Origin of the sequence: Flagellimonas ochracea, from assembly GCF_009903685.1 — a bacterium.
GTDB lineage: Bacteria > Bacteroidota > Bacteroidia > Flavobacteriales > Flavobacteriaceae > Flagellimonas > Flagellimonas ochracea.
Genome location: NZ_JAAABI010000001.1, coordinates 114818 through 172488, shown reverse-complemented (window position 1 = coordinate 172488; position 57671 = coordinate 114818). Strand labels below are relative to the sequence as shown.

General features: G+C 40.4%; 57 protein-coding genes and 1 other RNA gene (1 of these 58 cut by a window edge). 48 read left to right on the top strand and 10 right to left on the bottom strand.

Annotated features, from left to right (window positions below; translation table 11 throughout):
- The 26 genes from GTQ34_RS00875 to GTQ34_RS00750 form a co-directional block, all read left to right on the top strand.
- Positions 1-96, top strand: partial view of a VOC family protein gene (locus GTQ34_RS00875; protein ID WP_166521872.1) — the end only. The gene continues 333 nt to the left of window position 1, outside the view; only the last 96 of its 429 coding nucleotides appear in the window; its start codon lies off the left edge, out of view; it ends in the stop codon at positions 94-96.
- A gap of 269 nt (positions 97-365) precedes the next feature.
- The gene (locus GTQ34_RS00870) at positions 366-932 is read left to right on the top strand and encodes a YdeI/OmpD-associated family protein (RefSeq protein ID WP_166521871.1); all 567 of its coding nucleotides are present in this window, start codon (positions 366-368) and stop codon (positions 930-932) included.
- Between the two features lie 35 nt (positions 933-967).
- Positions 968-1543 (top strand): type 1 glutamine amidotransferase family protein, encoded by a 576-nt coding sequence (locus GTQ34_RS00865; RefSeq protein WP_166521870.1) that lies wholly within the window; start codon positions 968-970, stop codon positions 1541-1543.
- A gap of 163 nt (positions 1544-1706) precedes the next feature.
- Positions 1707-2642 (top strand): alpha/beta hydrolase, encoded by a 936-nt coding sequence (locus tag GTQ34_RS00860; RefSeq protein WP_166521869.1) that lies wholly within the window; start codon positions 1707-1709, stop codon positions 2640-2642.
- Positions 2643-2771: 129 nt separating this feature from the next.
- Positions 2772-3239 (top strand): VOC family protein, encoded by a 468-nt coding sequence (locus tag GTQ34_RS00855; protein ID WP_166521868.1) that lies wholly within the window; start codon positions 2772-2774, stop codon positions 3237-3239.
- A 246-nt stretch (positions 3240-3485) separates the two neighbouring features.
- Positions 3486-4019 carry a Crp/Fnr family transcriptional regulator gene (locus tag GTQ34_RS00850; RefSeq protein WP_166521867.1) on the top strand — a complete coding sequence of 178 codons (534 nt, stop codon included), beginning with the start codon at positions 3486-3488 and terminating at the stop codon, positions 4017-4019.
- Between the two features lie 85 nt (positions 4020-4104).
- A complete protein-coding gene (locus GTQ34_RS00845; RefSeq protein ID WP_166521866.1) occupies positions 4105-4572 on the top strand; it encodes a carboxymuconolactone decarboxylase family protein in 468 nt (155 codons plus the stop codon).
- 79 nt (positions 4573-4651) lie between these two features.
- Positions 4652-4963, top strand: a complete 312-nt coding sequence (locus GTQ34_RS00840; RefSeq protein ID WP_166521865.1) for a DUF1330 domain-containing protein — start codon at positions 4652-4654, stop codon at positions 4961-4963.
- A 375-nt stretch (positions 4964-5338) separates the two neighbouring features.
- A complete protein-coding gene (locus GTQ34_RS00835) occupies positions 5339-5752 on the top strand; it encodes a hypothetical protein (protein ID WP_166521864.1) in 414 nt (137 codons plus the stop codon).
- 273 nt (positions 5753-6025) lie between these two features.
- Positions 6026-6964, top strand: coding sequence for an amidohydrolase family protein (locus GTQ34_RS00830; protein ID WP_166521863.1), 939 nt, complete (start codon positions 6026-6028; stop codon positions 6962-6964).
- A 124-nt stretch (positions 6965-7088) separates the two neighbouring features.
- A complete protein-coding gene (locus tag GTQ34_RS16985) occupies positions 7089-7292 on the top strand; it encodes a VOC family protein (RefSeq protein ID WP_208103803.1) in 204 nt (67 codons plus the stop codon).
- Between the two features lie 154 nt (positions 7293-7446).
- The gene (locus tag GTQ34_RS16695) at positions 7447-8316 is read left to right on the top strand and encodes a hypothetical protein (protein WP_208103802.1); all 870 of its coding nucleotides are present in this window, start codon (positions 7447-7449) and stop codon (positions 8314-8316) included.
- A 275-nt stretch (positions 8317-8591) separates the two neighbouring features.
- Entirely contained in the window at positions 8592-9941 is a 1350-nt protein-coding gene (locus GTQ34_RS00815; RefSeq protein ID WP_235914938.1) for an ArnT family glycosyltransferase, read from the top strand.
- Between the two features lie 93 nt (positions 9942-10034).
- Positions 10035-10223 (top strand): hypothetical protein, encoded by a 189-nt coding sequence (locus GTQ34_RS00810; protein WP_166521710.1) that lies wholly within the window; start codon positions 10035-10037, stop codon positions 10221-10223.
- A 31-nt stretch (positions 10224-10254) separates the two neighbouring features.
- Entirely contained in the window at positions 10255-11028 is a 774-nt protein-coding gene (locus GTQ34_RS00805) for a glycoside hydrolase family 16 protein (RefSeq protein ID WP_313790397.1), read from the top strand.
- A gap of 145 nt (positions 11029-11173) precedes the next feature.
- Positions 11174-11662: a DinB family protein gene (locus tag GTQ34_RS00800; RefSeq protein ID WP_166521860.1), complete on the top strand. Its 489-nt coding sequence runs from the start codon at positions 11174-11176 to the stop codon at positions 11660-11662.
- Positions 11663-11823: 161 nt separating this feature from the next.
- Complete coding sequence (locus tag GTQ34_RS00795; RefSeq protein ID WP_166521859.1) at positions 11824-12372, top strand: dihydrofolate reductase family protein; 549 nt, start codon at positions 11824-11826, stop codon at positions 12370-12372.
- Between the two features lie 109 nt (positions 12373-12481).
- The gene (locus GTQ34_RS00790) at positions 12482-13240 is read left to right on the top strand and encodes a flavodoxin family protein (protein WP_166521858.1); all 759 of its coding nucleotides are present in this window, start codon (positions 12482-12484) and stop codon (positions 13238-13240) included.
- A 343-nt stretch (positions 13241-13583) separates the two neighbouring features.
- Positions 13584-14873: a metal-dependent hydrolase family protein gene (locus GTQ34_RS00785; protein WP_166521857.1), complete on the top strand. Its 1290-nt coding sequence runs from the start codon at positions 13584-13586 to the stop codon at positions 14871-14873.
- Between the two features lie 114 nt (positions 14874-14987).
- Complete coding sequence (locus tag GTQ34_RS00780) at positions 14988-16694, top strand: OstA-like protein (RefSeq protein ID WP_166521856.1); 1707 nt, start codon at positions 14988-14990, stop codon at positions 16692-16694.
- Positions 16691-17887, top strand: coding sequence for an aspartate aminotransferase family protein (locus GTQ34_RS00775; RefSeq protein WP_166521855.1), 1197 nt, complete (start codon positions 16691-16693; stop codon positions 17885-17887). The genes GTQ34_RS00780 and GTQ34_RS00775 overlap by 4 nt, the downstream gene beginning before the upstream one ends.
- Positions 17888-17973: 86 nt before the next feature.
- A complete protein-coding gene (locus GTQ34_RS00770; protein WP_166521854.1) occupies positions 17974-19374 on the top strand; it encodes a tetratricopeptide repeat protein in 1401 nt (466 codons plus the stop codon).
- 24 nt (positions 19375-19398) lie between these two features.
- A complete protein-coding gene (locus GTQ34_RS00765) occupies positions 19399-20316 on the top strand; it encodes a DUF368 domain-containing protein (RefSeq protein WP_166521853.1) in 918 nt (305 codons plus the stop codon).
- Between the two features lie 19 nt (positions 20317-20335).
- Positions 20336-21373 carry a DUF368 domain-containing protein gene (locus tag GTQ34_RS00760; RefSeq protein ID WP_166521852.1) on the top strand — a complete coding sequence of 346 codons (1038 nt, stop codon included), beginning with the start codon at positions 20336-20338 and terminating at the stop codon, positions 21371-21373.
- Complete coding sequence (locus GTQ34_RS00755; RefSeq protein WP_166521851.1) at positions 21327-22082, top strand: shikimate dehydrogenase family protein; 756 nt, start codon at positions 21327-21329, stop codon at positions 22080-22082. Before GTQ34_RS00760 ends, GTQ34_RS00755 begins: the two co-directional genes overlap by 47 nt.
- A gap of 139 nt (positions 22083-22221) precedes the next feature.
- Entirely contained in the window at positions 22222-24261 is a 2040-nt protein-coding gene (locus GTQ34_RS00750; RefSeq protein WP_166521850.1) for a DUF349 domain-containing protein, read from the top strand.
- A 113-nt stretch (positions 24262-24374) separates the two neighbouring features.
- Here GTQ34_RS00750 and GTQ34_RS00745 read toward each other — a convergent pair whose 3' ends face one another.
- Complete coding sequence (locus GTQ34_RS00745; protein WP_166521849.1) at positions 24375-24791, bottom strand: CBS domain-containing protein; 417 nt, start codon at positions 24789-24791, stop codon at positions 24375-24377.
- Between the two features lie 130 nt (positions 24792-24921).
- On the opposite strand from GTQ34_RS00745, the gene GTQ34_RS00740 reads away from it, so the two are divergent.
- Complete coding sequence (locus GTQ34_RS00740) at positions 24922-25752, top strand: class I SAM-dependent methyltransferase (RefSeq protein WP_208103800.1); 831 nt, start codon at positions 24922-24924, stop codon at positions 25750-25752.
- A 1-nt stretch (position 25753) separates the two neighbouring features.
- Here GTQ34_RS00740 and rny read toward each other — a convergent pair whose 3' ends face one another.
- The 4 genes from rny to GTQ34_RS00720 form a co-directional block, all read right to left on the bottom strand.
- Positions 25754-27325 carry a ribonuclease Y gene (gene rny / locus GTQ34_RS00735; protein ID WP_166521848.1) on the bottom strand — a complete coding sequence of 524 codons (1572 nt, stop codon included), beginning with the start codon at positions 27323-27325 and terminating at the stop codon, positions 25754-25756.
- 52 nt (positions 27326-27377) lie between these two features.
- A non-coding RNA gene (gene ssrS, locus GTQ34_RS00730) (6S RNA) lies at positions 27378-27487 on the bottom strand.
- A gap of 53 nt (positions 27488-27540) precedes the next feature.
- Positions 27541-27834 carry a cell division protein ZapA gene (locus tag GTQ34_RS00725; protein ID WP_166521847.1) on the bottom strand — a complete coding sequence of 98 codons (294 nt, stop codon included), beginning with the start codon at positions 27832-27834 and terminating at the stop codon, positions 27541-27543.
- 15 nt (positions 27835-27849) lie between these two features.
- Positions 27850-28140, bottom strand: a complete 291-nt coding sequence (locus tag GTQ34_RS00720) for a hypothetical protein (RefSeq protein ID WP_166521846.1) — start codon at positions 28138-28140, stop codon at positions 27850-27852.
- Positions 28141-28295: 155 nt separating this feature from the next.
- On the opposite strand from GTQ34_RS00720, the gene GTQ34_RS00715 reads away from it, so the two are divergent.
- From GTQ34_RS00715 to GTQ34_RS00705, 3 genes are read left to right on the top strand one after another with little or no spacing between them, the layout of a single operon-like run.
- A complete protein-coding gene (locus GTQ34_RS00715) occupies positions 28296-29987 on the top strand; it encodes a M23 family metallopeptidase (protein ID WP_166521845.1) in 1692 nt (563 codons plus the stop codon).
- Positions 29988-30021: 34 nt separating this feature from the next.
- Positions 30022-32460 (top strand): TonB-dependent receptor, encoded by a 2439-nt coding sequence (locus tag GTQ34_RS00710; protein ID WP_166522737.1) that lies wholly within the window; start codon positions 30022-30024, stop codon positions 32458-32460.
- Positions 32461-32469: 9 nt separating this feature from the next.
- The gene (locus GTQ34_RS00705; RefSeq protein WP_166521844.1) at positions 32470-33120 is read left to right on the top strand and encodes a hypothetical protein; all 651 of its coding nucleotides are present in this window, start codon (positions 32470-32472) and stop codon (positions 33118-33120) included.
- On the opposite strand, the gene GTQ34_RS00700 is transcribed toward GTQ34_RS00705, so the two are convergent.
- On the bottom strand, positions 33121-34269 hold the full coding sequence (locus tag GTQ34_RS00700) for a cysteine desulfurase family protein (RefSeq protein ID WP_166521843.1): 1149 nt from the start codon (positions 34267-34269) through the stop codon (positions 33121-33123).
- A gap of 110 nt (positions 34270-34379) precedes the next feature.
- Between GTQ34_RS00700 and GTQ34_RS00695 the strand changes: the two genes are divergently transcribed.
- Positions 34380-34898, top strand: coding sequence for a hypothetical protein (locus tag GTQ34_RS00695; protein ID WP_166521842.1), 519 nt, complete (start codon positions 34380-34382; stop codon positions 34896-34898).
- Here GTQ34_RS00695 and GTQ34_RS00690 read toward each other — a convergent pair.
- Positions 34895-35437 carry a Smr/MutS family protein gene (locus tag GTQ34_RS00690; RefSeq protein ID WP_166521841.1) on the bottom strand — a complete coding sequence of 181 codons (543 nt, stop codon included), beginning with the start codon at positions 35435-35437 and terminating at the stop codon, positions 34895-34897. The genes GTQ34_RS00695 and GTQ34_RS00690 overlap by 4 nt on opposite strands.
- A gap of 82 nt (positions 35438-35519) precedes the next feature.
- Here GTQ34_RS00690 and GTQ34_RS00685 point away from each other — a divergent pair, with 82 nt between their 5' ends.
- From GTQ34_RS00685 to GTQ34_RS00675, 3 genes are read left to right on the top strand one after another with little or no spacing between them, the layout of a single operon-like run.
- On the top strand, positions 35520-35828 hold the full coding sequence (locus GTQ34_RS00685) for a DUF2752 domain-containing protein (RefSeq protein ID WP_166521840.1): 309 nt from the start codon (positions 35520-35522) through the stop codon (positions 35826-35828).
- Positions 35829-35838: 10 nt separating this feature from the next.
- Positions 35839-36162 (top strand): CCC motif membrane protein, encoded by a 324-nt coding sequence (locus GTQ34_RS00680; RefSeq protein ID WP_166521839.1) that lies wholly within the window; start codon positions 35839-35841, stop codon positions 36160-36162.
- A gap of 10 nt (positions 36163-36172) precedes the next feature.
- A complete protein-coding gene (locus tag GTQ34_RS00675) occupies positions 36173-36484 on the top strand; it encodes a CCC motif membrane protein (RefSeq protein ID WP_166521838.1) in 312 nt (103 codons plus the stop codon).
- Here GTQ34_RS00675 and recQ read toward each other — a convergent pair.
- Entirely contained in the window at positions 36481-38679 is a 2199-nt protein-coding gene (recQ, locus tag GTQ34_RS00670) for a DNA helicase RecQ (protein ID WP_166521837.1), read from the bottom strand. The two genes, GTQ34_RS00675 and recQ, sit on opposite strands and share 4 nt — an antisense overlap.
- 181 nt (positions 38680-38860) lie before the next feature.
- On the opposite strand from recQ, the gene GTQ34_RS00665 reads away from it, so the two are divergent.
- The 4 genes from GTQ34_RS00665 to lptB are packed head-to-tail and all read left to right on the top strand — an operon-like array spanning position 38861 to position 41800.
- The gene (locus tag GTQ34_RS00665) at positions 38861-39826 is read left to right on the top strand and encodes a KpsF/GutQ family sugar-phosphate isomerase (protein WP_166521836.1); all 966 of its coding nucleotides are present in this window, start codon (positions 38861-38863) and stop codon (positions 39824-39826) included.
- The gene (tatC, locus tag GTQ34_RS00660; protein WP_166521835.1) at positions 39826-40662 is read left to right on the top strand and encodes a twin-arginine translocase subunit TatC; all 837 of its coding nucleotides are present in this window, start codon (positions 39826-39828) and stop codon (positions 40660-40662) included. Before GTQ34_RS00665 ends, tatC begins: the two co-directional genes overlap by 1 nt.
- Positions 40652-41002: a carboxymuconolactone decarboxylase family protein gene (locus GTQ34_RS00655; RefSeq protein ID WP_166521834.1), complete on the top strand. Its 351-nt coding sequence runs from the start codon at positions 40652-40654 to the stop codon at positions 41000-41002. Before tatC ends, GTQ34_RS00655 begins: the two co-directional genes overlap by 11 nt.
- A gap of 57 nt (positions 41003-41059) precedes the next feature.
- Complete coding sequence (gene lptB, locus GTQ34_RS00650; protein ID WP_166521833.1) at positions 41060-41800, top strand: LPS export ABC transporter ATP-binding protein; 741 nt, start codon at positions 41060-41062, stop codon at positions 41798-41800.
- Here lptB and GTQ34_RS00645 read toward each other — a convergent pair.
- Positions 41797-42528, bottom strand: a complete 732-nt coding sequence (locus GTQ34_RS00645; RefSeq protein WP_166521832.1) for a CDP-alcohol phosphatidyltransferase family protein — start codon at positions 42526-42528, stop codon at positions 41797-41799. The two genes, lptB and GTQ34_RS00645, sit on opposite strands and share 4 nt — an antisense overlap.
- A 100-nt stretch (positions 42529-42628) precedes the next feature.
- Between GTQ34_RS00645 and GTQ34_RS00640 the strand changes: the two genes are divergently transcribed.
- The 10 genes from GTQ34_RS00640 to GTQ34_RS00595 all read left to right on the top strand — a co-directional run bounded on the left by GTQ34_RS00640 (position 42629) and on the right by GTQ34_RS00595 (position 56911).
- A complete protein-coding gene (locus GTQ34_RS00640; RefSeq protein ID WP_166521831.1) occupies positions 42629-43798 on the top strand; it encodes a lipoprotein N-acyltransferase Lnb domain-containing protein in 1170 nt (389 codons plus the stop codon).
- Between the two features lie 21 nt (positions 43799-43819).
- Positions 43820-45697, top strand: coding sequence for an ABC-F family ATP-binding cassette domain-containing protein (locus tag GTQ34_RS00635; RefSeq protein WP_166521830.1), 1878 nt, complete (start codon positions 43820-43822; stop codon positions 45695-45697).
- A 32-nt stretch (positions 45698-45729) separates the two neighbouring features.
- Entirely contained in the window at positions 45730-46227 is a 498-nt protein-coding gene (locus tag GTQ34_RS00630) for a hypothetical protein (protein WP_166521829.1), read from the top strand.
- A 232-nt stretch (positions 46228-46459) separates the two neighbouring features.
- Positions 46460-46927 carry a DUF423 domain-containing protein gene (locus GTQ34_RS00625; RefSeq protein ID WP_166521828.1) on the top strand — a complete coding sequence of 156 codons (468 nt, stop codon included), beginning with the start codon at positions 46460-46462 and terminating at the stop codon, positions 46925-46927.
- A gap of 55 nt (positions 46928-46982) precedes the next feature.
- Positions 46983-47540 carry a cob(I)yrinic acid a,c-diamide adenosyltransferase gene (locus tag GTQ34_RS00620; RefSeq protein WP_166521827.1) on the top strand — a complete coding sequence of 186 codons (558 nt, stop codon included), beginning with the start codon at positions 46983-46985 and terminating at the stop codon, positions 47538-47540.
- Between the two features lie 125 nt (positions 47541-47665).
- Positions 47666-47890 carry a DUF2795 domain-containing protein gene (locus GTQ34_RS00615; protein ID WP_013551418.1) on the top strand — a complete coding sequence of 75 codons (225 nt, stop codon included), beginning with the start codon at positions 47666-47668 and terminating at the stop codon, positions 47888-47890.
- A 134-nt stretch (positions 47891-48024) separates the two neighbouring features.
- Positions 48025-51387 (top strand): preprotein translocase subunit SecA, encoded by a 3363-nt coding sequence (gene secA, locus GTQ34_RS00610; protein ID WP_166521826.1) that lies wholly within the window; start codon positions 48025-48027, stop codon positions 51385-51387.
- A 162-nt stretch (positions 51388-51549) separates the two neighbouring features.
- Positions 51550-52767, top strand: coding sequence for a sensor histidine kinase (locus GTQ34_RS00605; protein WP_166521825.1), 1218 nt, complete (start codon positions 51550-51552; stop codon positions 52765-52767).
- 44 nt (positions 52768-52811) lie between these two features.
- Positions 52812-55325, top strand: a complete 2514-nt coding sequence (locus GTQ34_RS00600; protein WP_166521824.1) for a M14 family zinc carboxypeptidase — start codon at positions 52812-52814, stop codon at positions 55323-55325.
- Between the two features lie 8 nt (positions 55326-55333).
- A complete protein-coding gene (locus GTQ34_RS00595; protein ID WP_166521823.1) occupies positions 55334-56911 on the top strand; it encodes an amidohydrolase family protein in 1578 nt (525 codons plus the stop codon).
- Between the two features lie 135 nt (positions 56912-57046).
- On the opposite strand, the gene GTQ34_RS00590 is transcribed toward GTQ34_RS00595, so the two are convergent.
- Complete coding sequence (locus GTQ34_RS00590; protein WP_166521822.1) at positions 57047-57283, bottom strand: hypothetical protein; 237 nt, start codon at positions 57281-57283, stop codon at positions 57047-57049.
- Positions 57284-57671 lie beyond the last annotated feature (388 nt).

The following is a 57671-nucleotide window of genomic DNA, read 5'->3' as shown; positions in this document are numbered from 1 at the left end:
AACTACGATGGCGAAGGTGATTATGGATTTGGTAAGAAATATGGATGGTGTGAAGACAAATTTGGAATATCGTGGCAATTTGTGCTTTCTGAATAAATAATGTGAGTATATAATATTTAACGCAAACTATTGAAGTAAAATAACTACGGCCAACAACGTATAACCGCAATTCAAGCTCTTTTCAGATCACCTTCTTAAAATAGTTTAACTTCCTAACTTCAAAATACCATCGCAGAGAACTGCGGTTATACAAGACCGTTAGGAAAAATACCTGCGGTCGTTCAAGCCAGATCACTTCGTGATCTTCCCTCCTTGAACTATTTTTTTCCTAAAGGCCGCACATAATTTCAAGTAGGAAATGAAAAATGAACGAACTAACAACTAAATATTTCATTGATAGAAAAGAGTGGAGAGAATGGCTTGAGGTAAACTTTGAGACAGAAAATGATATTTGGTTAGAGTATCCGTTGAAGAAAACGAACAAGAAACGAATATTGTATAATGATGCAGTTGAAGAAGCTCTTTGTTTTGGTTGGATTGACAGTACTGTTAAGTCGTTAAATGAGAATACTTCTATTCAGAGATTTTGCAGGCGAAGAAAGAACTCCACTTTCTCACAACCCAATATTGAACGCTTGAAATGGCTTTTTGAAAACAATTTAATTCACAGTTCAATTAAGAATGAAGTTCTAAAAATAGTTCAGCAAAAATTCGTTTTCCCTGAAGATATAATAGCGAGGTTAAAAGTAGATAAAGTTGTTTGGGGAAATTATCAGAACTTTCCTGAGCCATATAAACGAATCAGAATTGCGTATATTGAAAGTGCAAGAAAAAGACCTGATGAGTTTGAAAAGCGCTTGAATAGTTTTATTAGCAAGACAAAAGAGAACAAAATAACTAAAGGATTTGGGGGAATTGATAAATACTATTAGCCACCAAAGATTTGTATAAATTTAAACAGATAAATATGAAGAAGATTTGTGTGTTTTTATTTGATGGATTCTCTGATTGGGAGATTGCTTATTTAACACCTGAAATTAACAAAAGTGAGCAGTTTGGCTTAGTTTACTTCTCGAAAGATGGTAATCCTGTAAAATCTATGGGCGGATTGGAAGTGAAACCGAATCTTTCATTTTCAGAATTGAAATCTGAAGAAATTGACATGTTGGTTCTGCCTGGAGGCGTAGCTTGGGAGCAAAGAGAAATAACAATGATTGACAATCTTGTAAAAGAACTGATTGATAATAAAAAGTCAATTGCTGCAATTTGTGGGGCAACTTTTTACTTAGGACAGCTGGGTGTTTTAAACAACTTGCACCACACAAGCAATGATTTAGGATACTTAAAAGCAGTTGTTCCTGAATATAACGGACAAGAAAACTATCAAAACAAATTAGCGGTAACTGACAAAAATATCATTACAGCAAATGGAATTGCTCCGATTGAATTTGCGACTGAGATTTTTAGAAAAATAAGACTGAAATCTGAGACTGAAATTGAAAAATGGTTTCAGTTGTTTAAGAATGGAATATGGAGTGAATGATAAAGCCGAACACACAACAATGTGTTTAAGTAATAGCGGTTTAAATGAAAAAACGTTAAAAAAAAATAAAACAATGGTCAGTGAAAAACCAAAAGATTTGTGAGTAAAAATCCGCTACTACTCATACACGAGACCGTTAGGCAAAATTAGAAATTAAAATATCATGAAGTCTAAAGCATTCCATACTATCACAATATTTTTTTGTATCGCCTTATTTTTCTTTCCTCGTTTAACGGCCTCTCAGGAGAGTGATTCCATTATCATGAGTCCGATTAAATCGGAGGCATTTAAGGTTATGAATCACTTCTTTGATTATGATAAGAGCATTCCATTAGGAGCTAGAACCGTTGAAAAAAATGAGGACATAAATTATATTCGAGAAAAAATAGTTTTTGAAGGTATCGCCAATAGTCGCGTACCCGGTTATTTGGGCATTCCAAAAAAAGGGAATGGTCCTTACAAATGTGTTTTAGTATTACATGGTGTTGGCGATTCTAAAGAAAGCTGGTGGAAAGAAAATAGTTTTAATTCAGGGAGACTCTTGACGGAACGGCTGATAGATTCTGGTTTTGCAGTTTTAAGCCTAGATGCTGAATATCATGGTGAACGAATGCTAAACAATGATTATGAATCTGCCGATGTTTTTATCTTTCAGAAAGGTTGGGTAATGCGTGCAAGAGATATGATAGTCCAAACGGTAATTGAATATCGCAGAGCCATGGATTATCTGGCAACACGTGAAGAAATAGATTCCACAGGTTTTGGGGCAATTGGTTATAGTATGGGAGGTATGATGGTATTCAACCTTAGTGCAGTCGATTCTAGGTTGAATACTGCTGTAGCAAGTGTCACTCCTGTATTAAAGGAACCCTTTTCAGCCCTTGCCGTCTATAATTTTGCGCCATTTGTTAAGACATCATCTTTTCTTATGCTAATGGGGGAAAGTGATAATAGGAACTATTCAAAAACTGATGGCCAAAAACTTTACGACCTCTTGAAAAGCAAAAACAAGGAAATCAAATGGTTTGATAGCGGTCATAAACTACCTGATGAATGGACGACCAGTGCCGCAACATGGATATCGAAATACCTTAAATAAACTTTGCCTAACAAAGGCCATAGCGAATCAGCGTCTAATGGCTTCCATAGCTATTGCAAGCTGAGCTTGCACCACTACTCGCCATAGCCGTGAGGCCTTTGTGCGCAAGCCTAAAAGAAATAGTCTTTGATGAAATTTATTCATACAAACATAATAAGCACTAACTGGAAAAATCTTGTTGCTTTTTACGTCGAAACATTTAATTGCAAAATAGTACCCCCTATCCGAAATCAAACTGGAAAATGGTTGGAGAAAGGAACCGGAGTTAAAAATGCGACACTTGAAGGAGCACATTTGTTGTTGCCAGGATATGGAGAAAGTGGACCAACACTTGAAATCTATCAGTATAGCGAAATCATAACCCAAGATTTTACACCTCCAAATAGACGAGGCTTTGGACATATTGCCTTTGAAGTTGAAAATGTGGAACGTACTCTTGAAAAATTAATATCTAATGGAGGAACATCTTTTGGAGAAATCGTGAAAAAGGAAATAATTGGCGTTGGAGAAATCACATTCACTTATGCGAGGGACCCTGAAGGAAATCTCATTGAATTACAATGTTGGACAAATGCCAGTGCACAACAACGTATATAATTCACGGCGGTAGCTAGTTAAGTGAATTTGAATTCCCACAAAAATGACTAACTTGGATTAACTGATAAAAACGTTGAGCGGCTTTCCAGGGCTTCCCTAGGGCACATACACTACACTCCGCTGTAGCAGTGCGCCGGCGCTAGCGGCCAGTCGCCACAAATCATATACAATATCGTTGTTTTTCATTCGAAGCAAACTATAAAATCTTAACTCATCGAAAGTCTAAAAAAATATATTGACCGGTATGTGTCTTTAGAAGATTCTGAGTTTGAGTATTTCTGTTCATTATTAGAAGAGAATACATTTAAGAAAAAAGAGTACCTCTTACAATCAGGCCAATTATGTAACCACCATTACTTTATTATTGAATGCTTGGTGCGAACCTTCTACTTTGATGATTCAGGAACGGAAAAGATAGTTCAATTCGGAATAGAAAATTGGTGGGTCACAAATATGGATAGCTTCATAAAACAAAAGCCCTCCTCTGTTAACATTCAAGCTTTAGAGCCAACTACTACCTTATCTATCAGAAAGGATATTCTTGATTCAACATATGACAAATTGCCTAAGATTGAAAGGCTTTTTAGAATTATAACTGAGAATTGGTTGATTGCACAGCAAAGAAATAGCCATTTTTACATGAAAGCCTCTAGCAAAGACCGTTACTTTGGACTCATAAAATCCATTCCCAACTTTACTCAAAGAGTTCCACAATATATGATTGCCTCTTATCTAGATATTACTCCTGAATATCTAAGTGAACTACGAAAAACACATTAGTAATTCGTTCTTAAGATATCTTAATGAAATTCGGCTTGAAGGCTAATAAATTTGCTTCATAATTAACAATTCAAACAATAAAATAATGGAACGAATTAGCTATCAAGACATTCCCGAAGGGATGTTCGAAAGTTTAATGGAAACAGAAAATTTCATCAATAACTCTACGCTAGGTATACATCTTTTGGAACTTATTAGACTAAGAGTGGCTCAAAAAAATGGCTGTGCTTATTGTGTAGATATGCATCACAAAGAATTACAACATCTAAACGAAACAGATCTGCGTTTATCATCGCTATGTGTATGGCAAGAAACACCATACTTCACCGATAAGGAAATTGCCGTATTAAGCTTTACCGATAGTCTCACCAAATTATCAAGAGAGTCCATTCCTGAAGATATATATTACCCATTAACAACATTTTTTACAAAAGAGGAAATATGTTATCTAACCTTGGCTATAGCACAAATCAATACCTGGACACGTCTTATGAAGACCTTCAAATTCATTCCAGGAAACCATAAAGTTCAAGGATATGAAACAGCTCAGTAATAATCCAAGTATTCATTTATTAGTGTGCCTATCCTTTATTCTATTATCAATCAAATCAATATCTCAAAAGAGGGAGACCATGGATGTAAATAAAAAAACCACATTGATAGTCACATCAAAAGCAAATCCTGATGATCTGGTTGCTCTTCAAACCTATGTTGAAAAAGTGATGCCTATGCTATTGTCTATCGAAGGTAGGGTTATAAAAAGAAATAAAATAAGTGATGTATTCTTTGGAAAAAGTCCAGGTGAGTTTCTTCTTATAATGGACTTCCCAAATAAACAGAATCTAATAAATCTTTTTAAAAGTGATGAATACAAGTCAATCATACCATATCGTGACAATGGTTTTTCAGAAATAAATATATTATTTGCTGATGAGTTTAAATAAAACGAAAACACAAAAAGGTATAATAGTAATAGCGGTTTGGGCATAAATTCAAACTGTTATTACTTTTAATTAGGGTACATTGCTATTTAAAATACGAGCAATTTGATCCGTACTGCTCTTATACCAACCGTTAGCAAAAATACCTTTGGTCGTTCAAGCCAGATCACTTCGTGATCTTCCATCCTTTAACTATTTTTCCTAAAGGCCCACAGTACGACTGCAGATTCGCCAAGAATAACCTTATATTTAATACCCAAGAACAGGCCCTCACAACCGCTGGCTCGGTACCTTGCCTAACCAAGGCTATAGCGAATCAGCGCCTAATGGCTACTAAAGCCGTGGGGCAGTCGTCATTAATTTTGAAAAAACCGAAATATGGAAAAACATTTCGAACTTTCCGACCAAGAATTTGAAAAACGGTTCATAAACTGCCAATTAAATCCATCGGACTTTTCTCATGAGGCTCATCTAAGGTTGGCGTGGATCTGTATTGACCAGTATGGAATTGAAGGAGCGGAAAAATATATACCAGTCCATCTGCAAAAATTCGTAAAATCCGTTGGAGCCAATGACAAGTACAATATGACTTTGACAATAGCTGCGATTAAAGCAGTTTATCATTTTAAGTTAAAATCAAAGTCGAATAATTTTAAGGACTTTATTACTGAATTCCCACGTTTGAAAACGAATTTCAAAGACTTGATTTCCTGCCATTACGGATTTGATATATATAATTCGGAAAGAGCAAAAATGGAATTTCTGGAACCAGACTTAATGGCGTTTGACTGAATAAAAATTGGATTCAAAATGAACGGAGCTAGAAATCTAATTGGCAACGTGGAAGAAAAACCAATGACAACACAACCTATAAACAATACGGGCTTCGGGCTCAAATGAAAGGTTTGCGTATTTTTATGAAGTCCGTAAAATCTTTTGGATTTTGCTTCTTAGTGTGAAAAAAAAGAAAACCAAAAGATCCGCTATGTGCGTGACGGAAAGCAAACGCAAGGTTACTCCCGTACTGTTCATAGCTAAACCGTTAGCATCAAAAAATGAATTAACATGAGAAAACTTCTACCTATTCTTTTTCTAACAATTTCTGTGGTTGTTTATTCTCAGGGAGCAAAAAAGCCAATCATCGATATCCATTTGCACGGATATAGCTCAATTCCTCCAAATGTCCAAGCTTCTTGGGCTGGTGAATCATATGCACAGGAACTCACTTCACCACAGAATTCGGAAAGGCATCTCCAGATGGTCACCGAGGAAATGGAAAAAAACAACATAAAGCTTGGTGTAATCAGCAGTACAAGCTTAGAAGCACTTAAAAAATGGAAAACCAACGCACCTGAATTAATTTTGACCGGAATTCAAACCGATGAACTTGGTCGACCGATCCTGTCTCCAGATTCCCTAAAGATTCTCTTCGAAAAGGGGGAAGTGGACATTTTAGGCGAGCTGGGACTCCAATACTTTGGGTTATCACCTGATGTTCCAACCATGGCCCCCTATTACAAAATAGCTGAAGAGAATGGCATACCGGTATGTTTACATACAGGATTAGGTCCTCCGGGAGGACCACACAGCTTTGCACCAAAATTCAGAACAACCCTTGGAAAACCAACCCTATTTGAACCAGTATTGGTCAAACATCCCAATCTAAAGGCTTTTTTAGCCCATGCCGGTTATCCTTATATCCAGGAAACAATTGCTATGATGTATGTCTACCCCAAGCTATACACTGATATTGGTGTGTTGACTTGGGCATTGCCCATAGAAGCCTTTTATTCAACCCTAAAGCAGCTTATGGATGCCGGTTTTGGCAAGCGCATTATGTTTGGATCTGATCAGATGATGTGGCCGGGAGCCATTTCCATTGCGGTTAAAACAGTTAAAGAAGCACCATTCCTTACAGAAAGCGAAAAAAGAGACATACTCTATAATAATGCCGCCCGCTTTTTGGAGCTTTCCCCCGAGGTGATATCAAGTCACCAAAAATGATGGATGCATTAATTCTGATGCCAACAATGTATAGGCAGCATTGAAACGTTCGTCTATACCGAACCGTTGACGGTCATTTTAAAGGACAACAAGAAGATGAATAACCATAATTGAAGGAAGAATTATGCAAGCCACATTTGAATTAAACGGAAACCTATTTATGTGCAGCGACAGTCCTCCTGTTCACAATTGGGATTTTACACCTGCCATTTCGAACTATATTGAATGTGAAAATAAACTTGAAAGACTATTTTCAAAATTCTCTGAAAACGATAATGTTACTATATCTTTAAACAACAATGTTCCAGCCAAAATTTTGGTTGGGTAATTGACCAATTTGGTATTTCTTGGCAATTGAACTTACAATAAAAAAAACGAACCGCCGACAATGGTCATGGGTAATTGCTTATTCTCGCCTAGTTCTGAAAATCCTCGCAACTATTCATAGCCGAGACCATAATGGCGTTTAAAAAATAATGGAAATGGAAAGAACAAATAATCAGATAGACAGAAGAACGGCTTTAAAGGCCTACTCTTTAACTTTTATGGGTCTGTCCCTTCCTGGGTTGGCACTTGCCAACAATGATCTAATTTGGTCAAATAGGCCATCAAATGATGAAGATATTCCTGAACACTTTCCAAATATTGATCCTGAGATAATAGCAGAGGTCGTGGGTAAATCCCATTTTGACTTGGACCGTGTGAAAGAAATTGTAGAAAAAAGGCCTGAGCTTTCAAGGTCTGTATGGGAATGGCGTTTTGGTGATTTCGAATCAGCCATAGGTGCCGCATCTCATGTAGGCAGAAGAGATATCGCTATGTACCTGATAAGCAAAGGTGCTAGACCCACAATTTTTACTTTTGCAATGCTGGGTGCATTTCATGTAATAAAGTCTGTTGTTAAATCTACACCCGGTATACAACGGAGCACAGGGCCCCATGGTATCAGCTTATTGGACCATGCATATGCTGGAGAAAGAATGAAGGATAAAATGACTGAAAAGGAGATCAATGATTTACGGTTAACTATCGAATATTTGGAATCGTTGGGAGATGCAGGTGGCGAACAATACTTAGATGTAAATTCACAAGAACAAAAAAAATATCTGGGAAATTACAAGTATGGTGAAGGCGAACAAGACGGTTTTACTATTGATATAAATATGAGGAAATTGCTTTCTTTAGGACCAATAGGAGGATTTGGAGGAGCTCTTTATAAAATCGGAGATAATAAATTTACCTATAATGGTGCCCCTTCAGTAATCATTACTTTTCAGATGCAGAATGAAACCATCAAATCATTGACAGTCTCAGAACCTGGGTTGACAATAGTTGCTGACAAAGTCTCATAACCGTCCTATATTATTCTGATCAACAAATAGTTAGATTATATTGATAAAAAGACAGCACTACCAAACCTATAAGCAATACAGCCCTCCAGGAAGCTAATGCTCATAGCCGAAGCCGTTACCTGCAAGCAGAAAAACCAGTGAAAACATATTTACCAATAATTCTGATTTTATCCAGTATCAAATTAACAATTCAATGGTTTGGAAATCGAAATTACGGGTTCCATCGTGACGAATTACTTCATTTATCCGTTAGCGAGCATCTAAATTGGGGATTTATGGAATTTCCGCCCCTCATAGGTTTAATTGGAAAAATATCCTATTTGGTATTCGATTATTCGCTTTTGGGAATGCGACTTTTCCCTACGCTTGCAGGTGTAGGGATTCTTGTCTTATGTTGTTTGATGGCCAAAGAGTTGGGCGGTAAGTCCAAAGCTATTTTACTTTCGGGTATCTGTATACTGGCCTTCTGGCCCTTTTTCCGAAATCATACACTATTCCAGCCTGTTGCGTTTGACCAATTTTTCTGGACACTGGGGTTTTACTACCTGATCAGATTCATAAACTCACAAGACAAAAAGTTTCTACTTTTTTTGGGAATATCCCTGGGGCTGGGCCTAATGAACAAATACACCATATTGGTTTGGGCATTTGGGATTTTTATTGGTTTGTTCTTCTATCAAAAAGGAAAATTATTCAAGAACAAATGGCTATACGTTTCGGCATGCATTGCGCTCTTAATTTTCTTACCAAATATACTCTGGCAAGCTCAAAACGGCTTTCCGATTTTGAAGCATTTGGAAGTATTGAGTCAAAAACAATTGTCTGGAATTCATCCGATGGAATTTGCCCTGGTACAATTATACTTTCCGTTTACATTGGTTATCAGCATTTTGGGTGTAATCGCGCTCCTCGTCGGCAAAAACCTGAAAAAGTACAAAGTCATTGGAATTGCAACGCTGGTAATATTTTCCACCATGTGGATCCTAAATTCCAAAGCCTATTATTTTTTTGCTGCTTACCCTGTTCTTTTTGCAAGCGGAGCCGTTAAAATAGAAGCTTTGCTTTCTAGAAAACCATCACTCATTTACATATTCGGATTTATTTTGCTCATACCCTCCATCTATTTTATCCCAGAAGCCACTCCAGTGCTTGACATTGAAAAATTTGTGGAATACAAAGGCTTAGAGGAGAAAAACGGACGCATAGAACTCACTGGGGATTACGCCGATATGTTTGGCTGGGAAGAACAAGTAAAATTAGTGGATAGTGTGTACCAATCCTTGAGCCTTGAAGAAAAAAACAACTGTGTTTTATGGGCGGAAAATTATGGGGAGGCAGGAGCTCTCAAAATACTGGGAAAAAAATACGATTTACCAAACCCAATCAGTAGGCATGGGAGTTTTTGGATTTGGGGTTACGGAAATAAAGATGCCGATGTTTGGATCAGTTTGGGTAATGAAAAACCATCTGTGGAATATGTTTTTGAAGAAATGGAATTGGTAAAAATAATAACTCACAAATATGCAATTGGGGAAGAAAACGGAATTCCCCTTTACATTTGTAGAAAGCCAAAGATTGATATTGAAAAATGGTGGAAAGATTATGAAGAACATATATTCGACTAAAAAATCAGTAGGTAACGATGGGTAATATGCATTGCGAACCCATTTTATACCAAACATTGTGCTAGTACTTAAAATATCAACCAAATACGGAAAATGAAAAAGACCAATGTGTCAATTGTGGATATTTCCATGAAAATGGATAAACCTATTATTCGGGGGTTTTTGCAAGATATTGTTTATAACCCATTACAAATTTTAACTAACTTCAACCTTATTAATGGTAAAAAATATGAAACGGATTTTCACCTTTCTCGCATTCTTATCTTTACTACTACTCTTTAGCTGCAAGGATGGCAGCAAAAAAGACAATAAAGTGGAGAAGACAACAAATACCTGGGAGGTTGATTTCTTTGATGATTTCGAAACATTCAATCCCGACAATTGGCAGGACCAACGAATTTGGGTAAATAATGAGAACCATTGCTACGTGCCCGATAATGAATTCGGAACACGGGAGGTTAGTGATGGCACACTAAAATTGAAAGTGGTCAATATTGGCGAGAAACGCCCCTGCGATAATATGGATAAACACGGTAATCAACATCCCGATACCGAGTACGTTGCTGGCCGCATAGCATCAAAGAACCGGAGGGAATTCATTAAAGGTAAATGGACAGCTCGATTAAAACTGTGGGGCAATGGCGAACCCAGTATGTTTCCAGCCTGGTGGATATTGGGCGCACAAAACAATGAGCCCCCAGTACAGGAGGCTGATGAAAACATTTGTTGGCCGTTGACCGGGTCTGGTGAGATTGATATTTTTGAACACCACGGAGATCACTTAGCGAACAAATTTACGACAGGAGCTATAAAAAGCTTGGGGGAATGCGATAAAGCAGATTGGATGAACTATCGCACCAATATTGATGCAACGCTCAATGAATTTCACGAATACTCAGTAGAATGGCAGGGCAGTGACCTGGTGTATCGCCTGGATGGTAAAGAAGTATATCGAAATGTTGGTGAAGGTGATAATTATCCAGAACCCATGTTTGCCATTTTAAACTACGCCAAAATCACGGACTCACCGATGACGGGTGAGTGGGTCATGGAAGTAGACTGGGTAAAGCATGAGTATAAGAAATGATCACTATCCGAACAGTACCAGAATTTGGAGACAAAAAGACCAACTGACTGCCAGTCACTCCAATAAAAAGGTCTCTTTAAATATATTGCCATAAAACGGACGTACAACAAGGCACAGATTATATGAGACCACTAATAATAATTGCATGAACAGTGCTATTCAAAATATAATTTATCAATTAGAAGATATCCAATACGGAAAACCTTGGATTGGGAGTACTTTTTTGAACAGGTTAAAACAAGTGGATGAAAATGAATACTTTGAAAGACCCATTAAGGATTTGCACAGTGTTGCTGAGATAATTTCCCATTTGACACTTTGGCGCAGTGAAGCAATTTTAAAAATTAGAACAGGTGAGGGAAGCTGTACCGATGATTGCGAAGAAAATTGGTTGACCAACGATAAACTCAAAGTTGTCGGCTGGAAAAAAATCAAATCCTCCTACGACAAAACGCTATCTGATCTAATAGAACTGTTGCATTCCAAAAATGATGACTTTCTTGCTGAACAATACTATGATACTGACTTCAAAGGCTTATACACATACAACTGGTTGCTGAATGGAATGATACAGCACGATGCATATCATTTGGGCCAGATAGGGATTGTGATAAAGTATCTGAACATGAAATAGCAGTCGCCAGCAATGGCACAAAATCAAAAAATTAAAGTAGTGATCAAAAAAATAGATTTCGGCAAAACTGTCCTACTTTGCCAACGCACCTTCTCGATTGTTGCATTGCAGAAGTCGTCACAGCAAAATTGTGCCCGAGACCGAGCATCACAATTTGAGAAATGAAGCCTGAAAATTCAAAAATTACAATTCATATGGTTTCCAGTCTTGATGGTTTTATCGCCAAGAAAGACGGAAGTGTTTCTTGGATGCATTCAACAGATAGCTACAATAAAGGAATTGAGCTGACCAAAGAGTATGTTTCCAATTTCCTTGAATCAATAGACTGTTATGTAATGGGTTCACGTACCTACGAACACGCAGTTAAACTTGGTTGGCCCTATGGAGATACTCCCGTTTTCGTTTTGACCAATAGAGATTTAATATCAGACAAAAAAACTGTTCAATTTCTATCTGGCGACTTGGCCAAAATTGTGGCCAACAATGTAAGACCTAGATATAGCAACATTTGGATGGTCGGAGGAGCTATGCTTACGAAAGAATTTCTAAGACTAGGATTGGCAGATAGCATAAACATAACAATCATACCGATTATTTTAGGGAACGGAACCCTTTTCTTTGATTATATTGGGAAAGAACAGTTGTTGCATTTAAAAGATGTTACAGCCTTCAAGGATGGAATGGTCGAACTATGGTATGAGATAAGATAGGAATAAAGGTATTGAAACCACCATTTGTTGAGAGCGTTATCTGGCAATCTAAAAATTTTATGGGCAAAGCCGAAAACCAATCCAGAGTAGGCAAACAAAACAGAATAATATGAGCGAACAATTAAAAAGTATGACCGAGAGGCATTGTGAAAACCCACCTGCAAAATACGATGATTTGAAGGTGCTATTTCTAAATTGCACTCTCAACAGAACACCGGTTCTTTCCCATACTGAAGGTCTGATAAACGTTGCTCAAAAAATATTTGAGGCCAATGGAGCAAGCACAAAAATTATTAGGCCCGTGGATTATGATATTCCGGCAGGGCTGGGATTGGATATGTCAAAAACTCCTGAATGGGACAAGGATGATTGGCCAATTATCCAAAAGGAAGTGGACGCTTGCGATATTCTAATTTTGTGTACCTCTGTTTGGTTGGGAGAAAAATCATCGGTTTGTAACCGAACTTTGGAAAGAATGTATGGCTACACACATCAATTCAACGAAAAAGGACAATATAGAGACTATGGCAAGGTTGGGGCCACTCTGATTACGGGAAATGAAGATGGCGTAAAGCACTGTGCAATGAACATTCTTTTCTCATTGTCGCACATTGGCTACACAATCCCCCCTCAAGCCGATGCCGGTTGGATGGGAGAAGCTGGACCTGGACCATCTTATAGGGATGAGGGCTCTGGTGGTCCTGAAAATGATTTCACTAATAGAAACACTACATTTTTGGTTTGGAACTGCCTACATCTAGCTCGAATGCTCAAAGACAATGGAGGCGTTCCGGCGTATGGCAATCAACCTGATGAATGGCAAGCTGGGTGCAAAGCCGGATTTGATAGCCCTGAGCACAAAAGATAATAAGTGCCGTTAACAAAGTGTACAGCCTATTGTTCCTAATTTTCAAAGGAATTTAGCACAATCTTCTTTAACAAAATGCCTGCGGTCGTTCAATTCAGATCGATTCGCCATATTCTCCCTTTGAGCTAATTTCCTCAACGGCCGAGAGATATTACGGTCCATTTGCCCAAAATAACGTAAGTTTATATCCGGACAGAAAAGGCTATCGCTGGACTGGCCCGTTAAATTTAATTGCCAAGCCAACCACGAATTGCCTCCAATGACCTAGCTAATAGTTGCTGGAATTATAGTAACAAGTTCCCCTTTGGTCATACAGTGATTAACAATCATTAAAATGAATCAGATGAAAGCCATAGGGAAATTAGGGCTTATAGCCTTTGTTTTTTGGACATCTACAACAAATATTCTTGCCCAAAACACCGTTCAACACATCTTTGGGGGCCATTTTCTTGACGTCCACGAAGATCGAATGGAAAAAAATGTGCTTATTTCTGTTCAAAACGGAAGAATAATTGCATTAACCCGCAACCCTGACCTATCAAAATACGATGACTTTATTGACCTCTCTGAATATACACTGCTTCCTGGCCTCATTGATTGCCACACGCATCTAACGGACCCCTCTTTTGATAAAACCAAGGATGTTTATGAGTTACCCATAGCATCGTATGGAATTCTTGGAGCAAAATATGCAAAACAAACACTACAAGCTGGGTTCACAACAGTTCGCGATGTAGGAGCAGATTTCTATGTTGACATTGCATTACGGGACGCAATTAATAAAAACTGGATTGAGGGTCCAAGAATGTATGTGAGCGGAAAGGCAATTACCATGACAGGCGGACATGGTGTTTGGGCCAATTGGATGGCACCTCAATTCAGACTCGAACCTAACCCGGGAAATCCTGTTGATGGAGCGCTGGAAGTTAGGAAAAGAGCCAGAACCCTAATAAAAAATGGGGTCAATCTTTTAAAAATCAATGCCACCGGCGGTTTTGGAACATCAAACTCCATCCCAGGAGCAGCATCATTTACCATTGAAGAAATGAAAGCTGCAGTAGAAGAAGCAAACAAAAGAGGCATTAAAGTGGCAGCTCATTCCCACGGAGCAGACGGAATTAAGAATGCGGTCAAAGCAGGCGTAAATTCCATTGAACATGGAACATTTCTAGATCACGAGGCGGTTGATTTAATCAAAGAACATAACGTATTTCTAGTAATGGATTTGTTAGCTGCATACGTAAGCCTCATGGAAATGAATGAAGACATCAGTGACAAAGGAATAACTAAAAATAACCAGGAATTGTACGAGGATTTTGCTGAAAAATTTGGGTTCGCATACAAACAAGGGGTTAAAATGGCTTTCGGTTCTGATGCATCAATATATGAACATGGTAGAAACGCCGAGCAATTCAAACTAATGAGGGACGCAGGAATGAAACCCATTGACATTCTTAAATCGGTAACTATAAATGCAGCAGAACTTATCGGAATTGAAAAAAACACGGGCAGTATAGACGTCGGGAAATGGGCGGATATCATAGGCGTAAAAGGCAATCCGTTAGATGATATTCAAGTATTGGAAAATGTGGATTTTGTAATGAAAGAGGGCATTATTTATAAGAGCAAATAGCAACTATGGTATTCAAAAAATAGTATAACAGGAGCGACAAAACCTCCAATTCCCAAACCTTTGTAAACGTTATGCGCTACTTTCCGCAAAAACCCTACTTTTGGCGAAAATTCTATGGGTTTGAAAAAGACCATCCTCATCATCTGGGTTTTCTGCCATCTTGTTGTTTCGGCCCAAGAAGAAACAGCAACTCAAGGCAGGCAAATAAACATTGTTTACGGAGCCAATTTCACTAAGGATGAAGCTCAATTTCCGGGTGCTTCCATTTTTAGCAAAGATGATGAACGCCAGGTCCAATTTGAACACCAAGGCGCTGATCTATGGTGCGATATTGCCATTTTTTACACCCAAGAGAATCGTCTTAAGGCCATTGGGAACATTCGCCTACAACAAGGCGACTCTATAGAGATGAACAGCGGAAAAATGGACTACGATGGCAATACCAAACTCGCTAAAGCTTGGGAAAATGTAGACTTGACCAACGGGCAAATGACCTTGACCACGGATACCCTATATTTTGATCGCGAAAAACAAGAATCCTACTACCGCTCAGGGGGCAAGGTGGTAGATTCTGCCAACGTTCTGACAAGTAGAGTGGGCACTTACTTTATGACCCCAAAAAAGTACCAGTTTCGCGATAGTGTCCATATAGACAATCCTGATTATATCATCGACTCTGAGCAGTTGGATTATTACACCACATCAAAAAATGCATACATGTACGGTCCTTCAACAATTACCGGAGAAGAGTACAAAATATACTGCGAGCGTGGTTTTTACGACACCAAAATCGAACAGGGGTATGGCATTAAGAATACCAAAATCAACTATGACAACAAAATCATTGAAGGCGACAGCCTCTACTTCGACAAGGCATCTGAGTTCGCCTCTGCGGTGAACAACATTAAAATCACCGATACCATCAACAATGGTGTCATCAAAGCACATTATGCTGAAGTACATAAGTCCAAAGATTCGGTTTTTGCAACCAAGAGAGCGGTTTCCATAAGTTTAGTGGAAAAAGATTCTCTCTATATGCACGGTGATACTTTAATGGTGACCGGTAAGCCTGAGGAACGTATTTTGCGGGCATTCCGAAATGCCAAATTCTATAAAACCGACCTTAGCGGAAAGTGCGATTCCATACATTTTGATCAAAAAACAGGGGTAACCCAATTGATTACCGAACCTATACTTTGGAATGTTGAAAACCAGATAACCGGGGATAGCATCCATCTCATTTCCGATTTGGAAACTGAAAAACTGGATTCTCTAAAGGTGATTGAAAATGCCTTTATCATTTCATTGGATACCATTGGCAACGAAGGGTATAACCAGGCCAAGGGGAAGAATCTTTTTGGAAAGTTCATAGAAAACGAACTTAAAATCATCGATTTGGTCCAGAATACCGAGGTCATATACTATGTATACAACGACGATGATGAGTTAGTGGGCATTGACAAGACTATTTGCAGCAAAATTCGATTGTTGATGGCCAATAATGATATTGAGGACATCACTTTCTTTATCAATCCAGACGGCGATATTTTCCCAGAAACCGAATTGCCCGTTGAGAGCAGAAAACTGAAAGGTTTCGTATGGCGGGGAGATGAACGGATACGCTCTAAAGATGAGATTTTTGATGAGGATGACAACAATATTGAACTGGTCAAAATTAGAGGTCTTGACAATCCAATTGACATTGATGCCGAAGAACAAGAACGGCAGGAGAACGAAAATGACCCAGTGAACAATTTACAGCGTTCCAAGGCTCTAAAACCCAAAAAAATAGCCGTAAAGAAAGTGCCGACACAACAATGACCCAAGAAGATTTCTATACATATCAAGCACAAACCACTCCACATCCATTGGGTTTGGAAGTATCCCATGCCAAGGGCAGCTACATTTACGACCGAGAAGGAAACGCACATTTGGACTTTGTGGCCGGGGTATCGGCCTGTGGATTGGGGCATGGTCATCCCCGGGTAATCAATGCAATCAAAGAGCAAGTCGACCGCTATATGCACGTTATGGTGTATGGGGAATATATACAAGGACCTGCGGTGGGATTTTCCAAACTTTTAGCTTCATATCTTCCCAAAAATTTGGAAACCACCTATTTGGTAAATTCTGGCACCGAAGCCATGGAAGGAGCCTTGAAATTAGCTCGTAGATTTACAGGCCGTTCACAATTAATAGCGGCTCACCACGCCTATCACGGGAATACCATGGGGAGTCTCAGCATTATGGGCTACGAAGAGCGAAAAAGTGCTTTTAGACCATTGATACCCGATGTACGGTTTATCCAGTTCAACGAAGAAGCAGATTTGGAAAAAATCACCACTAAGACCGCCGCTGTGGTATTGGAAACCATTCAAGGTGGAGCCGGTTTTATTCTTCCAAAAAATGACTACCTTAAAAAAGTTAGGGAACGCTGCAATGAAGTCGGGGCCTTGCTCATATTGGATGAAATTCAACCTGGATTTGGAAGAACTGGAAAACTTTTCGCTTTTGAACACTACGACTGTGTTCCCGATATATTGGTCATAGGCAAGGGTATGGCATCGGGACTGCCAGTGGGTGCCTTTGTGGCTTCCAAAAAAATGATGGCCACACTGCAACACGGCCCAAAACTGGGCCACATTACTACTTTTGGTGGAAATCCCGTAATTGCGGCAGCCAGTTTCGCCACTTTACAAGAAATAACAGAATCACAGTTAATGCAACAGACTTTGGAAAAGGAAAAACTGTTTAAAGCACGATTGAAACACCCCTTAATCAGCGAAATTCGAGGCAAAGGACTTATGCTCGCCCTAATTTTAAAGAACAGGGAAATCGCCAATCACCTAGTACGGACCGCCGCTAAAGAAAGGCTTATTCTTTTTTGGTTGTTGTTTGAACCCAAGGCGGTTAGAATCTCCCCTCCCTTAACCATTTCAATGAAAGAAATAGAGCAGGGTTGCGACCAAATCATCAAGATTTTGAATGACTGTAATTCCATTTCTGTTAACTAATTTGTTGATAACATACCGAAAATGCTGACTTAAACACCTTGTCAAAAGGTTAATTTTAAGTCCATAGTATAACCAAATACGTTCCTATGGCGTTAGATTCTAACGAATATCCTGATAAATCCATTAATAAGTTCGAGTCCATGCTCAAGACAGACGATGTCTATTTTTTCGATGCCGAGGACTTTGAAGAAATCATCCACCACTACTTGAACCTTGGAAAAATATCCTTGGGTAAGAAGGCCATCCAAATTGGTTTGGAGCAACATCCAAATTCTTTGGAGTTGAAGTTATTGCAAGTGGAAGTGCTGACTTTTGAGGACAAATATGCAGCTGCCGAAAAATTATTGGATGAAATTCAACATATTGATGCACACAATGAGGAAATCTTTATTCAGCGTGCCAACATATACTCCAAACAGGACAACCATGAAAAGGCGGTCAATCTGCTTTTGGAAGCTTTGCACCTTGCAGACAATAGCTTTGACATCTATTCCCTTCTAGGCATGGAATATCTCTTCATGGATGATTATAAGCATGCCAAAGAAAGTTTTATGAAATGCGTTGAGCTGGATGACAATGACTACTCCTCGCTATACAATGTTGTTTACTGCTTTGAATTCTTGGAGGATTACGATGGCGCTATTCATTACCTGAACGATTATCTGGAGAGAAATCCCTATTGCGAAGTGGCTTGGCACCAGTTGGGCAAGATGTATTATGCCGTGGATATGTTCCAAGAAGCACTTGCCGCTTATGATTTTGCCATCATTTCAGATGACACCTTTATGGGTGCATATTTTGAAAAAGGCAAAGTCTTGGAAAAGTTAGGTCGCTACAATGAGGCTGTGGAAAACTACGAAACCACCATTTCTATTGAAGACCCAACTTCCCATGCCTATTTGCGCATTGGTAAATGCCATGAAAAATTGGGAAACACCGATTTGGCCAAATACTATTACTACAATACGGTTCATGAAGACCCCCTATTGGACAAAGGTTGGTTGGCTATTACAGATTTCCATTACAACCAGCAAAACTATAAGAAGGCTCTTCATTATATCAACAAGGCCATCAACATAGACGGTGAAAATCCCTTGTATTGGAAAAAAGCTGCTAAGACCTACATAGCGCTTGAAAACCTTGATGAAGCTGATTTTGCTTTTAAGCACACGGTAGATTTGGGCAATTATGAGTTGGACACTTGGCTTGGATGGGCCGAAGTCCTCAAAAGGTTGGAGGATTACAATTCTTCAATTCAGGTGTTGGTACAAGGACTTGAATTTTATCCAGAGAGCTCAGAGTTACACTATAAGCTTGCTGGGGTCTACTTTAGAAACAAAGAAACCTTGGCCGCCAGGGAAAACTTGGTCAAGGCCATGCACAAGGACATGGAACAGCTTGAATCCTTCAAAGAAGAGTTCCCGGAATTCAAAAAATTTAGATGGCTGCAATTATTGGTTTCTGAAGTAAAAAAAACCACTACCTAACAAAAGGTATTTTTACACCAGTCCATGAAATCACGCCAACTACTGGATTATATCATCATTACCTTCAAGGGAATAGCCATGGGGGCCGCCGATGTGGTTCCGGGAGTATCTGGAGGCACCATTGCATTTATTTCAGGAATTTATGAAGAGCTCATCACCTCCATCAACAATATTAATCTATCCCTTTTTTCAACACTTAAAAAAGACGGGGTGAAAGCCTTTTGGGACCAACTGAATGGCAATTTTTTGCTGGCCTTATTTTTGGGAATCTTTATCAGTGTAATTTCTCTTGCCAAGTTCTTGAGCTGGTTGCTGGAAAATAAGCCAATTCTGCTATGGTCCTTCTTTTTTGGTCTTGTTCTGGCCAGCATCATTTTTGTGGGAAAAGAGATTGCTAAATGGAATTTGGGAACCATTTTCATGTTGCTTTTTGGCGCACTTTTGGCCTACTTTATCACGGAACTTCCAGCAAGTGAAAATGTGGACAGTTTACCCTATCTGTTTCTGTCTGGGGCTTTGGCCGTGTGTGCCATGATTCTGCCAGGCATATCGGGAGCATTCATACTAGTATTATTGGGTTCGTACAAAACTATATTGGATTCCGTTCATCAACGTGATGTTACAACGATATTGGTTGTAGGTGTCGGGGCAATTTTTGGGCTATTGAGCTTCGCAAGGCTACTAAAGTGGATGTTCAACCATTACAAAAACATAACCTTGGCTCTATTGACAGGTTTTATCTTAGGATCTTTGAACAAAATATGGCCTTGGAAAAAAGTATTGGAGACCAAAACGTTTGGCGACAAGTCCATCGTTGTCGATGATGTTAATGTTTGGCCAACAGCCTTTGAGGGCAACAATCAGTTATTACCTGCTTTAATACTAGCCATGATAGGTTTTTCGCTTATTTTTATCCTGGAAAGATTAGCTTCCAAAAAATAGTACAAAACCAAATTGGCACATGCATCAGCCTAGAACATTTCTAGACAAATTCTTCTTGGTCATCAAGGGACTCTGTATGGGTGCGGCCAATAAAGTACCCGGAGTTTCCGGCGGAATCGTGGCCTTTGTGGGCGGGTTTTATGAAGAATTCATCTATTCTTTACAAAAGTTGAATGTAAAGGCCCTTAAACTACTTTTTAATGGTAGAATAAAAAGTTTTTTAAGATATACCAACGCCCAATTTTTAGTCTTGCTCATATTTGGCATGCTGGTCAGTTATTTTAGCGTCTCGCAGGTACTGGACTATTTTTTGGAACGAAAAGAACTATTTGTTTGGGCTTCCTTTTTTGGAATGATTTTGGGCTCCATTTATTACATAGGCAAGGATTTTGAACCGTGGAACCGACGCACTGTCTTTGCAGCCATTTTAGGACTTGTGATTGGTGTTTCCATAAGTTTTCTGAGTCCGGCAAGGGAAAATGACAATTTGTTTTTCATCTTTTTCTGTGGTATTATAAGTGTTTCGGGAATGACCATGCCCGGACTCTCGGGGTCTTTTATACTAATTCTCCTTGGAAACTATGTGCTGTTATTGGTGGACTCCGTAAATGCACTATACGACACTTTCAAAGATATATTTTCTTGGAATTTCGATTTTCTGGATAATCCAGAACGCATGGAAACCTTAAAGATATTGGCCGTTTTCACCCTGGGATCTGCTACGGGGTTGGTAAGTTTTTCCCATGTTTTAAGTTTTGTCTTGAAACATTTCAAGACCACTACCACAGCAGTTATCTTAGGCTTTATAACGGGTTCTTTGGGTGTACTTTGGCCTTGGAAACGCACACTTTACAAGCAAGATGCCTTTGGAAATCCCCTTATGGATTCCAACGGTGATAGAATAATACTCAACTATGAGCGGTATCTTCCTGACATGGCCAATATGGAAACTTGGTGGGCCATGTGCTTTATTGTTCTCGGAGTTTTGGTGTTATTGATTTTGGATTGGTATGGAAAAAAAAGAAAGGAAAGAAAACAGGTACGGGTTACTAGGTAAGAATATAGGATATTCTTTTTCTCAAGGTTATTTTACCAAAAAGTTTAAGGATTTGGGCTTAGCGGACCACAGCTACCAGAATTTTGATATTGAGACCATTTCCAAAGTTGAAGATATTTTACAGCAGCAAGGGATAAAGGGTTTGAACGTTACCATACCCTATAAACAAGAAATTATTCCTTATTTGGACCGATTAGACCCAATTGCTCAAAAAATTGGTGCTGTCAACACTATAAAAATCGCTCCAAAAGGTCTAATAGGGTACAACACTGATGCTCATGGATTTAAAACGGCCTTACTGCCCTTTTTGAAAGCCCAGCACGTCAAAGCCCTTGTTTTGGGTACAGGTGGTGCCTCGAAAGCAATTTGCTTTGTATTGGACGAACTGGACATAAAACACACCTATGTCTCCCGGAGCAAAAAGAAAAATCAATTGCTCTATGACGAATTGGACGAAAGCGTTATGCAAACCCACACACTGATCATCAACTGCACACCAGTGGGCACTTACCCCAATATTGAAGACCGACCCCCCATCCCCTACCAATATGTGGGCGAAAAGCACTTATTGTTTGACCTTATCTATAACCCAGAAAAAACACGTTTCCTGACATTGGGAGAGCAAAAGGGAGCAGCCATCTGCAATGGAAAGACAATGTTGGTGGGGCAAGCCGAAAAGGCGTGGGAAATTTGGAACACCCCTGACTAACTCCAAATTAATGACATTTTCCTAGATTCTGGACCCGTAGAGGTTCCGCAAAAGAACCCCAAATACTTTTGTTAATGGGCAATTTAGTTGTTAACTTGGCTATGAGATCTTTGAATCCAAAGGAAAGAATACACTACTCATGCAGGAAAATGAACAAAAACTTCAGGAATCTGAAGGAGGCACCGAAAATAAACCCGAAAAGACAAAACCTTCATTGGAAGAAAGCCCCATTTCGAATTCCAATACATCCGACGAAAGCACACACGAGAATAACCCGGTACCCGAATCCACTGAAGAAACCAAAACCACTAGCGAAAGTGGTGATGGGAAATCGGATGACGATGAGAAGGCGCTTCAAGAAATTGAAGAATCCAATGCGGAGGACGCTGAGGATACAGAAAATGAGAAAAGGCATTTTATACCCATCTTGGATTATCATGCCATGTCCATGGAAAACCTGGTGGGAGAATTGCAAAAGTTGGTCAGAAATGAAAAGGTACAGGCTATTGGCAAACACGTAAGTTCCATTAAACACGAGTTTGACCAAAAATTTCAGGAATTCATTGAGCATAAAAAAGAGGAATTCGTTGCCAATGGGGGCAATGAAATTGACTTCAGGTACAACTCCGTGGCCAAAAGGCAATTCAACGAAGTATACTCGGAATATCGCGAAAAAAGAGACCACTACTACAAACAACTGGAACACAACCTTAAGAACAATCTGCAAAACAGATTGGAAATCATTGAAGAACTCAAAGGTCTGATCAATGTAGAGGAAGACATCAACACTACTTACAAAAACTTTAAAGATTTGCAGGAGCGCTGGAAAAATGCAGGTCCTGTGCCCCGAAACAACTATAATGATGTTTGGCGTACCTACCATCATCATATGGAAATCTTTTACGATTTTCTGCACTTGAACCGTGAGCTTCGAGACCTTGATTTTAAGCACAATCTAGAGGAAAAGATAAAACTGGTGGAACGTGCTGAAGCCTTGGCCGATGAAACCGACCTTGGCAAGGCCTTTAGAGAGCTACAAACCCTGCACAAAATTTGGAAAGAGGACATTGGCCCTGTAGCCAAGGAACAACGGGAAGAAGTCTGGGAGCGGTTTAGCAATGCCACCAAGGTAATACACCAACGTAGGCAGGAACACTTCAAGGAACTTGAAAAATCCTATGAAAAGAATCTAGAAAAAAAGCTGGAAATAATTGGTTCCATAGATGCCATTGCCGACAATGTTGCCAATAACCACAAAGGAATACAGCAACAGATAAAGGAAGTGGAAGCTTTGCGGGATGCTTTTTTCAAGGCCGGTAAAGTCCCCCAAAGGGTGAATGAAGAAACTTGGTCCTCCTTTAAAGACACGGTTCGTAAATTCAATAGAAGCAAAAATTCTTTTTATAAGAACCAGAAAAGGGACCAACACACTAACCTAGAAAAGAAAAGGGAGTTGCTTAATCGTGCTTTGGCACTAAAAGATAGCGAAGATTGGGAAACCGCTACCCCTGAAATGAAGCGTATACAAAGTGAATGGAAAAATATCGGGCATGTGCCTAGAAAGTACTCTGACAAAATATGGACAGAGTTCAAAAATGCCTGCAATCACTATTTTGACCGCTTACATGCCGAGAAAAATGAGGGCCGCAAAGAGGAATATGATAACCTTGACAAGAAAAATGATTGTTTGAAGCGTCTTAAGGAGTTTCAATTAAGCGGTAATAAGGACAAGGACCTGGAGGACATCAAAGAATTTCTCTCCGAATGGAAAAAGTATGGTAGGATTCCCTACAACAAGCGGCATATCAATGGTAAGTTCAATAAAATTTTAGATGCCCTGCTGAAAAAATCTGGGGTTAGTAAACAAGAGTCCGAATTGCTCAAATACGGAAATAAAGTTCAACAGTTGGCCAAAACCGAAGATGAATATGCCATCAGCAACGAAAGAGTGTTCATCAAGAAAAAGATTAGCGAAAGTAAATCGGAAATAAGGCAATTGGAAAACAACCTACAATTTTTCTCCAATGCTTCTGAAAGCAATCCTTTGGTAAAAGAAGTTGTGGATAATATCGACAAGCACAAATCATCTTTGGAAACCTGGAAGGAGAAACTCAAAAAGCTGAACATTTTGGAGAACAAGTTGAACAAGGAGGCTGAGGACAGCTCTGAAGAGGAATAGCCAACAAAGAACCATGACCGCTTGTTGCTTGTCCGTCAAAAAATAGCATCAATCCGAACGATTATTGCCAATGATTGGGGTCTAAATACAGTTACTATTTGATGTTGATGATACTATAATTCCAACAGATAATTAATTAGGTCTGTGGTGGTAACGATTCCCACGAGTTCATCGTTATCAATTACCGGTAGGGCATGAAACTCTCTTTGAGATAGAAACTTAGCCACATCCTTGATGGTGGTTTGGGGAGTTACACTCACAACATCATGTACCATTACTTGAGATAGAGTAAACATATCATAAACTCCATCTTCTATTGACTCTCCATTTGGACCCACAGCATCAGCAAAACTTATACGAAGCAAATCCGTATAACTTAACATGCCAACTACATGCTTGTCCTCAACAACAGGAATGTGCCTAATACGATTTTTCTTAAAACGCTCTTCTGCAGTGACCAAATCATCGCCCAAACTCAACGTGATAACGTTTTTGGTCATTATTTCTGAAATGGGAATACTCTTTTTCATTTTGAAATGTATTTTAATTCTCCCATGAAGTTAGCCCAATGAATTTGAGTAAAACATGATAAATATCAGACCTAAAAACCATTATGATTAGAAGATATATTCATAACTTTTGACACAACACTATAGAATAATGGACTCGCTCAACAAAAAAATAGAGACACACTATTTGAAAAAAGGACTATATGAAGATATCCTTGTTCGCCTTAAAGAACAAAACATCGATTTGAATCAGGTAACCAGACATGACATTGCAGGGGTGGATGAATTTCATGTAAGGGGTTCGGAGGTGTCCAAAGAACTGGCATCATCCATAAATATAAAGGGGTCAAAAGTCCTTGACATGGGAAGTGGTATTGGAGGACCTTGTAGAATGTTGGCCCATCAATATGATTGCGATACGATAGGCATCGACCTTAGTTCAGAGTTCGTTAAAACAGCGAATGCACTTTCCAAGCTTGTAGGACTGAATCACAAGACAAAATTCATTCAAGGAAGCGCTACGGCCTTACCCTTTGATGACAACTCTTTTGATGTGGTTTGGACGCAACATGTTCAGATGAACATTCCGGACAAGCAGAAATTCTATGGGGAAGCACGAAGAGTATTGAAACCAGGAGGATACTTTTTGTATTACGACATCTTTACAACCCATGTAGGTCCCATTGAATATCCTATGCCATGGGCAAATCATGAAAGTTTCAGTTTTTTGATTGGGATTGATGAAGTAGCAAGCATTCTAAACAATTTGGGGTTTTTGAAAATATCAACGACCAATCAAACTGAAGCTGGAATTACCTTTTTTAAATCACTATTCACCAAAATTGAGACGTCAGGTCCACCTAAAGTAAGCCTAAGCCTATTAATGGGGGAATCAACCTTGTCGAAACTTTCCAATTTGTTTTCGCATCTTCAGAAAAACTTGCTGATACTCGAAAGTGGGGTTTATCAAAAAACCAATTAGTTTATTTCGCCACATTCACAGATCGGGTTTCCCTGATTACGGTCACCTTAACCTGTCCAGGATAGGTCATATCGGTCTGGATTTTCTGTGAAATCTCAAAAGAGAGTTCGGCGGCCTTATCATCGCTTACCTTTTCGCTCTCAACAATCACCCTAAGCTCCCTACCAGCCTGAATGGCGTAGGCTTTTTGTACTCCATTGAAAGCGAAAGCAATATCTTCCAAATCCTTCAAACGTTGAATGTAAGAATCCAACACTTGTCTGCGTGCTCCGGGACGTGCTCCACTTATAGCATCGCAAACTTGAACAATGGGTGAAATTAATGTTGTCATTTCTATCTCATCATGGTGGGCACCAATGGCATTGCACACCTCTTTGTTCTCCCCATATTTTTGTGCCCACTGCATTCCTAAAATGGCATGGGGTGTCTCCACCTCTACCTCGGCCATGGGCACTTTTCCAATATCATGCAGCAGCCCAGCTCGCTTGGCCAATTTTGGGTTAAGTCCTAATTCAGCTGCCATTACCCCACATAATTTGGCCACTTCACGAGAGTGTTGCAGCAGGTTTTGGCCATAAGAGGAACGATATTTCATTCTACCCACCGCCTTTATCAGTTCGGGATGCAATCCATGTATACCCAAATCGATTACGGTACGCTTGCCAATTTCTGCAATTTCTTCATTGATTTGCTTCTCCGTTTTTTTCACCACTTCCTCAATGCGGGCCGGGTGTATGCGTCCATCGGTCACCAATCGATGCAGCGACAATCGGGCCACTTCTCTCCTAACTGAATCAAAACAAGAAAGGATAATGGCCTCGGGCGTATCATCCACAATAATCTCCACGCCGGTAGCTGCTTCAATGGCTCGAATATTTCGCCCTTCACGACCAATAATGCGCCCTTTGACATCATCGGACTCCAAATTAAAAACGGAAACACAGTTTTCAACTGCCTCTTCAGTACCTATACGCTGTATGGTATTGATAACAATTTTGCGGGCCTCCTGTTGCGCGGTCAACTTTACCTCCTCCAAAGTATTTTGAAGATAGGCCATGGCATCGGTCTTGGCGGTTTCTTTTAGGGACTCCAAAAGTTGGCTCTTGGCATCTTCTGCAGACAGACCGGAAATAACCTCAAGCTGTTGCACTTGACTTTTATGCAGTTTTTCGAGCTCAGATTGCTTCTTATCCAAAATCTCGCTCTTATAGGTCACTTCCCTGATTTGCTCTTCCAGCCTTTCACCCAATTTCTTATTCTTGGAAAGCTCACTGCTTATCTGAGACTCCTTGTCCCGTGTGCGCTTTTCGGCTTCTGCTATTTTTTTGTCCTTATTGATGATTACTTTTTCATGCTCTGCCTTTAGTTCCAAGAACTTTTCTTTAGCTTGAAATATTTTATCCTTCTTAATGCTTTCACCTTCTTTTTTGGCTTCTTTGATGATATCCGTTGCCTCTTTCCTTGCGTTGGCAATGGTTTTTGTTGCCTTGCCTTTCTCCATGATCTTGGCAATGGCAAAGCCTACGACCAGTCCAACCAGTACGGCTATTCCTATTATGATTGTATTATCCATTTTGGTAATGTTTGGTTATAAAAAAAGCCCACATTGGGCGGAAGTTTTGTACAAACTCCTAATTACAGGTTTAGGGCTAACAAGCTGCTCAAGAATCCCTATACGAGTAGGGCCCGCTTTTACAACCTAAACTCACCCTTTTCAAAAATTATAGTGTTGAGTTTGTCAAAAAATTATCACCAATGTGGGCAGTAACAATATATATTTTAAAGAACTTATTCCCCTATTTTTGAATGAACCAAATCATCCAATGCCTTAAGGCGCTCCAGTGCTGTTTTTGTACTTTCAGAACTGTCTATTCCGCTTTGCTCAATTTTTGAGGCAAACTGTAGGGCACACATGGCCAAAACATCTTGTTTGTCCCTTACGGCATAGTTTTGCTCAAACTTTTTTGCCAATTTCTCAATGTTCTTGGCCGCTTTCCGCAATCCTTCCTCCTGCTTTGGGTCTATCGTCAAAGGATATAACCTATCTGCTATGGAAAGCTTAATTTTGAGCTTCTCGTCCATAATTTATGATACAAACTAATCCGCAAGTTTTGCTATGCAAACATCCAGTTCGCGAATCAATGTATTTATCTTGAGCTTAGCTTCTGTTTTACTCGTTTTACTACCCAGCATCGTGTTTGCCATCTTCAAGGAATTGTATTTCTCTTCCCATTCCTGAACCGCGTTCTCCTTAAGTTGGGTCTCCTCTTTGGCAAGGTTCAATTCTTTTTTCAATTTGGAATTAGCCTGGTGCAACACTTCTAATTTGTGCAACAGTTTGCTAACCTTGTTTTCCAAAGAATCCACAATCTCAACAAGTTCGCTCATATGCAAACATCAATGCGTATTAAACAAATTTAACCATCCTAGGGTAACTGTACAATACTTTTACCGATTATTATTCGAGTTTTACTTTAAGTTTTGGAATCCTTTTTTCATAAATCAAAACATTGGTTACTTTCGTATGTAATTAGAAATACCTTATGCGTCTCAACCTGTTCGGAATTCTTTTTTTGTTCTTCATTGCCCCCAAAGCCCAAGAAAAATATCCCAAGGACGCCTTCAGAGCCCCATTGGACATTCCACTGATATTGGCGGGCACCTTTGGCGAACTGCGTTCCAATCATTTTCATTCCGGAATAGACATCAAAACACAACGACGGGAAGGATTGCCCATACGTGCCATTGCTGATGGAACCGTGACCCGTATCAAAGTATCGCATTGGGGATACGGAAAGGCACTCTATGTTGCACATCCCAATGGGTACACTTCGGTATATGCCCATCTTCAAAAATTCGGGCCTGAGATTGAAGATTTTGTAAAAAACGCCCAATATCAAAAACAGTCCTACGAAGTAGAGCTTTTTCCAGATTATGGGGAATTGGAAGTTTCCAAAGGAACCACCATAGCGTATTCTGGAAACACGGGAGGTTCCTCTGGACCGCACTTACATTTTGAAATCCGGAGCAGTGTGACTGAAAAACCAACCAATCCACTTTTGTACGGCTATGAAATAAGGGATGCAACCAACCCTACACTCTTAGGGCTTTTTGGATATCCACTCTCTAATGATGCTGTGCTAAATCAAAGCACCAAAAAAGTGCAATTGAATTTCAGCAAACGGCCAGATGGTTCTTTTTTAGCTGATCGTGTAACCGCCATTGGTACCATTGGTTTTGGTTTCAACGGGTTTGACCGACAGGATATGGCCGCAAATAAAAATGGAGTCTATGCTGTAAAACAACTGGTGAATGGAAAAGTGTATTCCGAATATGATTTTGAAACTTTTTCGTTTGGTGAGACCCGATACATAAACACGCTTATAGATTATGAACATTTTGGGAAGTACGGGCAACGTATCCAAAAATGCTTTAAAGAGCCCTATAATAGGTTGAGCATTTACAAAACACTCCACAATGATGGCAAAATCAATGTGAAGCAAGGTCTTTCGTGCAATGTGGAGCTTTATATTTCGGATGTTAAAGGAAATGAAGTAAAAGTAATCATCCCGGTAGATGGCAAACGAGAATTACCACAAATTGGAAAGGAAACCACGAACACCAACGACTTTGTTTTTGCCTCTAAACCCAATAGTTTTGATTTAGGAGCCGCAAAGGTTTATTTTCCAGCAAATACGTTTTATGAGGACTTCCCCATACATCTTGAAAAAGGAAAGGACACTATCACCATTCATAATAATAGCGTAGCGGCGCACCGTAACTTCACCATAAGTTTTGATGCAACAGGCTTCACGCCCGAGGAAAAAAAGCAACTTTTCATAGCAAGACTTGACGAAAATTTGCAACCCCGACACTCCAAAACCTATAAACGGGATGGCTCGTTTACCACACGCACCCGAGCCTTGGGCACCTACACCTTGGTAAAGGACAGCGTGGCACCTACCATAGTGCCCAAAAACTTTAAGGAAAGACAGTGGTTGAACAATTACAGATACTTGAGTGTTTCAATAACAGATGACATGAGTGGGATAAATTCCTATAACGCATGGTTGAACGGTGATTGGATCCTAATGGAATATGAACCAAAGACCAATACCCTTACTTATAATTTTGATGATAAGGTTTCCCAAGACACGCAATGTGAACTACGAATTGTCGTTACAGACAATGTAGGCAACTCCAGTACTTTTACCAGTACTTTCTTCAGAAAATAATGTATTGACCAGCAGGAGCGCCATATTTGTTTCTATGTTGATGCTTGTGGCCTTCTCGCTTCAGGCACAAACTGCCACGGTCTATGGTGTAATCTTGGACAAAAACAACAATCCTATACCCCGGGTTAACATTGTTACCGAAAATCGGGGAACAACTTCGGATGAAAATGGGCATTATCTTTTGGAGCTCATTGCCGAAACCAAGAATACCATTGTGTTTTCCCATTTGGGCCACCAAGATGTGATATTGGAAGACTTGATTCTCAACACCAATGAAACCTACGAATTTAATCCTGTAATGAACACCAGTGCCATTCAGGTTGCCGGTGTGGATGTTTCGGCAACGGGAGTAAAAAGCGTAGATGGCATAACCACGGTAAGTCCGGAAATTGTCCGCAAAATCCCCGGTGCCAATGCGGGTGTTGAAAACATTCTAAAACTCCTCCCTGGTGTCTCCTTCAACAATGAACTGAGCACCCAATACCATGTGCGGGGGGGCAATTTTGATGAGAACCTGGTTTATGTGAACGATATTGAAGTATATCGCCCTTTTCTCATCCGATCTGCACAGCAAGAGGGATTGAGTTTTGTGAACAGCGATATGATTTCCACACTTAAATTCTCCGCAGGAGGATTTCAATCCAAATATGGGGATCGGCTTTCCTCCGTTTTGGACATTACTTATAAAACTCCAGTTAAGTTTGGCCTACGCCTCAATGGTAGCCTGTTGGGAGCCAGCACCACGTTGGAGACGGCATCACAAAGCCAGCGATTTACGACCATTACTGGCATGCGATACCGCAACAATAGCCTATTGGTGAACAGTCAACAGACCCAGAGCAACTTAAATCCAACCTTTGTAGATCTACAAACGTTTCTGACGTATCGTTTTTCAAAAAAATTCCACCTTAATTTTTTGGGTACCTATTCCATTAATGATTATGAAAATGAACCGTTGACTCGACAGACCAATTTTGGCACCTTGAATGACCCGCAACTCCTATTGATTTTTTATGATGGGATGGAAAATAATACATACAATAGTGCATTGGGAGCAATAAAGGCTGATTATTTTGTCGGAGATTATACCAAGCTGTCTTTTACCACATCAGTATACCATACACAGGAGGAGGAATTTTCCGATGTGATTGCTTCATACGAACTTGGGGAAGTTGAGACTGATCTAAACAGTCCCGATTTAGGCGAGGCCATTTCAACACGTGGGGTCGGGTCCCAATTTAATCGAGCCCGAAACCAATTGGATGCCTTGATTTTTAATCTTTCTCATCGAGGGGCTTATAAAAAGAACGGAACTTCGCTTGAATGGGGGGTAAAATATGCCCACGAGGACTTCCGCGATCAACTGCGTGAATCGGAGTTTATAGACTCTGCAGGTTTTTTTATTCGTCCTTCGGAGCCGGAGTTTGTCAACAATCAGCCCGAGGAGCCCTTCATCGCTGATATTGTATCCTTTGATGCCGTAAGGGCCACAAATTTTGTAAAAACAAATCGTCTTTCAGGCTTTGTCCAATATGCGACACAAACACAATGGGGGACACATAATATTTACTGGAATCTTGGGCTAAGGGCGCACTACTGGAACTTAAATGGTCCTGGGTTCGCATCCACTTCCCAAACCATTTTGAGCCCACGTGGACAATTTTCCATAAAGCCTGATTGGGAAAGTGACGTATTGTTCCGCTTTGCGGTCGGAAGCTACCAACAACCTCCTTTCTATCGGGAGTTAAGAAACAGGTTTGGGGAAATCAATCCGAATGTGGAAGCTCAAAGGTCGATTCACTATGTTCTTGGAAGTGAATACAGTTTCAACCTTTGGGAACAACCTTTTACCCTTATCGGGGAAGCCTATTATAAGAACCTTTACAATGTCAATCCCTATACGATAGAAGATGTCAGAATTCGATATGCCGCAGAAAACAATGCAAAAGCCTTTGCCTACGGATTTGACTTTAGGTTGACAGGTGCTTTTGTACCAGGCACACAATCCTGGGTGAGTTTGGGATACCTGCAGACCGAGGAAAATATTGATGGCCGCGGATACATTTCCAGACCAACAGATCAACGTTTCAAGTTTGCCGTGCTCTTTCAAGATTATGTTCCCAGCATTCCCAATCTAAAGCTTTACCTTAACTTGGTTTACAACACGGGAGTTCCCGGTGGTTCACCAAGTAATGCAGACCCCTATAATTTTCAGAATAGATTAAGAGATTATAGGAGGGCCGATATGGGAATTTCCTATATTTTTGCAGACGAAAAAAACAGCCGCCCCAAAGAACATTGGTTGCATGCTTTTGAAGAATTCAATGTTGGTTTTGAAATTTTCAACATGTTCAACAATCAAAACTCAATAACCAATACCTGGGTGCGCGATGTGGATTCACGGCAACAGTTCGCGGTTCCCAATTTTTTGACCAGTCGTGTTATCAACCTAAAATTTGGAATGCGGTTTTAAACTAAAAAAATGAAGAAAATCTTTATCCATATAGTGTTCTTTGCCACAATTGCTGTATCAGCTCAAAAGAACATTTATGAGCACCGAAGATTTGATGCGCTTTCAGAGGACCATAAGGTTCTGGCCATTATTCCCTTCATAACCAATTTGGATCTAGATAATGAGGTTGATGCAAATGAATTGACCAAGCTTGCCAGAAGAGAAGGGTTTGCCGTACAGAATGCGTTGGAAACTTATTTTTCCAAGCGCAAGAAAAGGAAAAAGTTCAATGTGGAATTCCAAAATATTGAAGACACCAATGCGCTGTTGTCCCAAAATGGCATTAAATACAGTGATCTTGATATTTACACTACACAACAGTTATGCAAGTTCCTAAAGGTTGATGGAATAATAAGTGGTACTTTGAAGCTGAACATTTTGCTTTCCGAAGGTGTGCCCACCGATTTTAGCCTTTTGGATTACTTTAGCGGAGATGCAGATTATGGACGCATAGGTGTAAAAGTCAGTGATGGTGAAACTGGGAAACTGCTTTGGAAATATGAGAAAGGCATTACCAAAAAAACGGGCAAGAACACCACGGAGCTAATCGACAAAATGATGAAAATGGCTTCGCGTAAATTTCCTTACGATAAGGAAAAAAAGCGAAAAAACAAGAATTGATCAACTTTCGGCAAATTCCTTGAGCACCTTCACGGTATAGTCCAATTCCTCTTTAGTATTGTATTTTGAAAACGAAAAACGAAGGGAGGGCTTTTCCAATTCTTCCGGAGACAAAATTTCCGTCAATACATGCGACCCTAAATTGCTGCCCGATTGACAGGCACTTCCTTTGGAACATGCGATTCCTTTCAGATCCAAGTGAAACAAAAGCATCAGACCTTTTTGCTTATCAAAAGGCAATCGGACATTGGTCAGCGTATACGTGCTATGTTCCAAATCACCAGAAAGCCCATTGAACATGACTTCTGGTATTTCTTTTTTTACGCTTTCTATAAAATGGCGCTTTAGTCCCTTTACATACTGAATCTCTTCTTCCAAATTTTCATACGCTTGCACAAATGCCTCCTCCAATCCAACAATGTTATGAAAAGGTTCCGTTCCAGCTCTAAAGCCACGCTCTTGCGATCCTCCAAAAATAAAAGGTTTCAATCCTGAATTTTTTCGGATAAAGGCAAAACCGATGCCTTTGGGTCCATGAAATTTATGGGCTGCAGCCGTCAAAAAGTCAATATGTATGGATTGCACATCCAAGGCGTAATGGCCTATGGACTGCACAGTATCCGAGTGAAACAATGCCCCATATTCTTTGCATAGGTCCCCGATAGCCTCGATGTCCAATATATTGCCTATTTCGTTGTTCACATGCATCAGACTTACCAACTTTTTGGTATCATTCGCCTTTAATAATGATTCCAAATGATCTAACTTGGGATTGCCGTGCTCGTCCAAATCCACAAATTCCAACGAAATACCATATTCCTTTTGTAACTCCTCCGCGGTATGTAAAACGGCATGGTGTTCCACTTTGGAGGTGATAATGGTCTCAACCCCGGAATCCCGAACTGCACAACGTAAAATCATGTTATCCGCCTCCGTTCCGCCAGATGTAAAAATTATTTCGGAAGGTTGGGCATTCAGGGTTTTGGCGATGGTTTTACGGGCCTTTTCCACGGCAGTCTTCGCAGATCGGCCAAAACTGTGTGTGGATGATGGATTTCCGTAAAACTCGCCCAGTGCTTGTTGCATTTTGGCAATAACCTCTTCCCGTACTTGGGTCGTGGCCGCATTGTCCAAATATATTTTTTGCATAATCAGCTATCATTTTACACCTGCTCAAAAATAGGGGAAATTAAGTTAATTTCATTTAAAGTATTGGCTAGTACTAGGCTATTAAAATGGAATTCCTTTAAATTTGGAGCATGGGAAATTTTTTACGGGTAGCGCTCCTTTCTTGCTTTGTGATTTCATGTAGCGATGGTGACCTGCAAATTGAGACAATTGATTTTGACAGCGTTACTGTTCAGTCTTGTGATTCGCCACAACCAGATACGAGCAACCTGCTGTTCAAATTGAACACTTCAGAGAGTTTGATCTTGGAACTGCAAAGTGGTGCTTTGAACAATGGTGTTGTTGGTGATACCATCACCACCGAAAGTGCGGTTCCAGGGCAGTCTAAACTTACTTACCGTATTTTTGACGACAACGTTAGCACCAACTATTTTTGCGATGATGTACCCCCTGTTTCCCCTATTGTATTGGATGAAATCGAGGCTCAAGACGGCTTGGTCATCATAGAAACCATGGCAAATGAAGACAGCACCAGTTTCATTCATACAATCAGTTTAAGTGGGGTTTCCTTTGTAACCGAATCCGGTGAGCGTATCACCAATTTGTCCATCAATGAGTTTGGTGAGGTAACCACTGCGGTTCCTGACTAGGCGTTTTGATAGACATACACCTCTGTTGCTCCTAAGCCGTATTTTTGATATTCGGCATCATAATACTTAAGATTATCGTACTTTTTAAAGAGATAGTGTAGTTCTTCCTTTAAAATTCCCTCTCCCACCCCGTGGATAAAGACTACTTTTTGAATGCGCTTATCCATGGCAAAATCCAACTGCCGCTTTGCCGTTTCCAGCTGTAGATTCAGTATGTCGAATTTGCTCATGCCATGTGTCGACTTCACCAATTGATGAATATGTAAATCCACTTCCATTTTAGGCGCATTGCGCGCTTTGGGTCTTTGTGTGGGCGGCTTCTTTCTTTTTGGCTGTTCTTTTTGTGCCTTTATCTGGGCTGCTTCAAAATTGGTGACCACTATGCCATCTTTCACTTTTACGACTTCATTAATTGCATATTTCAACAAAAAACCATCTTGGGTAAGTAAGGTTATCTCGTTGCCATTCATTGCCTCTACTCGACCTGAAATGGCCTCGTCCAATACTTCCACATAATCTCCTATCGTAATATTGTCCACTGTGCTACCTGTCTCAAAAAATTGTCGAAAAGTTCATCAAAAAGTAAAAATAGTAGTATTTTTCTTGGCAATAACCATAACAATGCTACTGCAACCAACCGTTTTTTTGCTCAACATAAAGGATTTTATGCTACCGTGCCTGAACAAGGCCCTTTTTGGATTGGAATGTCCAGGTTGTGGTCTACAACGGTCTGTTGTGCTTCTTTTCGAAGGAAATTTTCTTGCTGCCTTTAAAATGTACCCTGCCATTTTTACATTGATACCCTTTTTCCTACTACTGGCGGGTGGCAAAATTTTTAGCAACAGAGCACTCAACACACTTACCACTGGTTTGGGCGTCACCAGCGTAGTTTTGATTTTAATAAATTTTATAATAAAACTGATACAATAAATATTTAACCATGGAACAAAAAAACCTACCCAACGTTACCATCGCCCTAGTTTTGGCAATTCTTTCTTTTATATGCTGTTGCTTTGGTGGTGTCCCTGGGCTTCTTCTTGCAGGAATCGCGTTCTTTCTGGTAAAGAAAGATGAAAAGACCTATGCCGAAAATCCAGATTTGTATTCCAATTACAAAACATTGAAAACGGTTAAGACCGTAGCGATAATAGGCATGGTCTTGGGAGCGCTCTATTTCCTATATTCTTTGTGGTCCATCAATCAAATGGGTGGCTGGGAAGGCTATATGGAAAAGGTAAATGAAATGATGGAACAATACCAATAAAACATATTTTATGAGTCAACAACCCTTGCCAGGAGCAGGAACTGTATTGACGATGGGCATCTTGTCCATCGTTGGCACTTTGTTTTGCTGTGGGCCTTTCGGAGCTATTTTCAGCATTATAGGATTGACAAAAGCCAAGACAGCCACCAAGCTTTACGAACAAAATCCAGAGGGCTATACGGATTATAGCAATGTGAAAACAGGTAAAATACTATCCTATATTGGATTGGCGTTTGCCATTATTTCACTGGTTTTATTAATCCTGTATTTCGGATTCATCGTGGCGATGATATCAGCTGGGGAATGGGATGGTGGATACTAATTCGCCACCTCGCTTATGAATTTGAGTCGGTATAAGCGTAGTTCTTCATCTTCGTAATCGCCCTCGAACTCTTCCACGGCCTCTGAAATGGAATCGGTTTCGGCCTCCAGAAAGTAGTCGTGGATTTCTTCTTGTTGGTCTTCATCGAGAATTTCGTCAATCCAATAACCGATATTCAATTTCGTGCCGCTGAATACAATCTGCTCCATTTCTTTTATAAGTTCTGAGAGCTCCAGTCCTTTGGCGGATGCGATATCATCTAAAGCTAACTTGCGATCAACACTTTGGATGATGTATAATTTAAGCGCTGAATTGGCTCCAGTGCTTTTCACCACAAGATCGTCAGGTCTTACCACATCATGCTCTTCCACATAAGAAGCAATAAGACTTACAAAAGGCTTGCCATATTTTTTGGCCTTACCCTCTCCCACGCCCTGAATATTAACAAGTTCTTCCATGGAGATAGGGTACTTCAATGCCATATCATCAAGTGAAGGATCTTGAAAGACCACAAAGGGAGGCACTTCTAGCTTTTTTGCTTCTTTTTTTCTTAAATCCCGAAGCAGTTTTAAAAGCATATCATCGGCTGCACCATTTGATTTTGCTGCTGTAATTACGGCTTGATCATTTTCCTCGGAATAAACATGGTCTTTTGTCATTTGAAAAGACCTTGGATTTTTTAAAAATTCTTCTCCCGCTAAGGTCAAATGCAATATCCCATAGCGTTCAATTTCCTTTTTTAGCAACCCCGCTACTAAAACCTGTCGCACCAACGCCATCCAATAAGACTCATCTTTTTCTGAACCAGTACCGAAGAACTCTTTTTCATCGGTTTTGTGGGAGGAAATCATGGCATTGACCTTGCCCACCAGTATTTTTACTACTTCCTTGGTTTTGAATTTTTCATTGGTCTCCTTGACTACCCGTAGGAGTTTCAATACTTCATCCTTAGCCTCTTCCTTAGGTTTGGGGTTACGGGCATTGTCGTCCATATCAGCACCCTCACCATTTACCTCATCAAAGTCCTCTCCAAAATAATGTAGGATAAACTTTCTTCGTGACATGGATGTTTCGGCGTAAGCCACAATTTCTTGTAGAAGGGCATTACCAATTTCCTGTTCGGCCACAGGTTTGCCTGACATGAACTTTTCCAGCTTTTCTACATCTTTATAAGCATAGAAGGCCAAACAATGACCTTCTCCTCCATCCCGACCGGCCCTTCCGGTTTCCTGATAATAACTTTCAATACTCTTGGGAATGTCGTGATGAATCACAAAGCGCACATCGGGCTTGTCTATCCCCATACCAAAAGCAATAGTCGCCACGACCACATCCACTTCTTCCATTAGGAACATATCTTGGTATCTGGCCCTGGTTTTGGCATCAAATCCTGCATGATAGGGAACTGCACTAATGCCATTTACTTGAAGTACTTGTGCCAGCTCTTCCACCCGTTTTCGGCTTAGGCAATAGATAATTCCAGATTTTCCTTGATTCTGCTTTACAAAACGGATAATATCCGCATCCACATTCTGCGTCTTAGGCCTTACCTCGTAAAATAGATTGGGTCTGTTGAAAGATGCCTTGAATACCTTGGCATCTGTCATGGCCAGGTTTTTAATAATATCCTCTTGTACCTTTGGGGTTGCCGTAGCCGTGAGTCCAATTATGGGAATATTATCCCCCAAACGGTCAATAATGCTTCTAAGATTTCGATACTCCGGTCTAAAGTCATGCCCCCATTCGGAAATGCAATGGGCTTCATCCACGGCCACAAAAGAAAGATGGACCTTTTTTAAGAACTCCACATTCTCCTCTTTGGCCAAGGATTCGGGAGCTACGTACAACAACTTGGTCAAACCATTGACCACGTCCTCTTTCACCTGTTTCACTTCGGTTTTGGTCAAGGAAGAATTGAGCACGTGGGCTATTCCTGTTTGCTCAGAAATCCCCCGGATGGCATCTACCTGGTTCTTCATTAAGGCAATCAATGGGGATACCACAATAGCGGTGCCCTCCTTCATAAGGGCAGGTAGCTGATAGCACAGCGATTTCCCACCTCCTGTGGGCATGATCACAAAGGTGTCCCTATCTTCAAGGATGTTCTCTATCACCTTTTCTTGCAGTCCCTTAAACTTTGAAAAACCAAAATATTTCTTCAGTGAGGAGTGTAAATCGGTACTCGTAAGGCTCATTTCCGTATTATCATTTATATCAACCTGATAAGGCTGGAGAAGTTCAAATTTCCAATATCAAACCAATGCAAAAGGTATTCCATTTTTCATCGTGGTTTGTAAAGGATAGTTTGATTAGTTTTGTAATCTTAAATATAACACATTCTTTTAGGAATACAATCTAGCTAATCAGTTAATTACCTTGAGCGATATCCAATCTATTTTATCGATAGCAAAACGGACCCTTGAGACGGAAAGCAAGGCCATTCACAATCTTATCGGGCAACTTGACGAACAGTTTGCCCATGCGGTACAACACATTTTTGAATCTAAAGGAAGAGTGGTGGTTTCCGGTGTGGGAAAAAGCGCCATAATAGCTTCAAAAATTGTTGCCACGCTAAATTCTACAGGAACCCCCGCCATATTTATGCACGCAGCTGATGCTATTCATGGAGATTTGGGAACTATACAGGAAAATGACATTGTAATTTGTCTCTCTAAAAGTGGCAACACCCCAGAGATAAAGGCCCTGCTCCCCCTAATTAAAATAGCAAAGAACAAATTGGTCGGGATAACAGGAAATATGGATTCAATTTTGGCCAAGCAGGCTGATTTTGTGTTGAACACCTTTGTGGAAAAGGAAGCCTGTCCCAACAATCTAGCTCCTACAACAAGTACCTCAGCTCAGATGGCGATGGGCGATGCCTTGGCGATTTGTCTTTTGGAGCTGCGGGGCTTTAGCAGTTCAGATTTTGCCAAATATCATCCTGGAGGGTCTTTGGGTAAGAAACTTTACCTCAGGGTTGCCGACATTGTGGTCAATAATCAAAAACCGGAGGTCGACGTTAATAGTAGTGTTAAGGAGGTGATTGTGGAAATTTCTGAAAAAATGCTGGGCGTCACGGCTGTTATGAAACAAGGAAAGGTCGTGGGTATTGTTACAGATGGTGACATTCGAAGAATGTTGAGCAAACATGATAACATCAGCGACCTTACCGCTAAGGACATCATGACTTCCAACCCGAAATCCATTGAGGTGGACATGCTAGCCATTAAAGCGTTGAACCTGCTTCAGGAAAAAGGCATTTCGCAACTTTTGGCATTTGACAATGGGTCGTATGCCGGTGTGGTCCATATCCATAATCTTATAAACGAGGGAATCCTATAATGGCTGACGAAGCAAAGAAAAAATACGACGAAATGTCCTTTTTGGACCATTTGGAAGAACTGCGTTGGCACTTGATACGATCCACACTGGCAATCGTGATTATTGGCTGCGTTGCTTTTGTAATGAAAGATTTCATTTTTGACACGGTAATCTTTGGTCCCAAAAAAATGGATTTTCCAACCTACAGATTCTTCTGTAGAATAGCCACCTTTTTCGGGATTGACTCTGAGTTTTGTGGTGAATCCTTGCCTTTTACCATTCAAAACCGAACCATGGCAGGGCAATTTTCGGCCCACATCTGGACTTCTATCTGGGCTGGATTCATCATTGCATTTCCTTATGTGCTTTGGGAGTTGTGGCGCTTCATTAGCCCAGGACTTTATGAGAAGGAACGAAAGTACTCAAGGGGGTTTATATTGACCGCTTCTTTACTGTTCTTTATGGGTGTACTATTCGGATATTATGTAGTAGCGCCTTTATCCATCAACTTTTTGGGCACGTATCAGGTGAGTAAGGAGGTGCTCAATGAAATTGATATTGGTTCATTTATTGCTACGGTAAGGGCATCCGTCATTGCCTGTGGGATTATGTTCGAGCTGCCCATCATCATCTTCTTTTTGACAAAAGTCGGACTGGTGACGCCAGAAATTCTTAGGAAGTATCGAAAAATAGCCATGGTGATCGTATTGGTTTTCTCGGCCATTATTACCCCTCCCGATGTGGCCAGCCAAATTGTGGTAGCGGTTCCTGTACTTATTTTATACCAAATAAGTATCCATATTTCTAAAATAGTCCTAAAAAGGGAAGCTAAAAAAGAAAAAGCAAATGCCAAATAAAGTCGAAGAATTCAACGACTATCGTTCTAAGATGAACGACAAGTTGCTCGATGAAAACAACAAGCTCATCAAACGCATCTTTAACTTGGACACCAACGCCTATATGGCTGGTGCCCTGGATGTAAAGACCAAGGAATTGCTTGGATTAGTTGCATCTGCTGTGCTCCGTTGCGATGATTGTGTGAAGTATCATTTGGAGAGTTCCAAAAAAGCAGGTGCCAATAAGGAAGAGATAATGGAAACTTTGGGAATAGCAACGCTGGTGGGCGGTACAATAGTTATTCCGCATTTGAGACGCGCCTATGAATTTTGGGAGGATTTGGAAGAAAACGAGGCTTAAAAAAAACCCAAAGAATCATTCATAGAAATAGAATATGATTAGTTTTGGCAAATTCGTATGAAGCTACGCGCAGAAAATATAATGAAGGCCTATAGAGGGCGAAAAGTGGTCAAAGGCATATCGCTTGAAGTAAACCAAGGTGAAATTGTGGGCCTTTTGGGTCCCAACGGCGCGGGAAAAACCACATCATTTTACATGATTGTAGGGCTCATCAAGCCAAACGGAGGGCAAATTTTTTTGGACGATATGGAAATCACCAATTTTCCCATGTACAAAAGAGCCCAGAACGGCATAGGGTATTTGGCCCAAGAAGCCTCTGTTTTTCGAAAATTGAGCATTGAAGATAACATTTTGAGCGTCTTGCAGTTGACCAAACTGAGCAAGAAGGAACAGCATATGAAAATGGAATCCTTGATTGATGAGTTTGGATTGGGACACATTCGAAAAAATCGTGGTGATTTGCTGTCTGGCGGTGAACGGAGACGTACCGAAATTGCACGTGCGTTGGCGACTGACCCAAAGTTCATTTTGCTGGATGAACCCTTTGCCGGGGTGGACCCAGTGGCTGTAGAGGACATTCAACGAATCGTGGCACAGCTTAAAAACAAAAATATCGGCATCCTTATTACTGACCACAATGTGCAGGAAACCTTGGCCATTACCGAGCGGTCTTATTTAATGTTCGAGGGAGGAATCTTAAAAGCTGGCATTCCTGAAGAGTTGGCTGTGGATGAGATGGTCCGGAAAGTATATCTGGGACAAAATTTTGAACTTAGAAAAAAGAAATTGGATTTTTAATCCACTTCTGTTTTAGGCATCAAAAGGGAAGCCAAAATATAAAACAGGATGATTAGCGGTATCGCCAAAAACCTAAGGGTCAATATGAGGACCAAACTCCCTATCAAAAATAAATAGCGCACTGCATTATCCCTAAAACTCCAATTGGCAAATTTTAAAGCAAAGAGGGTTATGTTGGAATTCAGCAGGTAGGCGCTTACCAATGTCAACCCTATTAAAAACCATTGGTTGAGTATTATTCCACTCAAAATTTCATTATTGTGGTACAATAAAATCAAGGGCAGGGAAAGAATCAACAAGGCATTTGCCGGAGTGGGCAATCCCCTAAAAGAATAAACTTGGTTTTCGTCCACATTGAACTTGGCCAAACGATATGCCGATGCCATGGTGATTACAAATCCCAAAAAAGGAAGTAGGGTCATCTCCGTGTCATGACCAAAAAAACCGAGATTCCAACCACCTCGTTCCGCCATGGCCAACAATTGAAACATGATAACGCCCGGAGTCAAACCACTGGTAATCATATCTGCCAAAGAATCCAATTGCACACCTACTTCGCTTCGCACGTTTAATAACCGTGCGGCCAATCCATCTAAGAAGTCGAACAGAATTCCTATGAAAACAAATAGTGCTGCCAGCTCTAAACGGTTCAACACAGCGAACATAACAGCCACGCAACCACTAAAAACATTGAAAAGTGTTAATAGGTTCGGGATATATTGCTTCATATGGTCAGATTTCCGTAAAAATAAGAGAAAAATCAACGAGATTGATTTTGATGTGCCACAGAGCCATATTTATTTTGATATTTGCCAGACATAATTTGAGATGAGACTTCACATTATTCTTTTTATAGCATGTCTGTGCCTCGGGATAAAGGTATTTTCTCAAGCACCACAACTAACGCATAAGTCACAAGTAAGCTTGCTCACCTGTTCGGCCGGGGATGAGTTGTATTACGCGTTCGGCCATACCGCCATTCGGGTCCAAGATCCTGAATTGGGGATCGATGTGGTCTACAACTATGGCACCTTTGATTTTAACAGACCCAATTTCTATCTCAACTTTGTTAAGGGAAAACTCATTTATTCCCTGTCCAGAAGAAGTTTTGATGCCTTCCTTTTCGAGTATGAACTTGAAAAAAGATGGGTAAAGGAACAAATCTTCGATTTTACGCTCGAAGAAAAAAACCGGATACACGCCTATCTGGAAAACAACTATCTCCCTCAAAATCGTGACTACCTCTATGACCCGCTTTGGTACAATTGCTCCAGTATTACTGGTGATATTTTAAAAAATCTTTATGGCGATGCCATTGTTTTTGAGGGTTCACATCTTGAAAAACGGTACACCTTTAGGCAGTTGGTTCGGCAGCATTTGAACGTTAATTCTTGGGGTGCCTTCGGAATCGATTTGGCCTTTGGGTCGGTGGTGGATCGAAAAGCAACCGTAAAAGAACATATGTTCCTGCCCTACTACACCATGTACCAAATGGACAATACAACAAAAAATGGAGAACCCTTGGTGAAAAGGGAACGCACGGTATTGGACTATAGCGAACATACAAACAATGACTTTTTTCCGCTATCTCCGCTTTTCTGGTTTCTTTTACTTTTGATTTTCACGACGATCATTACCTATTTGGATTATAGGCACAAAACAAAAAGTAAGTGGTTGGATTTTTCATTATTGCTGTTGACAGGGTTAGTCGGAACCGTTCTATTTTTATTATGGGTGGCCACCGACCATACCTCAACCCCCTATAATTTTAACCTGCTATGGGCTTTTCCAGTCAACTTAGTGGCGGGGTTTGTCTTAATTTTTCAGCCTAAACTACCCTCTTGGTGTATCAAGTATTTTTGGTTTCTCCTTTCGCTATTTGCGGTTTTGATGCTGCTTTGGATTTTAAAAATCCAGATTTTCTCACCGGTTGTTATTCCCATAATGTTAACCTTGGGTATCAGGTATGCCTTTAACATTAAAATGGCACACCCTTAACTCCATATATAAATTGTTTGCATGAACCTTTTGACGGCAGAAAACATATCAAAATCTTATGGTGAGTTAGTTCTTTTCTCCAACATTTCTTTTGGTATTAACAAAGACCAAAAAATTGCGCTCATTGCAAAAAATGGGAGTGGCAAAACCTCCATTCTCAATATTTTATCAGGTAAGGATGTTTCCGAAACTGGACAAGTAACTCTGCGAAAAGGCACCAAAATTGCATTTTTGGAACAAGAGCCCCAACTAAACCCTGCGCTCACCATTGAAGAAACCATCCTTGCAACGGACAATGAGGTTTTAAGGATTATTGCGGCCTATGAAAAAGCCGTTGAGAATCCGGATGATGCCGAAAAATATCAAAAGGCCTTCGAAGCCATGGAAAGGAACAATGCCTGGGATTTTGAAACCCAGTACAAGCAAATTCTCTTTAAACTACAATTGACCCAGCTTGATGCCAAAGTGAGCACACTTTCTGGCGGACAAAAAAAACGCTTGGCCCTTGCCAACGCCTTACTCAAAAATCCTGAGTTGCTCATTTTGGATGAACCTACCAACCATTTGGACCTTGAAATGATTGAATGGCTGGAAACTTACTTCACCAAAGAGAACATTACGCTTTTTATGGTTACCCACGATCGATATTTTTTGGATCGTATCTGCAACGAAATCATTGAACTGGACAACAACCAACTTTATACCTACAAAGGAAACTACTCCTATTATCTGAAAGAAAAGGAAGCCCGTTTTGAACGACAAGCGGTAGAGCAACACAAATCCAAACTGCTCTACAAAAAAGAACTGGAATGGATGCGTAGACAGCCCAAGGCACGAACCACCAAATCCAAATCGAGGATAGATGATTTTAAGGAAATTAAGCAACGGGCACACCAAAGAAGGCAGGAGCACCAAGTACAATTGGAGTTGAACATGGAACGCCTTGGAAGTAAGATTTTAGAATTGCACAAGGTTTCCAAATTCTATGGTGATAAATTGATCTTGGACAAGTTCGATTATACCTTCACCAAAGGTGAGCGTGTGGGCATCATTGGAAAAAATGGGAGCGGGAAATCCACTTTCTTGAACATCTTAACCCAAAATGAAACTATTGACGGTGGCAAAGTTGTCGTGGGCGACACACTAAAATTTGGTTACTATACCCAAAAGGGCATTCCGGTTAAAGAAGGACAAAAAGTAATTGATGTCATCAAAGCGTTTGGTGATTATATTCCCCTAAAAAAAGGAAAACAAATTTCGGCACAGCAGCTATTGGAGCGCTTTCTTTTTGATCGTAAAAAACAATACGATTTTGTAGAAAAACTGAGTGGTGGAGAGCGAAAACGCCTTTATTTATGTACAGTGCTCATCCAAAACCCAAACTTTTTGATATTGGATGAGCCCACCAATGATTTGGACATCGTAACATTGAATGTGCTAGAAAGCTTTTTATTGGACTTTCCGGGATGTTTGATCGTAGTGTCCCACGATCGCTATTTTATGGACAAAATTGTGGATCATTTGTTCATTTTCAAAGGCGATGGAATCATAGAAGACTTTCCTGGGAACTACTCCGACTACAGGATTTATGAAAACAGTCAGGTTGCGGTAGAAAGGCAAAACAAGGAGAATGGCACAGCCAAGCCTCAAAAAACACAATGGAAAGAAAAGGATGATTCCAGAAAGCTTTCATATTTGGAACAAAAGGAATACAAGAATTTGGAAAGGGAAATCCAAAAACTGGAGGAAAAGAAAGAAGTACTGCAGCACAAGTTTGGGAACCCAGATTTAACGGGTGATGAAATCGACCAACTCTCCATTCAACTCAAGGAAGTATCAGACAACATTGAAGCTAAAACAGAACGTTGGTTTGAGCTTTCTTCCATTTTAGATGATTAATATGTCCCTTTGAGAGGACCACGGGGGTGTTTATGTTCAAGTTTATAGCATATTTAAAGTTTTTGGTAAAATCCACCAATGCCCACGGTGTGCACTCCCCTTTTGTATTCAACTATGTGACCCAGTGTCTATATTCCAAAAAAAGATTTTCAAGGGATAAGGCCCTTAATGTGCTAATGAATAGCATTCACTATTTTCAAGCAGAAAAAGTGTATCTCGAAAATAACGAAGCGATAAAAAGGAAAATCAGCAACAAATTTCACCAAATCAATTTCGAGGACAGTCCGAGGGACGTTTTGTTTATAAATCAATTGGATAAATTAGGATTCCATGCACTTCTTCATGAAAGAGTGTTTCATAATGACAGCATGATTTTAGTGAATTCCATACATGCAAATCAAAAAAAACAGCAGGATTGGGCAGAACTAACGAAGTTACCGGAGATTTCTGTGAGCATCGATATGTTTTATTGTGGGGCCATTTTCATTCGGAAAGAACAAGTGAAACAACATTTCACCATTCGGATTTAAAAAAGTAATTTTAAGTTATGGAATATGCATCTACAGACAACACAATATGGTACATTCTAGTGGTATTGGGGTTGATATACCTCGTTATTCTATTCCGAAACAAAAGGGCCAACAAGCGAAGAAGGTCGCGCAAGTTCATGGAAGGGAAACGCAGAAATGAAAGAAACAATGAGCAATAGCCATTGAACAATTGGCAATGAGCAATGAGTCGCCAAAAATTTAAAGGGAAAATATGAAAGCATGGAATTTTGAAGTGAAAAATAATCCTAAAGAAATTAGTAAGAAATTAAAATCCGCACTTGGACCTGATAATGGATTTGTTTTTGATATGGAGAATAATGAAAATAATTCATTGACTTTTAAAGTGCGTAAACGGATACTTTTTGTTTGGTATATGGCATTCCAAAACTGGACTATTGTTAATGGAAAATTGTTGAAAGTAAACACTGAAAACAAGACCAATATAGAAATTCACTTTAATCAACACTTTTTAATGTCGTTGGTAATATTTACACATATTGCTTTGGGTTTGGGTTTGCTAATTGCGATAATCTCTGGAATAAGTGGCAGTGGCTCAATCTTTATACTTGGAGGAATGATATTAGCATTGGGAATTATATTGTGGATTGCTATACAAAGGAAATTTGAAAAGGATATTGAAGAATATAAGTCATTAATTTCTGGAATATTGGAGCTTTAGAAAAAGAAGGCTATTTCGCAAATTTAGGAAACGCTAAAGATGACCACTGACCACTATGAAAATTTACACCAAAACAGGAGACAAGGGCACCACGGCATTGTTCACCGGCACTAGGGTTCCCAAGCATCATATCCGAATAGAGAGCTACGGAACCATAGACGAACTTAACGCCTTCCTTGGTCTGCTTCGTGATCAAAAGATTGATTCCCATTCCCAAAAAACGATTGCATTGATCCAGGAAAAGCTGTTTACCGTAGGTTCAATCTTGGCTACCGAGCCTAAAAAGGACAGCCGGCTTAAAATTCCAAGAATAAACAACCAAGACATCGAACTGCTGGAAAAGGAAATGGACCAAATGAATGAAAATCTACCTGAGATGACGCACTTTATCCTCCCTGGCGGGCATACCATCGTGTCATACTGTCATATTGCCAGAACAGTTTGCCGAAGGGCCGAGCGCATGATTTCCTACTTGCACGAGCAAGAGCCCGTTCCTGAAGCATTGCTTTCCTATATAAACAGGTTATCCGATTATCTTTTTGTGTTGGCACGAAAGTTGTCAAGAGATGTAAAAGCAAAGGAGGTTAAGTGGATTCCAGAGAAATTGGACTAATAAAATCGCTTTTTTGGCGTTAGAATTTTGTCAGTTTCAAAATAATCTTTAATTAATTGCGATTTTGCTTGACAAATTGTGTTTAAAAATTATTTTTGCAAAAAATTTAAAATCAAACCGTTACTATGTACTGGACATTAGAATTAGCCTCATATTTAAGTGATGCACCGTGGCCAGCCACCAAAGACGAACTAATAGATTACGCAATCCGAACAGGAGCGCCCTTGGAGGTTGTTGAAAACCTACAGAGCATGGAAGAAGAAGGTGGCGAAATTTATGAGTCCATCGAAGAAATTTGGCCCGATTATCCCACAGAGGAAGATTACCTCTGGAACGAGGATGAATATTAACTTTCAAGAAAACAAACCCCGTAAAAAAGTCTCTTTTGAGGCTTTTTTTTATGTAATTTTGACACCCTAGCAAAAGTTTTCACTTCACTCCGGACTATGGAATAGCTTTTGCACATCAAAAGAAAAATAATTTCATGAGCTTTATTAATTCCGTACTAAAGGTATTTGTAGGAGATAAATCGCAGAAAGACGTAAAGGCACTGGAACCTTTGGTGAAAGAAATAAAATCCTTTGAGCAGCAACTGGAAGGTTTAACACATGACGAACTAAGAGAAAAAACAGTTGTGTTTAAATCACAGATAGCGGCAGATTGCAAAGAAATCAATCAGAAGATTGCAGCCCTGCAGGAAGAAGTACAAAACTCCAACGACATAGACCGGAATGAAGAAATCTACGTCGAAATAGATAGCCTTAACGAGGAAGCATACAAAATCTCTGAAAAAACCCTCAATGACATGCTTCCCGAAGCCTTTGCGGTTATAAAGGAAACCGCAAAACGCTTTGCCAACAACGAAACCTTGACCGTCACAGCCACCGAGTTTGACCGGTTGCTATCTGGCACGAAGGACTATGTATCCTTGAAAGGAGATAATGCCGTTTGGAAAAATTCATGGGATGCGGCGGGTAAAGAGGTTACTTGGGATATGGTCCATTATGATGTACAGCTCATTGGCGGTATCGCCCTGCATCAAGGAAAAATTGCAGAAATGCAGACTGGAGAGGGTAAAACCTTGGTGGCCACACTTCCCCTATATCTGAATGCCTTGGCGGGCAAAGGGGCACATCTGGTCACGGTCAACGATTATTTGGCCAAGCGTGATAGCACATGGATGGCGCCCATTTTTGAATTCCATGGACTTTCTGTGGACTGCATAGACAAGCATCGTCCAAATTCTGATGGAAGAAGGGCCGCGTACAATGCTGATATCACTTATGGAACCAACAACGAATTTGGTTTTGACTATTTGCGTGACAATATGGCCCACACCCCAGGCGATTTGGTACAGCGTCCACACCATTATGCTATTGTGGATGAGGTGGATTCCGTATTGATAGATGACGCACGGACCCCATTGATCATTTCCGGTCCCGTACCTGAAGGAGATCGGCACGAATTCAATGAACTAAAACCAAAGGTTTTTGATATTGTCCAAATGCAACGACAATATCTTACAGGAGTTTTGGCCGAAGCCAAAAAACTTATCAAAGAGGGCGATACCAAGGAAGGAGGCTTATTATTGCTTCGTGTACATAGAGGACTGCCAAAAAATAAGGCCCTCATCAAATTTTTGAGTGAAGAGGGTGTAAAGCAACTTTTGCAAAAGACCGAGAACTTTTACATGCAGGACAACAATCGGGAAATGCCCAAGGTGGATGCCGAGCTGCTCTTTGTAATTGACGAAAAAAACAATCAAATAGAACTCACAGACAAAGGGGTTGATTATATTTCTGGAGATCAGGACAAAGACTTCTTTGTTATGCCCGATATAGGTAGTGAAATAGCCAAAATAGAGGAGCAAGAGCTCGAAATTGAAAAAGAAGCCGAACTCAAGGAAGATCTCTTTAAAGACTTTGCCGTAAAAAGCGAACGCATCCATACCATGACCCAACTGCTAAAGGCCTATACTCTTTTTGAAAAGGATGTGGAATATGTGGTCATGGACAACAAGGTAATGATCGTCGATGAGCAAACCGGTCGTATTATGGACGGTAGAAGATACTCAGATGGTCTGCACCAAGCTATAGAGGCCAAAGAAAATGTGAAGATTGAGGCCATGACCCAAACCTTCGCCACCATTACGCTTCAAAACTATTTCAGGATGTACAACAAGCTGGCTGGGATGACCGGTACAGCGGTGACCGAAGCAGGGGAGTTTTGGGAAATCTACAAGTTGGATGTCATGGAAATTCCAACCAATAGGCCCATTGCGCGTGATGACCGAAATGATTTAATTTATAAGACCAAACGAGAAAAGTACAATGCCATAATTGAGGAAGTCACACAACTTTCCAAGGCAGGAAGGCCGGTTTTGATTGGTACCACCTCCGTGGAAATTTCAGAGCTTCTTTCCAAACTTTTGAGTGTTCGGAAGATTCCGCACAACGTATTGAACGCCAAATTACATAAGAAAGAGGCCGATATTGTGGCCGAAGCTGGAAATGCTGGCGTTGTTACCATAGCGACCAACATGGCAGGTCGTGGAACGGATATTAAGCTCTCCGACGAGGTGAAAAAAGCAGGAGGATTGGCGATTGTTGGAACCGAACGACACGATTCAAGAAGGGTGGACAGACAGTTGAGAGGACGGTCTGGACGTCAAGGAGATCCAGGAAGTTCACAATTCTACGTTTCCTTGGAAGACAATCTCATGCGTTTGTTTGGATCGGACCGTGTGGCCAAAATGATGGACCGCATGGGCTTGGAAGAAGGAGAAGTGATCCAACATTCCATGATGACCAAATCCATAGAGCGTGCCCAGAAAAAAGTGGAGGAGAACAACTTCGGTATCCGTAAGCGACTTTTAGAGTACGATGATGTGATGAACGCGCAACGGGAAGTGGTCTACAAACGGAGAAGACACGCTTTGCAAGGGGAGCGATTAAAAGTGGATATTGCCAACATGATCTACGATACCTGCGAGGTGATTGCCGAGACCAACAAAATGGCCGAAGACTACAAAAACTTTGAGTTCGAGCTCATAAAATATTTCTCCATTACCGCACCAATGGACGAGGAAGAATTTAAAAAACAAAACTTTCAGGAAATTGCCAATACGGTATACAAAGCAGCCTACGATTTTTACCAGCAAAAAATGGAACGTAGTGCAACTGTTGCATTCCAGGTAATCAAAAAGGTATATGAAGATCAAGCCAACAAGTTCGAACGTATTGTTGTGCCGTTCACAGATGGTATAAAAACCTTGAATGTGGTCACCAATCTGGAGAAAGCTTACAACAGCGATGGAAAGCAATTGATCACAGACTTTGAGAAAAATATAACCCTTGCTATTATTGATGACTCTTGGAAGACACATTTGCGCAAGATGGATGAGCTAAAACAGTCGGTGCAGTTGGCGGTTCATGAGCAAAAAGACCCTTTGTTGATTTACAAGTTCGAAGCCTTTGAGCTTTTCAAGGAAATGATAGACAAGGTGAACAAAGAGGTTATTTCTTTCTTGTACAAAGGAGAACTTCCCTCTGAGAACACCAATCAAATTCAAGAGGCCAGAACGGTACGAAGACCCAAGGAGAATCTGAAAACATCCAAGGAAGAAATTCCGAACAGCGATGAATTGGCGGCTCAAAATAGGGCTGCAGGACAAACCCAGGGCAGAAGACCACAGGTGACCGAAACAATTATTCGAGAAAAACCAAAGATTGGAAGAAATGACAGAGTCACCATCAAGAATATCATGTCTGGGGAAAGTAAGACGGTAAAGTACAAGCAAGCCGAACCACTCATCGATAAAGGTGAATGGGTATTGATAGAAGATTAATACAGTACAGAACGTAATATTGTGGCGACAGCTTTTATAGCTGTCGCTTTTGATTATATCAAAAACAAAGTTTAGATTTACAGCAGAATCACCCCATAAATAGCTACTTTACTACGCCTTTTTCAACCTTTTTTGTAGTACAAGAAGAATTCGACGCAGCATATGAGTAATCCTATTAAGGACAGATATCGTTTACAAGACAAAGTCGATTTGATACTAAAGGTCAATTACAATTCTTCTTTATTCGCGATTCTTTTTGGTATCGTATGCTATTCATTTTTAAATATAAAAGGTGTTATTCCCTACACGTTTATTGGTTTTGCGGTGATAAATATTTTGAATACCGTACTTTTTAAATCGCATAAAAAGTTGGTGATCACCTATAACCTTACTTCCATTCTTGCTATGGCAGGTGCAATTATTGTCGTCTTGTTCAGCGGGGGCATACAAAGTCCTTTCATCTTTGTTTTGGCAATTGTTGTATTTGCGGGCTATGTCACCACCCAAGTTTATGGACAATTCTACCTCATAATCAATTTAGCAGTATTGGCCATTTTGTTTTTGTATGAATTGGGAGATTTTAGAATCGGAACGAATACCATTCCAGAGGAATCGAAAAACTGGTTTGCCTTTTTAAGCGCAGTTTTTGCCATCTATCTATTGGGCGGGGTTTTCGGAAGAAATTTATTGCGTGCGCATCATAAATTGTATAAATCCAGAAACGAAATACAAGAGCGAATTCAAGAAAAGGAAACTCTCTTGAAAGAAGTCCACCATCGGGTAAAGAATAACCTACAGACCGTATCCAGTCTTTTGAGCATGCAATCCAGGACCATTGATGATGAAAAAATAAGCAACCTCATCAAGAGTAGTCAAAACAGGGTGGTATCCATGGCCATGGTACATGAAATGCTTTACAAACGAGATGATTACTTGTCCAAAATTGAGTTAAGACCCTATGTTAAGGAACTTTGTGAGTACTTGGTACGTTCTGTCAAGGGCAATTCCGACCAGGTGAAAGTAAAATTGGATATTCCGGACAACAAACTTAGTATTGACACCGTGATTCCCTTAGGGCTCATCATCAACGAAACCATAACCAATGCCCTTAAATATGGTATTAGGGATGATGGCGAGGGTGAAATTGAGATTTCTTTACGCAAGCTTTTGGATAATAGGTACGAAATGTATTTAGGAGATAATGGGGTGGGCTATCCCGAGGACGTTAACTCCAAAAACACAAAATCGCTGGGCTTAAAACTGATCTACAATCTCGCCCGACAACTTCGAGGTTCCATCACACGGGACTATAAACGAAAAGGCACCTATTATAGAATGGTGTTCGAGGAAGTTGTTGAAGAATTCAATTCGGTTGATTAAATCGTTTTCCTATCTTTAGAAGATTAACAGAAATCTTCGTCCGAATGTTGAAAAAATTACTGCTCGGAGTGCTTTTTCTAAGTACTTCACTATCTGCCCAAGACTACTTCTTCAAAAAATTTCATCCGTTCGATTCCCAAATACCGTCACCAGAAACATATTTGGGCTATGGGATAGGTGAACACCACACAAGACACGATCTCATCGTTGCGTATTTGACCAAGCTGGCCGAAGTATCGGAAAGAGCTACCATTCATGAATACGGAAAAACCCATGAAGGGCGAAAATTGGTCATGCTCACTGTGACATCACCAAAAAACCATACAGATTTGGATGCGTTGAAACAACAGCATCTACGCTTCGTAGACCCTTCACAGAACCCATCCAATTACGACGATGTTCCCATTTTCATCAATTTGGCCTATAACGTGCATGGTAATGAACCCTCCAGCTCAGAAGCAGCACTATTGACTGCGTATACTTTGGTGGCATCCAACAATCCAGAAATCTTGAACTATCTGGACAATGCGGTTATTTTTATCGACCCCACCATAAATCCAGATGGTCGGGATAGGCATACGCAATGGGCCAACACGTATCAAGGAAATCCTTTGGTGGGCGATCCACAAGATGCCGAACATAACGAATACTGGCCAAGGGGAAGAACCAATCACTATTGGTTCGACCTTAATCGCGACTGGCTCTTGGGCATAAATCCTGAAAGCCGTGGCAAACTAACTTGGTACCACCAGTGGTATCCCAATGTCGTAACCGATTTTCATGAAATGGGAAGCCAGAGCTCGTACTTTTTTGAACCCATGAAGGACAATGGTTCCTTAAATCCCATCATGCCCAAAGAAAACTATATAGACCTCAATAATCTTTTCGGGGATTATTTTTCAAAGGCGTTGGATAGTATAGGTTCCTTTTACTTCACCAAAGAGGTCTTTGACGGCACATATCCTGGCTATGGCTCCTCCTACCCTGACTTGCAGGGTGGTCTGGGGCTACTTTTTGAGCAGGCCAGCTCCAGAGGTCACAAACAGGAAACCGCTTTTGGGGAAATTACTTTTCCGTTTACCATAAGAAATCAGTATACCTCCAGTATAACCACCGTAAAGGCTGCCGTGGAAAACAAGGCCATGATGCGGAAATATCAACAAAATTTCTTTAAAAGCGCATTGTCAAATGCCTCAAAAAGTAGGGTTAAAGGGTATTCTTTCGGTGATGCGCATGATCCCAACCGGGTGAAAGCTTTTGTCGACAAGTTGCTCCTTCATGAAATTGATGTATATAAACCTGGTGACAAGTTTGTCGTTCCTACCCAACAACCCCAATATCGCATGGTACAGACCATGTTTGAAACATACGATAAGTACAGGGACAGTGTCTACTACGATGCTTCAGCTTGGTCTGTGGCCAACTTTTATAATATGAAATATGAGCCTGTCACTGGTTTAAATCTTGGTGAAAAAGTTACATCTCTTGATGATTTGGTCAAACCAAGTGCGGTTCAAAAATCAAGGTATGCCTACATTATCGATTATGATGACTACAATGCGGTAGCGGTGTTGAACTTCCTTCAAACTGAAGGCTTGGTTGTCTCTTCCTCATTTAAACCTTTCACGGTGAAAACGACCTCTGGTGACAAAAGTTTCAATTATGGAGCTTTGGTGGTTCCTGTGAGTTTGCAGAAAAAGGAAGCGGATATGGTTTACCAATTGGTGAGAGAAGCCCAAGAGAAATATCAGGTGCCGATGTTCGCGGTCAATTCGGGATACAGTTTAAAGGGCATTGATCTAGGAAGCCGATATGTGGAACCCATCACAAAACCCAAAGCGGCCATGCTAATTGGACACGGCGTTCGGTCCTATGAAGCAGGAGAGGTTTGGCACTTGCTCGATACCCGGGTCCATATGCCCATTACCAAAATTCCTTTGCGAAATTTTGGTCAGACCAACTTGGACAAATATAATACACTGGTAATTGTATCTGGAAGCTATGACTTCTCAGAAAAACAGTTTGATAAAATCAAAGATTGGGTAAGCAAGGGGAATACATTGGTTACCATCGGAACAGCTACCAAATGGGCCGTGGACAAAAAACTGGTCAAGGAAAAGCTCACAGAAGAAGAAAAGGATTCCACCGCAACTGTAGAACGCAAGCCCTATGTGGATGCCCCAGAAAACCTTGGAAAGGAAAGAGTGGGTGGCATTATTTTAAAAGTTGATTTGGATATGACCCATCCTTTGGCCTTTGGTTATAGAGATGCCTCTATCCCTATATATAAGAACAATACGGTTTGGCTGGCACCCAGCAAAAATGAGTACGCTACGGTAGCCAAATATTCTAAAAGTCCACATATAGATGGTTTCATCTCGAAGAAAAACCTAGAAGAAAACCTAAAACCTTCAGCCTCTCTTATAGTGAGCAAGGTAGGTTCCGGCCGCGTTGTGCTTTTTGCGGACAGTCCCAATTTTAGGGGTTCTTGGTACGGCACCAACCGATTATTTTTAAACGCACTTTTTTTAGGCAATAAAATTGAAATTCCAGAATAACCTTAACTATGAAAAAAATAGCTTTCTTACTACTGTTTCTGCTGTTTTCCACAATTCAAGGGCAGGAAGAACTAAGTGAAGGTCCTTTTCCACAACTTATTATTCGAGGAGTGATGCTCATCAATGGAAACGGAGCACCTCCAAGGGGCCCCATTGACATTGTCGTAGAAAACAATAAAATCGTTGATATAAAAGTGGTGGGGTATCCAGGCGTAAAAATCGACGACTCCAAGAGGCCAAAGCTAAAACCCGGAGGCAAGGAGCTCGATTGCTCGGGCATGTACCTGCTTCCAGGATTTGTGGACATGCACACCCATATTGGAGGACAAGCGCAGGGAGCACCGCCAGATTATGTGTTTAAATTATGGATGGGCCACGGTGTTACAACGGTTAGGGAAGTTGGAGGAAGAGGTGTTGATTGGTCCATGGACCTAAAAAAGAAGAGTCAGAAAAACGAAATTATTGCCCCCAGAATAATTACCCATACCATCTTTGGGCAAAAAACCAATGATTTCAACCCGTTGAATGATGCCCCCATAAGCACCCCTGAACAAGCTAGAAAATGGGTCCGTGCCAATGCGGAGCGTGGCGCGGATGGCATCAAATTCTTTGGAGCCCCTCCAGAAATAATGGCAGCAGCCCTAGATGAGAACAAAAAATTGGGCCTGCGTTCCGCTTGTCATCATGCGCAACTAGATGTGGCCCGTTGGAACGTATTGAATTCCGCAAGGGCCGGGCTGACCAGTATGGAACATTGGTACGGACTTCCAGAGGCACTCTTTGAGGACCGAACCGTTCAGGATTATCCCTTGGACTACAACTATCAAAATGAGCAACATAGGTTTGAAGAAGCTGGTAAACTATGGAAACAGGCCGCCAAACCTTATTCCGAGCATTGGAACAACGTCATGAACGAACTCATTAGCTTGGATTTTACTTTGGACCCAACGTTAAATATTTATGAAGCCAGCCGTGACTTACATAGGGCAAGAAGAGCCGAATGGCATGAGGACTACACGCTGCCATCCCTTTGGGATTTTTACCAACCCAGTAAAATTTCACATGGCTCCTATTGGCACGATTGGGGTACCGAACAAGAAGTGGCCTGGCGTGAGAATTACAAACTTTGGATGACTTTTGTCAACGAGTACAAGAATCGAGGTGGTAGAGTGACAACGGGTTCCGACTCCGGATTTATTTTTCAACTTTATGGTTTCGCCTATATCCGTGAAATGGAACTGCTACGAGAAGCCGGTTTCCATCCCTTGGAGGTAATTCGTTCTGCCACGTTGAATGGTGCAGAAGCTTTGGGCATGGCAGATAAAATTGGTACTGTTTCCGTAGGTAAATTGGCCGATTTCGTTATTGTTTCCGAAAACCCATTAAAAAATCTTAAGGTACTATACGGCACAGGAGCTATTAAATTGACCGAAGATAACGAAGTGGTTCGAGTAGGTGGTGTTTCTTACACCATAAAGGACGGTGTTATCTATGACGCAAAAGCACTTTTAGAGGATGTAAAGAAGACTGTGCAACAAGAAAAACAAAAATTAAACTACAAGATAAAACAACCAGGGTTAGAATAGCTTCTGTAATGTATACCGTTCTTAAGGGTTTTTAGGATTGACCTCTTCGTTTTCGAAGCGAGAAGGCTATCGCGGATATTACGAAGGCCAAACTGAAAAAAAGTGTCAGTGGAATTAAAATTCCCAATATCATGATTATACCAATTTAGATCGGTTGTTTTTAGTTCTAAAAGCAAGTTCTTTTTTAATTCTGGAATTTTTGAACTTGTACAATCTAGCAACTTCGGTTTCGCTCTTGTCAGCTTTCGTAATATCAATATTCAATTCAACACCAGCGGCAGTAGTAGCCACTTTAACTTCTTTACTATCATTCTGAGCCATAGCTGCTGTTCCGAAGAAGATGATCGCGATGAAGGTGAATATTGTTTTCATGATTTGGGTTTTTATTACATGGTAAATGTACCATCACCTGCTTCCTAGTTCTGATTTATGTCGCTTAACGTCACTTTTTTTTCGGTGTAAAAACTTTTTTCAGGCAAAGTGCATTTTATCATCGATGAACGTTTTCAAGTCCAAAAACAGTAGACCGATTCGATTTGTATTTCATCGAGGTTTTTAAAAACTGAGGCTGCTAACTTTCTGGAAACTAACCATATATTTGTAGGAATTGTATTACTTATTTCTTTATTTCAACCCACTTCCTTTCCAGAAAACAAGTTGTTGATCATGCAGGTAACAATTCACACGAGAAGATCAAAAATCAAGACTTAACACTTTTTAACCATTTGTTCCGTAATAGTTTTTATATTAAACCTACTTA

Coding starts and splice junctions, on each gene's coding strand:
- GTQ34_RS00870 (WP_166521871.1), top strand. CDS start 366: ATGAACGAACTAACAACTAAATATTTCATTGATAGAAAAGAGTGGAGA.
- GTQ34_RS00865 (WP_166521870.1), top strand. CDS start 968: ATGAAGAAGATTTGTGTGTTTTTATTTGATGGATTCTCTGATTGGGAG.
- GTQ34_RS00860 (WP_166521869.1), top strand. CDS start 1,707: ATGAAGTCTAAAGCATTCCATACTATCACAATATTTTTTTGTATCGCC.
- GTQ34_RS00855 (WP_166521868.1), top strand. CDS start 2,772: ATGAAATTTATTCATACAAACATAATAAGCACTAACTGGAAAAATCTT.
- GTQ34_RS00845 (WP_166521866.1), top strand. CDS start 4,105: ATGGAACGAATTAGCTATCAAGACATTCCCGAAGGGATGTTCGAAAGT.
- GTQ34_RS00840 (WP_166521865.1), top strand. CDS start 4,652: ATGGATGTAAATAAAAAAACCACATTGATAGTCACATCAAAAGCAAAT.
- GTQ34_RS00835 (WP_166521864.1), top strand. CDS start 5,339: ATGGAAAAACATTTCGAACTTTCCGACCAAGAATTTGAAAAACGGTTC.
- GTQ34_RS00830 (WP_166521863.1), top strand. CDS start 6,026: ATGAGAAAACTTCTACCTATTCTTTTTCTAACAATTTCTGTGGTTGTT.
- GTQ34_RS16985 (WP_208103803.1), top strand. CDS start 7,089: ATGCAAGCCACATTTGAATTAAACGGAAACCTATTTATGTGCAGCGAC.
- GTQ34_RS16695 (WP_208103802.1), top strand. CDS start 7,447: ATGGAAAGAACAAATAATCAGATAGACAGAAGAACGGCTTTAAAGGCC.
- GTQ34_RS00815 (WP_235914938.1), top strand. CDS start 8,592: ATGGAATTTCCGCCCCTCATAGGTTTAATTGGAAAAATATCCTATTTG.
- GTQ34_RS00810 (WP_166521710.1), top strand. CDS start 10,035: ATGAAAAAGACCAATGTGTCAATTGTGGATATTTCCATGAAAATGGAT.
- GTQ34_RS00800 (WP_166521860.1), top strand. CDS start 11,174: ATGAACAGTGCTATTCAAAATATAATTTATCAATTAGAAGATATCCAA.
- GTQ34_RS00795 (WP_166521859.1), top strand. CDS start 11,824: ATGAAGCCTGAAAATTCAAAAATTACAATTCATATGGTTTCCAGTCTT.
- GTQ34_RS00790 (WP_166521858.1), top strand. CDS start 12,482: ATGAGCGAACAATTAAAAAGTATGACCGAGAGGCATTGTGAAAACCCA.
- GTQ34_RS00785 (WP_166521857.1), top strand. CDS start 13,584: ATGAAAGCCATAGGGAAATTAGGGCTTATAGCCTTTGTTTTTTGGACA.
- GTQ34_RS00780 (WP_166521856.1), top strand. CDS start 14,988: ATGGGTTTGAAAAAGACCATCCTCATCATCTGGGTTTTCTGCCATCTT.
- GTQ34_RS00775 (WP_166521855.1), top strand. CDS start 16,691: ATGACCCAAGAAGATTTCTATACATATCAAGCACAAACCACTCCACAT.
- GTQ34_RS00770 (WP_166521854.1), top strand. CDS start 17,974: ATGGCGTTAGATTCTAACGAATATCCTGATAAATCCATTAATAAGTTC.
- GTQ34_RS00765 (WP_166521853.1), top strand. CDS start 19,399: ATGAAATCACGCCAACTACTGGATTATATCATCATTACCTTCAAGGGA.
- GTQ34_RS00760 (WP_166521852.1), top strand. CDS start 20,336: ATGCATCAGCCTAGAACATTTCTAGACAAATTCTTCTTGGTCATCAAG.
- GTQ34_RS00755 (WP_166521851.1), top strand. CDS start 21,327: ATGGAAAAAAAAGAAAGGAAAGAAAACAGGTACGGGTTACTAGGTAAG.
- GTQ34_RS00750 (WP_166521850.1), top strand. CDS start 22,222: ATGCAGGAAAATGAACAAAAACTTCAGGAATCTGAAGGAGGCACCGAA.
- GTQ34_RS00745 (WP_166521849.1), bottom strand. CDS start 24,791: ATGAAAAAGAGTATTCCCATTTCAGAAATAATGACCAAAAACGTTATC.
- GTQ34_RS00740 (WP_208103800.1), top strand. CDS start 24,922: ATGGACTCGCTCAACAAAAAAATAGAGACACACTATTTGAAAAAAGGA.
- rny (WP_166521848.1), bottom strand. CDS start 27,325: ATGGATAATACAATCATAATAGGAATAGCCGTACTGGTTGGACTGGTC.
- GTQ34_RS00725 (WP_166521847.1), bottom strand. CDS start 27,834: ATGGACGAGAAGCTCAAAATTAAGCTTTCCATAGCAGATAGGTTATAT.
- GTQ34_RS00720 (WP_166521846.1), bottom strand. CDS start 28,140: ATGAGCGAACTTGTTGAGATTGTGGATTCTTTGGAAAACAAGGTTAGC.
- GTQ34_RS00715 (WP_166521845.1), top strand. CDS start 28,296: ATGCGTCTCAACCTGTTCGGAATTCTTTTTTTGTTCTTCATTGCCCCC.
- GTQ34_RS00710 (WP_166522737.1), top strand. CDS start 30,022: ATGTTGATGCTTGTGGCCTTCTCGCTTCAGGCACAAACTGCCACGGTC.
- GTQ34_RS00705 (WP_166521844.1), top strand. CDS start 32,470: ATGAAGAAAATCTTTATCCATATAGTGTTCTTTGCCACAATTGCTGTA.
- GTQ34_RS00700 (WP_166521843.1), bottom strand. CDS start 34,269: ATGCAAAAAATATATTTGGACAATGCGGCCACGACCCAAGTACGGGAA.
- GTQ34_RS00695 (WP_166521842.1), top strand. CDS start 34,380: ATGGGAAATTTTTTACGGGTAGCGCTCCTTTCTTGCTTTGTGATTTCA.
- GTQ34_RS00685 (WP_166521840.1), top strand. CDS start 35,520: ATGCTACTGCAACCAACCGTTTTTTTGCTCAACATAAAGGATTTTATG.
- GTQ34_RS00680 (WP_166521839.1), top strand. CDS start 35,839: ATGGAACAAAAAAACCTACCCAACGTTACCATCGCCCTAGTTTTGGCA.
- GTQ34_RS00675 (WP_166521838.1), top strand. CDS start 36,173: ATGAGTCAACAACCCTTGCCAGGAGCAGGAACTGTATTGACGATGGGC.
- recQ (WP_166521837.1), bottom strand. CDS start 38,679: ATGAGCCTTACGAGTACCGATTTACACTCCTCACTGAAGAAATATTTT.
- tatC (WP_166521835.1), top strand. CDS start 39,826: ATGGCTGACGAAGCAAAGAAAAAATACGACGAAATGTCCTTTTTGGAC.
- GTQ34_RS00655 (WP_166521834.1), top strand. CDS start 40,652: ATGCCAAATAAAGTCGAAGAATTCAACGACTATCGTTCTAAGATGAAC.
- lptB (WP_166521833.1), top strand. CDS start 41,060: ATGAAGCTACGCGCAGAAAATATAATGAAGGCCTATAGAGGGCGAAAA.
- GTQ34_RS00645 (WP_166521832.1), bottom strand. CDS start 42,528: ATGAAGCAATATATCCCGAACCTATTAACACTTTTCAATGTTTTTAGT.
- GTQ34_RS00640 (WP_166521831.1), top strand. CDS start 42,629: ATGAGACTTCACATTATTCTTTTTATAGCATGTCTGTGCCTCGGGATA.
- GTQ34_RS00635 (WP_166521830.1), top strand. CDS start 43,820: ATGAACCTTTTGACGGCAGAAAACATATCAAAATCTTATGGTGAGTTA.
- GTQ34_RS00630 (WP_166521829.1), top strand. CDS start 45,730: ATGTTCAAGTTTATAGCATATTTAAAGTTTTTGGTAAAATCCACCAAT.
- GTQ34_RS00625 (WP_166521828.1), top strand. CDS start 46,460: ATGAAAGCATGGAATTTTGAAGTGAAAAATAATCCTAAAGAAATTAGT.
- GTQ34_RS00620 (WP_166521827.1), top strand. CDS start 46,983: ATGAAAATTTACACCAAAACAGGAGACAAGGGCACCACGGCATTGTTC.
- GTQ34_RS00615 (WP_013551418.1), top strand. CDS start 47,666: ATGTACTGGACATTAGAATTAGCCTCATATTTAAGTGATGCACCGTGG.
- secA (WP_166521826.1), top strand. CDS start 48,025: ATGAGCTTTATTAATTCCGTACTAAAGGTATTTGTAGGAGATAAATCG.
- GTQ34_RS00605 (WP_166521825.1), top strand. CDS start 51,550: ATGAGTAATCCTATTAAGGACAGATATCGTTTACAAGACAAAGTCGAT.
- GTQ34_RS00600 (WP_166521824.1), top strand. CDS start 52,812: ATGTTGAAAAAATTACTGCTCGGAGTGCTTTTTCTAAGTACTTCACTA.
- GTQ34_RS00595 (WP_166521823.1), top strand. CDS start 55,334: ATGAAAAAAATAGCTTTCTTACTACTGTTTCTGCTGTTTTCCACAATT.
- GTQ34_RS00590 (WP_166521822.1), bottom strand. CDS start 57,283: ATGAAAACAATATTCACCTTCATCGCGATCATCTTCTTCGGAACAGCA.